We start from the raw sequence: 55,333 nt of genomic DNA on the forward strand, positions 1-55,333 counted from the left end.
GCGCTGGAGCTGCCCGAGGAAGCGGTGTCACTGCCGCTGCACGCGGTCAGGGTGAGCGCGGCGGCCGCGGTCAGACCGATACCGGCGATACGAAGTTTACGCACGAAAAATCACTCCAATTGATTACGCGGCTGAGGCGACCGAAACGGTGAGCGCCTCTGTTGATGGGTATTCGGGCCCCGACGGGAACCGGATTGGTCGTTCGGGAAGAAATTCTCAGGCTGCGGTGAAGGTGACGTTGTGCCACCCTGTCGCGCCGTCGGGCACGGTGCCCGCGCGCATGTCGGTCTGGGTGTAGCCGGACTTGTCCGTGGCGCGGCAGTACACCTGGTGCACCCCGGCGGGCAGGTCGACCTCGGTCCACCACATCCGCCACGTGTCGAGGTTGACCTCCTGCGACAGCGTGGTTTCCTGCCACGGCCCCCGGTCCACGCGCACCTCGACCTTCTCGATCCCGGTGTGCTGCGCCCAGGCCACCCCGGCGACGCGGACCTTTCCCTTCGGCACGTTGGCGAATCCGCGGTGCGAGTCGAACCGCGACTCCGTCTTGATCGGCGCCTCCCGGCTCCAGCCCCGTTTCAGCCAATAGGCCTGGCGCGCGGCCCACGTCGTGACCTCGATGTCCACGACCCATTTCGTCGCCGACACGTATCCGAAGAGGCCGGGCGTGACCAGCCGCGCCGGGAAACCGTGCTCCAGTGGCAGCGGCTCGCCGTTCATCCCGATCGCGAGCATCGCGCCGCGGCCGCGGTCCTGGGCCGCCGCGACGGGCGTGCCCGATGTCCAGCCGTCGACGCTGGTGCAGAACAGCTGCTCGGCGCCGGGTTTCACGCCGGCTTCGGCCAGCAGGTCGGCCAGGTCGACGCCGATGAAGTTCGACGTGGACACGTAGTCGCCGCCGACCTCGTTGGACACGCAGGTCATGGTGACGGTGCGCTCGACCAGCGGCCGGTTGCGGATGTCGTTGTAGCCGAAGCGGATTTCGCGGTCGACCATGCCGTGCAGCCGCAGGCTCCAGTCCTCGGTCCGCACCTGCGGCACCGACAACGCCGTGTCCACGCGGTAGAACTTGTCGTTCGCCGTCAGGAACGGCGGGGTGCCGAGCTTGGCGAAGTCGGCGTCGGCCGGGATCGTCGGCGCGGTGCGCGCGGGGATCAGCTTGCCGACCGCTTCCCGGGACGCGGTGGCGTCGCGGGACGAGCTGATCAGCTGCCCGCCCAGGCCGGCCGCACCGGCACCGACGACGACCCCGGCGCCGCCGAGCAGGAACGAACGCCGGGACGTGCCGGTCTTTTCGGCCGACTCCGGCTCCCGCCACACACGAGGCGCGATCCGGTGCAGGAACAGGAAGACGGCGATGCCCACGACCAGGCTGGCGGCCGGCGCCAGCAGCGCGACGGCCGTCAGGTCCGGGCGCTGGTAGACGGCGAACGCGCCGACGAGACCGAACAAGGCGATGAGCACGGTGCCGGGCACCGGCGACCGTCGCGAAAGGACACCCGCGAGCGCGGCGACCAGCACCATGACCACGGCCATGCTGCCCAGCAGCACGAGCTTGTCGTAGGTGCCGAAGGTGCGGACGGCGAAGTCCTTCAGCTCGACCGGGGTGAGGTCGATCGCGCCGTTGCCCACCGCCAGGTAGGGCGAGGCGTTGATGCTGATGAACCCCGCGACCAGGTGCCCGGCCGCCAGCGCGGCGGCGAGGGCGAGGATCCCGGTGAACGCGGCCGCGAAGAACCGCAGCCGCGTCGCTCGTGGCGATGCGGGACTGTCAGGTGGTGAAGTCAGCTTGGTCGCGGCCATGACCAGAGTTCGGCGCGGGACGGCCACAGTATTGGTGCCGTGGCCATCCGGAGACCCATGTCACCCATTCCGGTGACGACGGGACACCGGCCGGAAACTTGTACCAATACGCGGGCCCCCGGCCGACGAAACACCGGTGACAGCTCGCCCGCGGCGCAGTCCGTTCGCTGCGGACGCGGGCACGGCTCCGGCCGGGAAGGACTCACCATGGCCGCCGCGCGCGCCACACCCACCGCTCTTCGACCACTACCCGACGGCGCCCCCGCGGCACCACCGACGCCGGAAGAACTCCTCCGCCGGATCGCACTCGGGGACGAGCAGGCCTTCGCCGCGCTCTACGACCAGCTTGCCGGTCCGATCTTCGGGACCGTGCTGCAGGTCCTGCGCTCCCGCGCGCAATCGGAAGAGGTCACGCAAGAAGTCCTGCTCGAGATCTGGCGCAAAGCCGCGCAGTTCGACCCCGCCCGCGCCAAGGTCACCACGTGGGCGCTGACCATCGCGCACCGCCGCGCCATCGACCGGGTCCGCTCCGAGCAGTCCGCCCGCGACCGCGAGGACCGCGTCGAACTGCTGGACCTGCGCCGGCCCTACGACGACGTCGCCGAGGCCGCACTGTCCACAGAGGAACATCACCTGGTGCGCGAGGCGCTGTCCACCCTCACCGAACTGCAGCGGGAATCCATCCTGCTCGCCTATTTCCACGGACTCACCTGCCGCGAAGTCGCCGAAAAGCTCGGCGTCGCCATCGGCACCGTCAAAACCCGCATGCGCGACGGCATGATCCGCCTGCGGGACGCGTTAGGAGCGACCCGATGACCACCGCCGAAGCCCACACCTTGACCGGTGCGTACGCGCTCGACGCGGTCACCGACCTCGAACGCGCCGCGTTCGCCCGGCATCTGGCCGAATGCCCGACGTGCGGCCGCGAACTCGCCGAGTTCCGCGAGACGGCCGCCAAGCTCGGCATGGCGATGACGACCGAGCCGGGCAACCGGCTGCGCAGCAGGGTGCTGACCGAGGTCGCCACGACCAGGCAGGAGCCGCCTTCGGTCCGGACCGGGACGCGCTCACCTCGTTCGTCACGCAAGCGCGTCGTCGGCATGGTGGCCGCCGTCGCGGCCGCGGCGGCCGTCCTCGTCGGCGGGATCAGCATCGGCTCCCTGCAGTCGGAGCCCGCGCCGACGGCACAGGTCGCCGTCGGGGATGCGCCCGACGCGAGTGTGCTGCACGCGGACGGCGTCGACGGCGGTTCCGCGACGGTGACCCTCTCCCGGCAGCGGGGCCAGGCGGTCGTCGCCACCCAGGCCCTGCCGCCGCTCGGGACCGGCCGCGCCTACCAGGTGTGGGTCATCGGGCCGCGCGGTGCCCAGTCCGCCGGGCTGCTGCAGGCCGGCTCCGGTGTCCTCACCACGCCGCTGCCGGCGGACGCCGACCGCATCGGCATCACGACCGAGCCCGCGGCGGGCTCTCCGCAGCCGACGACATCGGCTGTCGTCCGGGTTCCGCTCACCTGATGCGACGCCGGAGCGGGGGCGGAAGGCGGCGTTCGACGCCGTACGGCTGCAGCTTCGCGGCGAGCGGTCCCCGGAAGGCGTCGGCCAGTCCGGCCACGTCCCACTGGTCCGAGACGACGCTCGGGTGGTCCGCGAAGGCGTTCGTGGTCACCACCGACACGCGGTGCCCGTCGAAGCGGAAGAACTGGCCGGTGATGCCGTCGGCGAGGTCGCTGAGCAGGAACGTCACCAGCGGCGCGATGCGCTCCGGCGGTTTGTCCTCGATCCCGGCGAGCGGCGGCTTGTCCGATGTGGACGGTGCGAGGTCGCGGCCGAGGGCGTGCTCCGTCATGCGGGTCAGGGCCATCGGCGAGATCGCGTTGACGCGGACGCCGACGGATTCGAAGTCGAGCGCGGAGCTGTAGGTGAGCGCGGCGAGGGCGCCCTTGGTGGCGGCGTAGGTGGAGACGGCGGGAAAGCCGAACATGCCACCGGAGGACGCGTTGACGATCGCGCCGCCGCCCTGTTCGCGCATGACTTTGCCGGCCGCCGCCTGGCACAGGAGGGAGCCGAGGACGTTGACCGACACCACGCGGCGGATCGCGGCCGGATCTTCCTCCCACGGCAGGGCTTCGTGGTAGAGGCCGGCGTTGTTGACCAGGCCGTCGAGGCGGCCGTAGGCGCCGACGCAGGTGGACATCAGGGCGTCGACCTGGGCGGGGTCGCTGACGTCGTGCGAACTGGCCACTCCCCCGATCTCGCCGGCGACGGTGCGGGCCTCAGCGGCGTCGACGTCGTTGACCACGACGCGGGCTCCGTGGGCGGCGAGGTCGTGGGCGTACGCGCGGCCGAGTCCTCGGCCGGCGCCGGTGACGACGACGGCGCGGCCGTCGAGCAGGCCGGTCACCGCTTGCTCGCCGACGAGGCCTGGGCCCAGGCCTCGAACTCGAGGACGTCGTCGAAGTCGCCGTCGGTCGCCAGCCCCACCGCGCGTTTGATGTCGGCGGCGAGGGCGGGGTCGAGGGCGGCCCACCGGGTGGCGGTCTCGCAGGCCTCGGCGAGCGGGTCTTCGGCCAGCTTGAGGACCAGGCCCAGTCGGTGGGCTTCTTCAGCGCCGAGGGTGGCGCCGTCGAGGAGGATCGAGAGTGCGCGCTGGGGTCCGAGGGTGCGGACGAGGAAGTGGGTGCAGCCGCCACCGGGGTGCAGGCCGAGGCGGGAGAAGGTGAGGCCGAAGCGGGCACGCGGGCCGGCGATGCGGACGTCGCAGGCGAGCGCGAGGTTCACCCCGGCCCCGACGGCGGCGCCTTGCACGGCGGCGATGGTCGGGATCGGCAGGCGGCGGACGCGCAGGAAGCTCTCGTAGGTGGCGCGGAGGCGGTCACGCAGGGCGTACACGGGCAGGCCGGGCGGGCTGAACGTGGCGGCGAGGTCGGCACCGGCGCAGAAGGCCGTGCCGGCGCCGGTGATGACCAGGACCCGGGGCCGGTCGCCGGGCGACGTGGGGTCCGGGGCCGCATCGGAGGTGCCGGGCGCGGCCCCGGCGGCGGGCACGGTGCCGAGCGCGGCCGTGCCGGGCGAGGTGGAGTCCGAGGTCGGCCCGGAAGTGGTCGGCGCGGCGGGTGCTGCGGCAACTGCGGCCGTGCCGGGCGAGGTGGAGCCCGCAATCGCCCCGGAAGTGGTCGGCGAAGCGTTGCCGGGCGAGACAGCCGCAGCGGCCACGGCAGGACCGGGCGCGGCGGAGGATGCGGTCGCAATCTTGGCGGCGGGTGTACCGAGCGCGGTCGCGGCGGCGATCTCCGCGGCGATGGTGTCCAGCGCCGCCGCCAGGTCGGCCTGCAGCGCCGGCGAGATCGCGTTGCGGCGGTCCGGGTCGGCGAGCCGCAGCAGGCGGACTCCGGGAGCGGGGGTTTCCAGCTCTACCAACGACATGCGCGTCACCCTTCGGGTACTGGGAGCGGACGGGTGGTGACCCGTGACCAGAGCGCGTCACCGTCGGCCAGGTCCCGCGCCCACGGGCGCACCGGGCCCAGCTCGTCGCGCAGGGACCACAGCAGCGTCGTGTAGCGGTGCAGCGAACTTTCCTGCGTGATGCCCATCGCGCCGTGCAGCTGGTGCGCCAGGCGCGCGACCGTCGTCGCCACCGAATCGACCAGCACCGCCGCAGCGGCGACGCGGGCCGGCTCGCACGCCAGCGCCGCCGACGCCGCCACCTCCAGCAGCACCCGGGCGCACTCCATCTCCGCCAACCGGTGCGCCACCGCCTGGAACCGGGTCAACGGCCGGCCGAACTGCGTCCGCGTCGTCACGTGTTCGCGGGTCAGGCGGCACGCGCCCTCGACCGCGCCGAGCGCGGCGTGCACCCGGAGCACCACCAGCCGAAGCGATGCGTCACCCGCCGCCACCACCGGAGCGGAGACGTCCTGGCAGACCACTCCCAGCCGGGGGCGGCCCGCCAAATCCCGCCACGGCGTGCCGTCCGGCGAGTCCACCACCGCCGCGGTGTCCGGGCCCAGGACCGCCACCGGCGAAAACCCCGGCACCGCGTCGAAGGTGAACAGTCCATCGTGGACGGAGAAGTCCCGTGCGAGAGCCGCGGCGCCAACGGAAAGAGAACGCCCGATCGCGACCTCCGCCAGCGGCACCGCACACGCGTGCCGTCCGGTCGCGCGGACCAGGGACGCGAGATCGGCGAACGTCCCACCCGAGCCGCCCTCGGCCTCCGGCACCCCCACCGACGGCCAGCCCAGCTTCTCGATCACCGCCCACCCACCGGACGCCGACCCGAGCACCTCGTCCGCCATCCGGCCGATCTCGTCCACCACCGGGACCGGCGCCTGCCGCGACACGATCGTCAGCAGCACCTCGTCCGTGCCGCCCCGGATCGAGAACCCGGGCGCCGCCAGCTGGGCCTGGGCCAGCAGGCCCGCGAACCCCGGCGCGCCCGGGGCCGGGACGACCTCGCTCACCGTCCGCGCCACGTCGACGACTTCCCGCTCGAACGTCGTGCCCAGGTACTTCAGGACCGCCGCCTCCGCGGAAGGTGCCCGGCCGGCGTCCATCGCCGAGGCGACCCGGCAGGCCAGCTCGCGCAACGTCATGAGCCGCGCCACCAGCACCCCCACCGCCGCTCGGCCCGACGCGTCGAGGTCGCGCGCGGCCAGCGCGTCCAGCAGCGGGAACGTCGAGAGCACCCGTTCCATCCCGCCGCGCTCGAACGACAGCTGCTCGGTGACCTGCTTCCAGCCGCCGCCCTCGACGCCGATCACGCTGCCCGCCGGCAGGCGCACGTCGTCGAACAGCACCTCGTTGAAGTGGTGCTCCCCCGACAGGTCCAGGATCGGCCGCACGCTGACCCCGGGCGTGCTCATGTCGACGACGAACTCCGTCAGCCCGTCGTGCCGGTCGTCACCGTCCGCCGTGCGCGCCAAGACGTAGGCGTGTGTCGCGTGGTGTCCTTGTGTGGTCCAGATCTTGCGCCCGTCCAGCCGCCAGCCATCCGCCGTCCGCACCGCCCGCGTGCGCACCGACGCGAGGTCCGAGCCCGACTCCGTCTCGCTCATGCCGAGGCAGAACGTGATGTCCCCGGCCGCGATCCGGGGCAGGATCTCCCGCCGCAGCTCCGGCGACCCGGACCGCAGGATGGCCGGGCCGATCTGGCGGTCCGCGATCCAGTGCGCCGCCACCGGCGCCCCCACCCGCAGCAGCTCCTCGGTGACGACCAGTCGCTCCACATTGGACTTTCCCGCGCCCCCGGCCGAGGTGGGCCAGGTGATCCCGATCAGCCCGCGCTGGGCCAGCTCGCGGCTGAACTCCGGGTCGTGGCCGCGCATCCAGGCGTCGCACCGGGGCTCGAAGTCCCAGCCCGCCACCAGCTCGCGCACAACCCGGCGCAGCTCGTCCAGTTCCTCATCCACGCACGGCCTCCCGAGCCACGACGTATCCCCGTTCCGCTGCCTCCGCAAGTACCCCAAGAGCCACAGCCTCTTCCACGGCCGACGGCGGTTCCGCCGGCTCGGCACCCGACGTGTCGACGCCGAGGTCCCGCAGCCACCCCACGTCGTCGGACGCGGAAGTCAGCAGACGCGGTTCGGAACCCAGTGCCAAGGTGCCCCAGCGGGTCAGCAGCCGAACCCGCGTCTCCGGACCAGGAGCGGCGGTGACGTGCTCGACCCGCCGCACCAGGCGGGCCGGGTTCGCGCCCCCGTGCAGGAGCAGCAGGTCCCGCGCCCCGGCGGCCGCGTCCGCCGCCCCTCCCCCGCCCGGCAGCCGGACCCGCGGCTTGGCGTAGTCGCCGATGGCCGTCGAGTTGACGCGGCCGGCGAGGTCGACGTTCGCCGCGTCGAGCACCACCAGGTCGACGCGGCGCACCAGTGCGCCCAGCACGTCGTCGGTGCTGCCGCGCCACACGACAGCCGAGCCGAAGGCGGCGAAGTCCGTCGTGGAGGTCGGCAGCGTGTCGGCGGGGCCTTCCGTCGCGAAGCCCGCCTCGAACACCTGCCGCAGCGGGGCCACGCCGAGGCGCGCGGCGACCTCGCCCGCCAGCACCGGCCAGTGGAACCCGGTGAACACCTGGCCGCGCAGCTCGCGGGCGGCGCGGACCAGGAACGAGGTGACGTTCACGCGCCCCTCCCGGCGTATGCCTCGTACGCGGCCACGTCCCGCGGGTAGAGGCCCGGAACGCCGTCCGGCGCCGCCGCGCCCGGCACCTCGACCACGGTGTCCACCAGCAGGCCCGGCAGGTCCACCTCGCGGACGGAGTCCACGACCCGCTCGGCGACGACCACCACCCGGCGCGCGGCCTGTGCGGCGGCGACGGCGTCCCCCGGCGCGTAACCGAAGTGTGCGTCACCGCCCGGGTCGGCGAGACTCGCGTGGACGAACGCCACGTCGATCGGCAGCGCCCGCACGACCGTCGCCGGGCCGAACGGCGAGGCGATCTCCGCCAGCATCCCGCCCGCCCAGTCGTCGGCCAGATAACCGCTTTCCGGCGAGACCACGACGGGCGCGAACGGCACGTCCCGCGCCGCGGCTCCCAGCGCGGCCGACAACGCGCCCAGCGGCAGCTCGTGCCAGCGGATCGCGGCGCCGTCCTGCCACGCGCGCCGGAACTCCCACGCCGGGGCCGGGCCGACGGCGCTCCAGCAGTGCGCGAACGTCACCTCGTCGACGACGCCCGCGCCGATCAGCCGGTCCAGCACCAGCCCGCCCGACCCGATCACCACGTGCAGCCCGGTCAGGCCCCACCGGATCAGCTCGTCGGCGACGGCGAACAGCTGGACGCCGAAGTTGCCGAGCCAGACGGTGTCGCCCGGGCTGACGCTGCCGACGACCGCGGTGAGTCTCGCGGTCACCGCGCGGCACCCGCGGCCTGGCGCACCAGCAGTTGCGCCGGCCGGTAGCGCGGGTCGCCGAAGCGGTCGAGGAGCCCGCGCAGGCCGGTCAGCACCTCGGCGGGCCCGACCTCGGCGAGCCGCTCCAGCGGGCCCGTCGGGTGGTTCATGCCGAGCCGTAGCGCGAGGTCGACGTCTTCGGCGGTCGCGATGTCCTCTTCGACGAGCGTCAACGCTTCGTTGACCATCGTCCACATCAGACGGTCGACGACGAGGCCCGGCAGCGCGAGCACCGGCACGGACACCGCGCCGAGCGCGTCCACGACGTCGTAAGCGGGTTCGATGCCGGCGACGTCGTCCGCCACGACCTCGGCGAACGTCCCTTCGCGGCCCTGGTGCAGGCGGACCCAGCCCACGCCCGGTGGCAGGTGCTCGACCCAGCCCCCGTGGGAGGAGTCGACGGCCACACGCCCGCTCATCCCGCGGACCGCGGCGACGTCCTCGGGTGTGCACCCGGTCGTCCGGTAGACGGTGATCTCACCGTCCGCGATGCGCGCCTGGGATTCGCCGGGCTGTCGCAGCACTGCAGCCTGTGCCTCACGTGGTTTGCCCGCGGCGTAGTCGTAGTAGCCGCGGCCCGCGGTGCGGCCGGTGGTGCCGGCGCGGACCAGCCGGCGGGTCAGCGGAATCGGCCGGTAGCGCGGGTCGCCGAACTCGCGCAAGGCCGTCTCGGACGAGCCGAGGTGCGTGTGCAGGCCGGTGAAGTCCAGCAGCTCCAGGGGCCCCATGCGGTGGCCGAGCGCGCCCTTCACCGCGGCGTCCACCACCGCCGGCGCGACGCCCTGGGTGACGAGCAGCTGCGATTCGTAGTAGAGCGGGCGGCAGACGCGGTTCACGATGAAGTTCGGCGAGTCCGCGCACAGCACCGCGGTCTTGCCGAGCCCGGCGACCCACGCGCGGGCGTGCTCGACGACGTCCGGCGCCGTCATCGCGCCGCGGATGATCTCGACGAGCCGCATCCTGGTGGGCGGGTTGAAGAAGTGCAGGCCCACCACGCGCGTCGGGTCCCCGTAGGCCTTGCCCAGCTCGCCGATGCTCAACGACGACGTGTTCGACGCGACGACGAGGTCGGGGTTCCCGGCCGCCCGCACCTGGTCCAGCAGCGCGACCTTCGCCTCGACCTTCTCGACGATGGCCTCGATGAACAGGTCCGCGTCGCGCACGGCGTCGCCGACACTCGCCGCCGCGGTCACCTCGACCGGGCTGTCGGCGGCCTCGTCCAGAAGCTTCGCGTGCCCCTTCGCCGTCGTCTCGGCGTCGGCGTCCACGACGACGACGGCCGCCCCGGCCTGCGCGAACACCCGCGCGATGCCGCGGCCCATCGGGCCGAGCCCGGCGACCGCCACGCGAAGATCGGACAACTCACCCATCACGCCACCCGTTCGATCACGGCGGCGACACCCTGGCCGCCACCCACGCAGAGACTGGCCACACCCAGCGTGCCGTCCCGGCGGGCCAGTTCGTGCAGCAGCGACACGACCAGTCGGCAACCGCTCTGCCCGGTCGGGTGGCCGAGCGCGATGCCGCCGCCGTTGACGTTCACGCGGTCCTCGTCGAGCTCCAGTGCGCGCACGTTGTGCACGACCTGCGCCGCGAAGGCCTCGTTGATTTCGACGAGGTCCAGGTCGCCGCGCTTGACGCCGGCGGCCTCCAGCGCCCGCGGGATCGCGTAGACCGGCCCGACACCCATCACGGTCGGGTCGACGCCGACGGCGCTGAACGAGCGCACCTTGCCCAGCGGCGTCAGCCCGTGCGCGGCGACGGCGTCGGCACTCGCGAGCACGACCGCGGCTGCGCCGTCGGCCATCTGGCTCGCGTTGCCCGCGGTGACCGTGCCCCCTTCGGCGAACGACGGTTTGAGCTTGGCCAGGCGTTCGGCGGTCGTGTCGGTGCGGAAGCCCTCGTCGCGGTCGAAGACGTCGCCGTCCGCCAGCGGCACCCCGGCGACCTGCCCGGCGAACCGGCCTTCGGCCCAGGCGGCGGCGACCCGCTGGTGGCAGCGCAGCGACCAGGCGTCCTGGGCTTCGCGGGAGACGTCGAACCGGGCCGCGATGTTCTCCGCGGTCTGGCCCATGTTCAGCCCGCACACCGGGTCCGTGCCGCCGTCGCGCCAGCCGTCGGCGAGCACGATGTCACCGCGCCGCACGCCGCCCCAGCGCAGCGCGGGCGGCGCCAGGTAGGGCATCGTGCTCATCGACTCGGTCGCGACGGCGATCGCGATGTCGGCGTCCCCGGACAGGATCGACTGGCGCGCCAGCTGGATCGCCTTGAGCCCGGACGCGCACGCCATGTTGATCGTCTGCGCGGGCGTCTCCTGCGGCAGCCCGGCGCGCAGGGCGACTTGACGGCCCGGGTTGGGGCCGTTGCCGGCCTGGCGGCAGTTGGCCAGCACGAGTTCCTCGACGAGCTCGGGGCCGATGCCGGCGCGGGCGACCGCCTCCCGGGCGGCGAGCACGCCGAGTTCGACGGCGCTGGTCTCGCGCAGCGAGCCGCCGTAGCGGCCGTTGGGGGTGCGCACGGCGCCGAGCAGCAGGACGTCACGGGACACGGGGGGACACCTCTCGTTCGGCAGGGGCACGGACGACCCGCTGCGCCTTGTGCGTGGTCCGCGGCAGCGAGCCCGGCGCGACGACGTCCACGACGGCCCGCACCTGCAGTTCAGCGCGCAACGCGGTGGCGAGCCGCTCAGGCAGCTGTCCGGCTTCGGGCGCTTCGACCTGCAGACGCAGGGCTGTCGGGTAACCGGTGGCGGGATCGGCGAGCGCGGGGTCGAGCACGACGCGGAACTCGGCGAGCCCGCCGACGGTGCGGCGCACGACGTTCTCGACGGCGGACGGGAAAACGTTGACCCCGCGCACCACGAGCATGTCGTCGGCGCGGCCGCGCACCCCGCCCGCCAACCGTGCGTCGGTGCGCCCGCACGCGCACACCGAGCGGTCGAGCACGACGATGTCGCCGGTCCACCAGCGCACGAGCGGGCAGGCCCGCTTGTCGAGGTGGGTCAGCACGAGGACGCCGGGTTCGCCGTCCGGCACCGGTTCGCGGGTGATCGGGTCGAGGACCTCGGCGTACGCGAAGTCCTCGACGAGGTGGCCGCCGGCCTGCGCCTCGCACTCCCACGCGATGGGCTGGAACTCCAGGCAGCCATAGCCGTCGAAGCACTTCGCACCCCACTCGCGTTCGATCAGCGCGCGGGTCGCGGCGACCGCGCCGCCGGGCTCGCCGCCGACCATCACGTGCCGCACCGGCGAATCCGTGAGTGGCCTGCCGAGCTCGCGAGCCCGGGCGGCCAGGTGCAGGAGGAACGACGGCGTGCCGCCGACCGCCGTCGTGCCGTAGCGGAAGAGGGTGTCGATCTGGCGGTCGGTGTCGCCCGAGCCGCCGGGGATGACGGTGGCGCCGAGCTTCGTGTAGCCGAGGGTGCCGCCGAGCCCGCCGACGAACCAGGCGAACCCGAACAGGCATTGGTAGACGTCACCGGGCCGGACACCCTGGCTGTACGCCGCGCGGGCGTACAGCTCGGCCCAGCGGTCGAGGTCGTCCTTCGTCCAGCAGACCGGGGTGGGGCTGCCGGTGGTGCCGGACGAGAAGTGCACCCGGGCGACCTGCTCGCGTGGCACGGCGAGGAAGTCGCCGTACGGCGGGGAATTCTCCAGTGAGCGCTGGTAGTCGGCCTTGGTGGTGACGGGCAGCGCCTGGAGGTCGTCGAGGGTGCGCAGTTCGTCCGGGTGCCAGCCCAGCTCGTCCCACTGACGGCGGTAGTGCGCGCTGGTCTCGTGGACGCGCTTGAGTTGTCCTTTGAGGACGGTCAGGCTCATCGTGGTGCCTCCAGAACGGCGCCCGTGCACATGATGCTCGCGTCGGTGCCGAGAAAGTCCGCCAAGGCGGCGACGTCGGCCTCCGGGGGTGCCACGATCGCGTTGACGCGGACACCGCGGGGTGCGGCTTCGCGGGCGAGTGTGCGGCACAACGACGTGAGCGCGCCGGTGAGCGCCGTGCTGTCCCGGCCGGTGGTGTACTTGAGCAGCACGGCACCGCCGGCGGGAAGAGCCTGCACCGCGTCGCGGGCCTGGACGAAGGCCTCGCCGAGGCGTTCGGCGACCGCGCCCGACGCCGTCTCCGCGAGCCCGGCCTCCCCGGTGATTTCCACGATGATCATGCGTGCTCGGCGGCCACAGCGCGGGAGAGCACGAGCCGCTGGATCTCCGACGAGCCCTCGTAGATCTCCAGCACGCGCTGGTCGCGGTAGAGCCGCTCGGCGGGGCAGGGTTTGCAGAAGCCGTCGCCGCCGAAGACCTGGACGGCGAGGTCGACCGCGCGGTGCGCGACCTCGGAGGTGTGCAGCTTCGCCATCGCGCCGGGCAGCGACACCGGCTGCCCGGCGTCGTAGGCGCGCGCGGCTTCGTAGGTGAGCATGCGCGCGGCCGAGAGGTCGACGGCGAGGTCGGCGAGGCGGAAGCCGATGCCCTGGTTCTCGATGATCGGCTTGCCGAACGTGTGCCGCCGGGTGGCCTCGGCGGCGGCGAGCCGGTACGCCGCCAGCGCGATGCCGAGCCCCTGCGCCGCAACGGAAACCCGGCCGAGGTCCAGGGTCTGCAGGGCGAGCTTGAGGCCGCGGTTCAGCTGGCCGAGGATCGCTTCGGCTTCGACGCGCACGTTGTCCAGCTTGAGGTTGCTGGTCCGCGTGCCGCGGATGCCCATCTTGTCTTCGATGCGGTCGATCGTGACGCCGGGGGCGTCGGCGGCGACGATGAACGCGGTGATCCCGCGCGCACCCGCGTCCGGATCGGTCTTGGCGAAGACGACATAACGGCTGGAGATGCTGCCATTGCCGATGTAGATCTTCTCGCCGGTGAGCCGGTAGCCGTCGCCGTCGGCTTCCGCGCGGCACCTGACGGCCGCCGCGTCGCTGCCCGCGCCTTCTTCGGTGAGCGCGAAGCTGATGGCCTCACCACTGCGCAACGGACCGAGCACGTCGCGCTTCTGCGCGTCGGTACCGGCGAGGCGGACGGGGACGGCGCCGAGCGTGTGCGCGGCGAGGATGGCGCCGGTGGACGCGCAGGCCGCGGAGACTTCTTCGACGACCGCGGTGATGGCCGTCATCGACAGCGCGCCGCCGCCGTGCTCGGCGGGCACGAGCATGCCCGACAGGCCGGTTTCGACGAACGTCTTGATGTGCTCGTGCGGGTAGCGCTGCTCGCGGTCGAGTTCCTCGGCCAGCGGCGCGAAGCGCTCAGCCGCGATCTTGCGGGCCGTCTCGCGCCAGCGTTCGGCTTCGGCGTCGAGGGTCGGTTCCCAGAGCACAGTCTTGGCGGTCATGGCCGTGACTCCCTGTCGTCGTGCGGAGTTCCGGTCGCCGACGGGGTCTGGCCTTGCCAAAATCAACGTCAGCGTAGATGCTGATTACCGTACACGGAGGCCGTTCGAAGTCAAGGGAACGCTCATGGGCACAGTCACCGCCGACGTCCGCTCCGGCCGCGGCGTCGCCGTCGTCACGATCGCCGCGCCGGAGACCCGCAACGCGTTGTCCACGGAGCTGCTGACTTCGCTCGCCGACGTCATCGACGGCCTGGACCGCGACCCGGCGGTGCACGCCATCGTGCTGACCGGCGGCCCGAAACTGTTCGCCGCAGGCGCGGACGTCAAGCAGCTGCGGGAGATGTCGCCGGTCGAGTACGCGGCTTCCGGGCGGGCGGCGTGCTGGCAGCGCCTCGGCGCGGTGGCCACTCCCCTGGTCGCCGCGGTCGCCGGGTTCGCACTGGGCGGCGGCTGCGAGCTGGCGCTGGCGGCCGACCTCGTGGTCACGGCGGACACGGCGGTGTTCGGCCAGCCGGAGGTGAAGCTCGGGCTCGTCCCGGGCGCGGGCGGCACGCAGCGCTGGGCCCGCGCGGCCGGGCGGTTCGCGGCGGCGGGGGTGGTGCTGACCGGCCGCACGGTCGACGCGTTCGAGGCGCGCGACCTCGGCCTGGTGCACCGGATCGTGCCAGCGGAACGCTTAGTCGAGGCGGCCGTCGCGGTGGCGGCCTCGATAGCCGCCAACGGTCCGTTGGCCGTGCGCGCGGCACGGTCGGCGGTCCGGCGCGCGGAGGAACTGCCGCTGGCGGCAGCCCTGGAGTACGAGCGCCAGCAGCTGCTGCTGATGCTCGGCAGCGACGACCACGTCGAGGGCATCAATGCGCTGCTCGAGAAGCGCGCGCCCCACTTCACCGGAAGTTGAGTTCACCATGGGATTCTCGCGGTTGGTGCTCGAAGACTGGTCCTCGGCACCGAGCGCCCTGGTCGAAGCACGAGGGGTGCGCTTCGGCGACGGCGCGATCAAGTTCCTCCGGCGGCTCGAAGCGGTGCCGTCGGTCGTGGTCGTCGGCGGGGAGTGTGACGCGAGCGCGCTCGCTCTCCTGGCCTCGGCGACGCTCGGGTTCGTCACCGACGACGTGACCGTCTCGGTCGACGTGGATTCCGCGCTGGCCCTGGGGTTGACCTCGACCCTGCCCGCCGCGATCGGCGGCGCGACGGCCCGTGCGCTGCTGTTCGGCGGTCCGGCGGACGCCACCGCGGTGCGGCGGTCCGGCCTCGCGATCGACGGTGACCCGGAGGAGGCCGCGGCCCGGCTCGCCGAGCCCGCCGCCGCGCTGCTCCTGCGTTCCCTGCGCGTCGCGGCTCACTCGACGCGGGACCAGGCGCGGCAGTACGACGATGAGCTACGGCAGCTGCGATGATCGCCTTCGGCTGCGGGCCCTTGCAGGCCGGTGCCGCCCTCGATGCCGCGTGGGAAGGCGGGATCCGGCACTTCGACACCGCGCCCAGCTACGGCGACGGCGTCGCGGAAGAACTGCTCGGCCGTGCGGTGCACCGGTGGCCGGACGTCCGTGTGTCCACAAAGGTCGGCCGGGTGCGGATGGCCGTCGCCGATCCTTATGGTGACCCCGATGGCCCGCGCCGCGAGCCGCTGTTCGACTTCCGTGCGGAGGCCGTGCGCGCAAGCGTCCTGCGCAGCCGGTCACGGCTCCGGCGGCTGGACACCGTGCTGGTGCACGATCCGGACGCCGCCGTCGACCTCGTCCTCGAGGAAACCCTGCCTGCGCTTCGGGAACTGCGTGACGAGGGTGTGCTGCGGGCGATCGGGGTGGGTACGACGTCGGTCGCCACCGCGCGACGGCTCGTCCCGCACGTGGACGTCGTCATGATCGCGGGCGCGTGGAGCCTCACCCGCCGCGAAGCCGCCCCGCTGCTCGACGAGTGTCTCGACGCCGGGGTGGAAGTCCTGGCGGCGGCGCCGTTCGACTCCGGGCTGCTGGCGACCGACTCCCCCGCCGCCGACGCCCGGTACCTCTACCGCGCCGCGTCCGCGGAAGTCGTCGAACTGGCCCGGCGGATGGCGGACGTGTGCCGTGACCACGGGGTCAGCCTGCCGCAGGCCGCGTTGTGGTTCCCGTTGCGGCACCCGGCGGTGAGCACCGTCGTCGCGGGCATGCGCACGGCAGCGGAGGTCCACCGGAACCTGAGGCTCATGGCGCGTCCCGTCCCCGAGGCGCTGTGGCCGGACCTACTCCCCTGACGTCACGAACTCTTCGAAGACATCGGCCGATCCGGTTGATGGCGGGTAGTAGAACACGAAGTCGTCGATGCCGATGTCGCGGTAGCGGCCGACGAAGTCCGTCACCGCGCCGACCGAAGACCAGATCGGCTCGGCGGTGACCGCCGGGCTGCCGGACAGCAGCATCCGGCGCATGGGCCGGCTTGATTCTTCCAGCACGCCGATTCGCTTCTTCGTCACGGAAAGGTGCTCCCGCGCGGAGAGCCCGAAGCCACCGTAGGACACCCACCGGTCGCCGTAGGACGCGGCCAAGGCCAGCGACCGCGGCCCGTGCGCGGCGATCGTCAGCGGAATCCTCCTGGCGGGCGCGAGTGGCGGGAACCCTTCCAGCACCGGCTGCCCACGCAACGCTCTGTCCACAGTGGTCACCACGTCCGCGAACCGCGCGGCGTGACCGGCCGCGCGGTCCGCCGCCGCGTACCCGGCGCCGAGGCCGAGTTCGAGGCGGCCGCCGGAAATGTGGTCGACCGACAGCGCATGCCGGGCGAGCACGACCGGCGAGCGGAGGATACCGTTGGCGACGAGCGGCCCGAGCCGCACGCGCGACGTCGACGCCGCGAGCGCGGGCAGGAGGCTCCACGCGTCGAGCCACGGCTGCTCGGGGTGGGCCGGGTTGAGCACGTGGTCGTCGACCCACACACCCTCGACGCCGAGTTCCTCGAGCCGCCGCGCGCGGGCGAGGAGCTCGGGCCAGCCGACGTTCGGGATCAGCAGGGCGTGGACGCTCATCGCGGGAACCCGCCCGCCCGGGCCAGGCCGCCGGAAAGGGGCACGCCCAGCCGTCCGGTCACCCATTTCGCGTGCTCGATGGCCTCATCGAGGTCCAGGCCGGTGTCGAAACCCATGCGGTGCAACGTGTACACGAGGTCTTCGGTGGCGACGTTGCCGGTCGCGTCCGGCGCGAACGGGCAGCCGCCGATGCCGCCGAGGCTCGCGTCCAGCGCCCGCACGCCGCTGCGCACGGCGGCGACCGCGTTCGCCACGCCCGTGTTGCGCGTGTCGTGCAGGTGGACGCGCATCGGCACCGCCGGCGCGCGCTCGCGCAGCATCGCGAACCGCGTCTCCACATCGGACGGCACCGCGACACCGATGGTGTCCGCCAGGCACACCTCGTCGAAGTCCAGGTCCGCCACGGCCGAGGCCACCTCGCCGAACCGCGCCTCGGGTACCTCGCCCTCGAACGGGCAGCCGAACGACGCGCCGATCGTCACCGACACCTTGACGCCGTCCTCGCGTCCGCGCCGCCGGATCTCGCGCACGACGTCGATCACTTCGTCCGTCGTCATGCCCTGGTTGCGCTCGCTGAACGTCGTGCTCGCCAGGACCAGCGTCGTCATCTCGCGGATTCCGGCGTCGAGCGCGCGTTGGTAGCCGCGCACGTTCAGCACCAGTGCGCTGTAGTCGATCCCGTTGTCCTGCAACGCCTTCGCGACCTCGGCGGCGTCCGCGAGCTGCGGGACGCGGTCCGGCCGCACGAAGGACGTCACCTCGATCCGGCGCACCCCGGTGCGCGCGGCGCGGTCGATCAGCTCGAGCTTCTCGTCGGTGGACAGCACCCGCTTCTCGTTCTGCAGGCCGTCCCGAGGGGACACTTCGACGATCTCGACGGTCATGTCGTCCCGCTTCCGTCCAGGGACGCGGCCGCGACCAGGCCGGAGCCGCCGTCCAGTTCGACCAGCGCCCCGCTGACCGCGTCCGCGACACCCGACCCCAGCGCGGCGACCCATTCGGCCACCTCCGCGGTCGAGGTGTCGCGGCCCAGCGGGGTCTTGGCCACGATCTTCGCGAGCTGCTCGGCCGGCAGTTCCTCGCCGACGCCATCCGTCAGCACGGTTCCGGGGGCGAGGCAGAACAGCCGGATACCCTCGTCGCGCCAGTCCCGCGCCAGCTCGCGGGTCAAGGCGGCGATCCCCGCCCGGGCCGCGGCCGAGTGCGCCAACCCGGGGATCCCCCGGTCCGGCGCGGACAGCGACAGGTTCACCACCCGGCCGCCACGCGCGGCCAGCCCGGGACGCGCCGCCTGGATCATCGCCGCCGTCGCCGTCAGGTTCAGGTCGGCGACCGCGGCGAACCCGCGGGGCGAGATCTTGTCCGCGGTCGCGATGAACTGGCCGCCGGCGTTGTTCACCAGCAGGTCCAGGCCGCCGAGACCCTGGACGAACTCGGCCGGCCGGTCACGGATGTCGAGGGCCACGAACGAGAACCGGTCGCTGCCGGCGAGCACGGCGGTTTCGGCCAGGCGTTCCTCGCGCCGTCCGACGCCGACGACGGTCGCGCCCAGCTCCAACAACCGCAGCGCGACGGCCCGGCCGATGCCCGATCCGGCGCCGGTCACGAGGGCGAGCCGGTCTCGCAGCGCGCCCGCCGGGAGCACAGCGCACGACGACGGGCGGGGTGCGGCCGTCACGACAGCCCCGGCACGCGCGCGAGGAGCCCGCCGTCGACCGGGAGCACCACGCCGGTCACGAATGGGGCGTTCAACAGGTACCACACGGCGTCGGCCACCTCCTCGGGCTCGGCGGCGCGCCCGGCCGGGTGCGCCGCCGCGAACGTCTCGTCGTCCAGGCCGTCGACGAGCCGGGTGCGCACGAGCCCGGGCGCAACGGCGTTGACCCGGATCCCGCGCGCCGCGTACTCGACGGCGGCCGTCTTGGTCAGGCCGACCACTGCATGCTTACTGGCCACATACGCACTCGACTGCGGAACTCCCGCGAACCCGGCGCCGGACGCCGCGTTCACGATCGCTCCCCGGCCCGCCGCGAGCATATGCCGCAGCTCGGCCCGCATGCAGGCGAACACCCCACCGACGTTGACGCGCTGCACGCGCCAGAAAACGTCGTCCGGGTAGTCGGCCAGCTCCGCGCGCACGCCGGGGACTCCGGCGTTGTTGTAGGCGAAGTCCAGGCCGCCGCCCCAGGAAGCGGCACGGTCCACAGCGGACTCTGCGGCGTCCGGATCGGACACGTCCGCCTCGATCGCGAGCGCCCGCACACCCCCGTGCCGCAGCACGGCAGCCACTTCCTCGGCGGCGCCGAGGTCACGATCGACGAGCGCTACCGAGACACCCTCGCGCGCGAGACGCTGAGCCGTGGCGGCACCGATGCCGCGCGCGGCTCCGGTGACCAGCGCGACGCTCACCGGAGCGCCCCGCACGGCCCCGGCAGCAACGCACCCAATGTGGCCTTCGGTGCGTCCAACGCAACCAAGGCCACATTGGGGCGCTCGAAGTCCGGAGCGGCCCCGGGTGTCAGCTGTTCTTGGGCGTCAGCGAGGAAAGCGACATCTCGATGAAGTCCTCGCCGAAGTCCTCCAGGCTGCGTTCGCCCTCGGGGTTGTACCAGCGGTGGATCCAGTTGAACATGCCGATGATGCCCAGCACCGCCACCGACGGGTCGATGTCCGTGCGGAACTCCCCCGCCTTCGCGCCGGACCGGATCACCTCGGCGAGCGTGCGGCCGTAGCGGTCGGCGTTGTCGCGGATGTGGTCGGCCTCCGGGCCCGTCATCACCTGGTGCACGTTCTCCGAGAGGAAGACGAACAGCTCCGGCAGCTCGGCCATCGTGCGCACGTACTCGCGCAGCGCCGCCGCCAGGCGCTCCGGGGCGGGCAGCGGCAGGGCCGCGACCTCCTCCAGCCGGGTGCGCATCGTCTCGATGGGATCGTGCAGGAGCCCGACGAGCAGCTCCTCCTTGGTACCCACGTAGTAGTAGAGCGTCGCCCGGCTGATGCCGACCTCGCCGGCGACGTCCTCGAGGGTCGACTGGCCGTAGCCGAGCCGGGCGAACACCCGGCCCGCGCCGGCCAGGATCTCCGCCCAGCGGACGTCCGAGCGGCGGCCGCTCGCCTGCCTGCGCTCGAGCCGCCTGCGGGCGATGTCGCTCTCCGGGTCGGTCGCCGCGGTGCGGCGACGGCGTGGCGCGGCCACTGGCGATCGGACTCCCTTGCCCTCGGTGCGGCCCCGGCACCGGGGCTCCTGCCGCCCCCACCTTAGCCCGCACGGTCGCGCAGCTCGCGTTTGAGGACCTTCCCGCTGGCGTTGCGCGGGAAGTCCGCCTCCAGCGAGAACCGGGCCGGCACCTTGTAGCCGGCCAGCCGGGCGCGGCACCAGGCCCGCACCTCGTCGACGTCGAGGGCCGCGCCGTCCTCGAGGATGACGTGGGCGCGCACGATCTCGCCCCAGTGCTCGTCCGGCACCCCGACCACGGCCACCTCGCGCACGCCGGGGTAGCCGCCGAGCACGTGCTCGATCTCGACGGGGTAGATGTTCTCGCCGCCCCGGATGATCATGTCCTTCTTGCGGCCGTTGAGGTAGAGGTAGCCCTCCTTGTCCCGCCAGGCCAGGTCGCCGCCGCGGAACCAGCCGTCCACCAGCACCTTCGCGGTCTCCTCCGGCTGGCCGAGGTAACCCGACATCACGGCGTCGGCGCGGGTGACGATCTCGCCCACCTCGCCGTCGGGGACGTCGACCAGCTCGGTGTCGTTCTCCGGGTCGCACAGCCGCAGCACCACGCCCATGCCCGCCTTGCCGATGGACCCGAGCAGGTGCTCGTCGCCGGCGAGCGCGCGCCGGTGGTCCTCCGGGGTGAGCACGGTCTGCAGCCCCGCCTCGGTGCCCGCACCGAACATGTTCATGAAGTCGCACTGGAAGCGGTCCATCGCCCGGCGCAGCAGCGACGGCGACATCGGCGCGGCGCCGTAGCCGATGGACCCGAGCCGGGAGAAGTCGCTCGCCGGATCGGCCACCGCGGGCTCGTGCAGCAGCGTGTCGATCATCGTCGGCACCAGGAAGACGCCGTCGAGCCCGCCACGCGCCATCCAGTGCGCGACCGTCGGCGCGTCGAACGCCGGCAGCACCAGCGAGGTGTGCCCGCGCGCGACGCCGGAGAGCGTGTAGAGCATCCCGCCGACGTGGAACAGCGGCGCCGCCGAGTAGTGGAACGAGATGCTCGTCATCGCCCGTTCCACGATGCACTGCATGACCATGTGCTTGGCCATCCGCTGCGAGTGCATGACGCCCTTCGGCAGCGCCGTCGTGCCGCTGGTGAACGCCAGGCACACGAGTTCGTCGTCCGACATCGGCACGTCGACCTCGACGTCGTCGCCGGTGTCCACGAGGGACTCGTAGGACTCGTCGCCGGAGTGGGAGTCGTAGCTGATCGTCGTCTTCAGCCCCGGCACGTCCACCCCGCGCACCAGGTCGGTGTAGCGGTCGCTGAAGAAGAGCACCTTCGCCTCGGCGGTGCGCAGCAGGGCCTGCAGCTCCGGCCCGGCCAGGCGGAAGTTCAGCGGGACGTACACCGCGCCGAGCTTCATGCAGGCGAGCAGCGTCTCGACGTACTGCGCCGAGTCGGTGGCGAACAGCGCGACCCGGTCGCCCTTGCCCACCCCCATCCGCCGCAGGACCGAGACGAGCCGGTTGACCCGGCTGTTGACTTCGCCGAAGGTGTAGGTCGCCGTGTCGGTGACGAAGCAGGGTCTCTTGGGGACGGTGCTCGCGTTGATGCGGATCCAGTCCGACATCCGCGAGTTCTGCTGGACGGACATGCGCACTCCCTTGTGCCGCCTCGTCGCTAAGTGAGCTTGGGGAGAACCTCGGTACCGATCAGTTCGATGGAACGCATGACCTTCTCGTGCGGGATGTCGTAACTCTGCACGAGAAGCAGCAGGATGTCGACGCCGACGGCCTCGTACCGCTTGCACATCCCCACGAAGTGGTCGGGGTCGCCGCACAGCACGGTTTCGTTCTGCGTCAGGTAGTCGAACGTCAGATCTTCGATCTGCATGCCGCCCAGCAGTTTCTTGGCGTACTCGTAGCTGCCGAGGTTGGTGCCTTCCCGCCAGGCCCCGAGTTCGGCGATCGTTTTCAGCGAACTCTGGATGTACCAGGGGAACGCCGTGCGCGCGTCGTCGTGGGCCTGCTGCGTGGTCTCCGCGCAGTGGGCCTGGGCGAAGGTGGCGATGCGGTTGTTGACGAACTTCCCGACGGGCTCCACCTGCTCGAGACCCTCGTGGTAGCGGCTGATCCGCTTGGTGAGCGCCTCGGGCGGGATCGCGACGGAGAACGACAGCAGCCCGAGTCCCTTCTGCCCCACGATCACGTGGCTCTCGGCGCTGGACGTCGCGCCCCAGATCGGCGGGTGCGGGTTCTGGTACGGCTTCGGGACGACACCGCGCGGAGGCAGCTTGAAATACTCACCGTCCCAGCTGAACTCTTCCTCCGTCCACGCGCCGACGATGACTTCGAGCGCTTCCTCCCACATCGGCCGGGTCTCGTTCGGCTTGATGCCGAAACCCTCCATCTCGACGCGGGTGCCGGAGCGGCCGGTGCCGAACTCCAGGCGGCCCTTGGAGAGGACGTCGACGGTGGCGGCGGCCTCGGCGGCGCGCACCGGGTGGTTGTACGGGAACGGCAGCAGCCGCACGCCGTGCCCGATGCGGATGTTCTCCGTGCGGGCCGCGATCGCGCCGTAGAACACGCCGGGCGCGCTGGAGAACGAGTACTCGTCGAGGAAGTGGTGCTCGACGGTCCAGACGCTGTGGAAACCCAGCCGGTCGGCCAGTTCGATCTGCTGCAGCGTGTTCTCGAAGGCGTTGTAGGCGCTGTCCTGCGTCCACGGCCTGGGCACGGGCAGCTCGTACATCAGGGCGAGCTTCACGAATCCTCCAAGACTGCGTTGACCGACCCGGTGTGCGGGGCCGCCGGGGTGACCCCGAGGTCGAAGGCCACCAGCTGCCCGGTGAGCCCGTAGGTGACGTACAGCCGGCCGTCCGCGCCCACGCAGCAGTTGGTCGGCTGGGTGCCGTCGCCCGTTTCGATCGTTTCCTTCAGCTCGCCGCCGGAGTAGACGAAGATCGCGTTGCCGATGCTGCCGCAGACGTACAACGTGCCGTCGCCGTCGAAGCAGAAGCCGTCGGGCATGCCGGCCGGCAACTTGAGGATCTGCTCGGGTGCGCCGAACTCGCCGCCGGTGACGGCGAAGGCGAGGATCTTGCGGGTCAGCGACTGCGCCAGGTACAGCCGCCCGTCGGGGCCGAACGCGACGCCGTTGGGCATCGCCGGGACCTCGGCCGAGCCGGCGACACTGCCGTCGGCGGCGATCGCGACGACGTGCCCGGGGCGGATGTTACGCAGGTCTTCCCAGTTCGCGCTGTCGGTGACGTACAGCGTGCCGTCGGGGCCGAAGCACAGGTCGTTGGGCCGGTGCGGCGCCGGGCCGGGCAGTTCGCCGGTCACCGGGGTGACCGTCCCATCGGGATCGACGCGCTGCACGCAGCCCGCGAGCTGCCGCGGGGCGTGCCAGTAACCGGTGCCTTCGGCCGAGAGCCCGCCGTTGTTGGCGACGTACAGCTCGCCGTCCGCGCCGAGCGCGCTGCCGTTGGGGCCGCCGCCGCAGTCACCCAGGCGGGTGACCGTGCCGTCCGGGTCGACGCGGCTGACCGCCTCGCCCTTCATCTCGACGACGGCGATCGCGCCGTCACCGAGCGGAGTCGGGCCCTCGGGGAAGCGCAGGCCGCTCGCGACGACCCGTGGGGCGCCGGTCACGACGCGCCCGCCGGTGCCTCGTCGAACGAGTAGCGCGGCAGCTCCTTGACGCGCGGCATGACCTCGCTCGCGAACAGCCGCATGTTGGCCTCCGCCATCTCCGTCGTCATGCCCGAAAACGAGCAGACCGCGTTGAACCCGTCATTGCCCACTTTGGACCGGATGTCGACGATGCGCTCGTAGCACTGGTCGGGGGTGCCGTAGATCTGCAGCTCGATGAAGTTCTCGACCACCCGGTCGGAGCCCTTGTTCTGGATGTAGGACGCCAGCGACCGATAGTATTCGTAACCCTGCGTAGCCGCGAAGTGCCGGCCGCCCAGCTCGTAGTGGGACATGACCGATTCGTAGTAACCGCCGATGTACTGCTGCGCCATGTCCTTGGCCTTGACCGGGTCCGGGTCACAGCAGACCCAGCCGGTGACCATCGGGGCCGGCGCCTCGACGCCCTTCAGCTCGCGGAACTGCTCGCGGTACTGGCGCATGTCCGCGGACACCTCCTCCCAGTCCTTCTGGGGGTTGATGAGGATGCCGGCGCCGACGTCGGCCATGATCCGCACCGACTCCGGCGACACCGCGGCGGCGTAGAGCCGGTCGCGGAAGGACTTCACCGGCCGGGGACGCAGGTCGCGCTTCGGGATCTGGTAGTGCTTGCCATCCGCTTCGAGGACGCCGGTCTCGAGCGCGCGCAGCACGATCTCGGCGGACTCGACGAAGCGCTCGCGCGATTCGTCCATCGGGATGCGCAGGCCTTCGAACTCGATCCGGCCCAGCCCCCGGCCCATGCCGAAGATGAACCGGCCGCCCGACATCAGGTCGAGCATGGTGACCTGCTCGGCGACGCGCACCGGGTCGTGCCACGGCAGGATGACCGCGCCCGAGCCCAGCAGGATGTTCTTCGTGCGACCGGCCATGTAGGACAGGAACTGGATCGGGTCGGGGCACATCGTGTAGGAGGTGAAGTGGTGCTCGACGCCCCACAGCATTTCGAAGCCCAGCGGCTCCGCGAGCTCGCAGAGGCGCAACTCGTCGGCGTAGACGCGTTGGTCGTCCTTGGCGTCGCCGCCGCCCTGGAAGATGCTCGTGTATCCGACTCGCATCGGCCGTGACCTTCTTTCAGACTCGGGAGGTGCTCGGGTGCGGTCCCAGCCGCTGGTAGGTGCCGTGGCAGAAGATGAGCGGGCGGCCGGCGTCGGCCACCCCCAGCTCGTGGACGTCGGCCAGGACCAGGACGTGGTCACCGGCGTCGGTGACGGAGTGGGTCGTGCAGTCGAACCAGGCGAGCGCGCCGTCGAGGACGGGTGAGCCCAGCGGTGAATCGGACCAGGTGACGCCGCCGAACTTGTCGCCGCCGGAGACGGCGAAGGCGCGGGAGGTGCCTTCGCCGTCCTCGCCGAGGACGTTGACGCAGAACCGGCCCAGCGGGCCGATCCGCGGCCAGGTCGTCGAGGTGCGGGCCACGAAGAACCCGACCAGCGGCGGTTCGAGCGAGACCGACACGAACGAGCCGACGGCCAGGCCCAGCGGCCCTTCCGCACCGGCGGCGGTGACGACCGCGACGCCGGTGGGGAGGTGGCGCATCACCTGCCGAAAGCTGTCCGGCGTCACCGCGGTCACCACGGCTGGCTCCCGGTCGGGGCCAGGCCGTCTTCGAGCGCGAGGTCGTGCCCCAGACGGGCCTGCTTCGTGCGCAGGTACCGGACGTTCTCGCGGGCGGGCACGGTGCGCAGCGGCCTCGCGGCGACGCTCAGCCCGGCCTCGCGCAGGGCGTGCACCTTGTCCGGGTTGTTGGTGAGCAGCGTGACCGCCCGCACCCCCAGGCGGAGCAGGACCCGCGCGGCGGGCCCGAAGTCGCGGGCGTCGGCCGGGTGGCCGAGGCGCAGGTTTGCGTCGACGGTGTCCGCGCCCCGGTCCTGCAGGGCGTAGGCGCGGAACTTGTCGGCCAGGCCGATCCCCCGGCCCTCGTGCCCGCGTTCGTAGACGAGCACCCCGCGCCCGGCGGCGGCGATCGCCGCGAGGCCGGAGTGGAGTTGTTCGCCGCAGTCGCAGCGCAGGGAGCCGAACAGGTCACCGGTCGCGCACTCGGAGTGCACCCGGACGAGCACGGGCTCGTCACCGCTGAGGTCGCCGAGGGTGAGGACGAGGTGCTCGCCACCGTCGGGTTCGGTGCGCACCAGGCGCGCGGTGAACTCGCCGTGCGCGGTGGGGAGCGGGATCGCGGGCACTTCCTCGGCCTCGCGGAGGGGCAGGTGCTCACCGTCGTCGGGCCCGGTGTTTACCGGCCGCGCGGTCAGGGAGATCGCCGGGACCTCGAGGGCCTCACGGCGGATCAAGTGCTCGCTGCCACCGGGCTCGGGGTGCACCGGCCGCGCGGTCAGCGAAATCGCGGGTACCTCGAGGGCTTCGCGGCGGGCGGCGATCAGGTCGGCGATGCCGATGACCGGGAGCCCGTAGCGCCGCGCGAAGTCCAGTACGTCGTCGCCGCGCGCCATCTCGCCGTCCGGGCGGCTCAGCTCGGAAATGATCGTCACCGGGTCGAGCCCGGCCAGCCGGGCGAGGTCGACCGCGGCCTCCGTGTGGCCGGGCCGGCCGAGCACCCCGTCGGCGTGCGCGCGCAGCGGGAACATGTGCCCCGGGCGGGCGAACTCCTCGGGGCGGGCGGCCGGGTCGGCGAGCCGGCGGGCCGTCGCGGTGCGGTCGGCCGCGCTCACCCCCGTCGTGGTGCCGTCCAGGGCGTCGACGGTGACCGTGAACGCGGTGCGGTGCCGGTCGGTGTTGTCGGCGACCATCAGCGGGAGGCCGAGGGCGTCGGCGCGGGCGGCCGGCATCGGCACGCACACGATCCCGGTGGTGTGCCGCAGCAGGAAGGCCATCTTCTCCGGCGTCATGTGCGCGGCGGAGAGCACGAGGTCCGCCTCGTTCTCGCGGTCCGCCGCGTCCAGCACGACCACGAACTCGCCCCGGGTGAATGCGTCGAGCGCGTCCTGCACGGTGTCTGCCATCGCGCCGCTCCTTGAAGTGCGTCATCGCTTGTGTTGACGCTGACGGTAACCCCTTCCCGTATCCTGCGTCAACGCTTACGCTGACAACAGCGCTTCCCGCTCACGTCAGAGAAGACAGGGGTCACGCACATGACCGACAGCACCGCTCCCCCCGTGGAGCTGAGCGGCCCGGAAGGGGCCGCGCTCGCGCGCGAGCTGATGCGGCGGATGCAGCGCGTCCGCCAGTTCGAGGAAGCCACCATCGCGCTGTTCCACGCGGGTGAGCTGCCGGCGATGGTGCACCTGTCGATCGGGCAGGAGGCCGCCGTCGTCGGCGCGTGCCTGGCGACGGAGACGTCGGACTACATGACCGGCAACCACCGCTCGCACGGCCACCCCATCGCCAAGGGCGCCGGGCTCGGCGCGCTGATGGCCGAGCTGCTGGGCAAGGCGACGGGCGTGTGCGGCGGCAAGGGCGGCAGCATGCACCTGGCCGACTTCTCCGTCGGGAGCCTCGGCGAGTCCGGCATCGTCGGCTCGGCGATCCCGGTGGCGACCGGCGCCGCGCTGGCCGCGCAGGTGCGCGGCAGCGGGCAGGTCGCGCTGTGCTTCTTCGGCGACGGCGCGGCCAGCGAGGGCGTGCTGCACGAGTCGATGAACATGGCCGGCATCTGGGACCTGCCGGTGATCTACTTCTGCGAGAACAACGGGTACGCCGTGAGCGTCACCGCCGAGGAGTCCCTATCGGTGCCGGACGTCGCGATGCGCGCGGCCGGGTACGGGATGCCCGGTGTCGTCGTCGACGGGCAGGACGTGCTGGCCGTGTACCGCGCCACGCGGGACGCCGTGACGCGCGCGCGGGCGGGCGACGGGCCGAGCCTGGTCGAGGCGAAGACATACCGGTTCCACGAGCACGCCTACGGCCTCGTGGTCCCCCAGCCCTACCGCGACAAGTCCGTTGTGGACAGCTGGTTCGACACCGTCGACCCGATCACGTTGTTCCACCACCAGGTGCTCGAGTGGGGCGTGCTCACCGCCGACGACCTCCAGCAGCTGAACGACGAGGTGAAGTCCGAAGTGGACGCAGCCGTCGAGTTCGCCCGCGAATCGCCCTTCCCACCCCTCGAAGCGGCCTACGCCGACATCTACGCACCCTCGGAGGTGACCGCGTGAGCGCACCGACCAAACGGCCGGCCCGGGCCCAGCAGCTCGGCTTCCTGCAGGCCATCAACCGCGCGCAGCACGAAGAAATGACCCGCGACGACGGCGTGATCCTGATGGGCCAGGACCTGCGCGCCAATGTGTTCGGCGCGGCGGCGGGCGCACTGGAGGCGTTCGGCCCGTCACGCGTGCGCGACCTGCCGCTCGCCGAGGCCGGCTCCATCGGGGTCGCCGCCGGCGCCGCGATGGCCGGGCTGCGGCCGATCGTCGACCTGACGGTGGCGAGCTTCGTGTTCGGCGCGATGGACCAGTTCGTGTCGCAGCTGGCGAAGGCCCGCTACATGTTCGGCGGCCAGGCCAAGCTGCCCGTCGTCGTGCGGGCCGCGCTGTACTACCACGGCGGGACGGCCGGGCACCACGCCGACCGGCCGTACCCGATGTTCATGAACGTGCCGGGGCTCAAGATCATCCTGCCGTCCACCGCGCCGGACCTGCTGGGGCTGCTGAAGTCCGCGATCCGCGACGACAACCCGGTGCTGTGCTTCGAGGACGCGAACCTGTGGGGCCGCAAGGGCCGCGGACCGGCGGTGCCGCCCGACGCGGATCACCTGGTGCCGCTGGGTTCCGCGGCGGTGCGGCGGCCCGGCACGGACGTCACCATCGTCGGCATCGGGCTCGGTTCGTGGCTGGCCTTGGAAGCGGCAGCCGAACTGGAAGCGGAAGGGATCAGCGCCGAGGTGATCGACCCGCGGACGCTGGTGCCGATGGACTGGCCGACGATCCTGGAGTCGGTGAGCCGGACCGGCCGGTGCGTGGTCGTCGACCCGGCGAACCGCACGTGCAGCGCGGCGAGCGAGATCTCGGCACGGGTCGTCGAAGACTGCTTCTCCGCGCTGCGCGGCCCCGTCGTGCGCGTCACGACCGACGACACCCACGTCCCCTTCAGCCCCGCGCTGGAGAAGCAGATCTACCCGACGCAGGCCAAGATCGTCGCCGCCGTGCGACGCACTTTCGATTCCTGAGGAGAACCCGGATGGCGCGGCACGAGGTACGGCTCCCCCAGCTGTCGATGGGGATGAGCGACGCGGAGATCATCGACTGGTACGTCGAGGAGGGCGAGGAGGTCGCTCTCGACGCGGACCTGGTCGAGATCGAGGCGGAGAAGGCCCGGCAGGTGATCCCCGCCCCGGTGGCGGGCATCATCCGGGAGCTGAAGGGCGACAGCGGCGACGTGGTCGAGGTCCGCGAAGTGCTCTGCGTGATCGAAACCCCGGCCTGAGAACAATGGGCTGCTCCGGTTCCCGCCGGAGCAGCCCCGCTCAGCGCGGGGTCATCGTGAAGCCGGTCAGGTCGGGGTAGCTCGCGCGGATCAGGTCGATCTCGTCCATCGCGCAGCCCGGGACCGCCACCACCCGCTCGTCCGCGCACACCTCGGCCAGCCGCGCCGCCGCCACGTCGTCGTCCAGTTCCGGGGAGAAGAACCCTTCGGTGGCCGCGAAAATCAACCGGGACATCCGCCCGCCGCCCGCCGACACGACCTCGCCGGAAGCCGTGCTCGACGGGTGGGCCAGCGCCAGCACGACGGCGGACACGAACTCCGGGTCCAGCCGGTCGTCCAGCCGCCCGTAGACGCCGCCGGCCATCCGCGACCGCGCGACGGGAGCGATCGCGTTGACGCGGATCCCGTACCGCGCGCCCTCCAGTGCCAGCACCCGGGTCAGCCCGACCATGCCCATCTTCCCGGCCGCGTAGACGCTGGACCGCTGCTGCCCGAACACGCCCACGGCGGACGTCGTGTTCACCACGGCACCCTCGCCCTGTGCCTGGAAAAGCTTCCACGCGGGCAAGAGCGTGTGAAAGGCGCCGAGCAGGTGCACCCGCAGCGACGCGAGCACATCGTCGTACTCGATGGAGCCGAACTCGTTGGTCCGCGCGATCCCGGCGTTGTTGACCAGGATGTCGAGGCGCCCGAAGTCGGTGACTGCCCGGTCCACGATGGACGCGCCACCCGCCGGATCGGCCACACTCGCGCACTCGGCCACCGCGGTTCCGCCGAACGCACGGATATCCTCGACCACGGCGTCCGCGGGATTCACCCCGCTCTCGGTGCCGTCGACCGCCGCGGCGACGTCGTCGACCACCACCTTCGCCCCGCGGCGGGCCAGGTCGAGCGCGTACTGCCGCCCGAGTCCCTGCCCCGCTCCTGTCACGACGGCGACACGTCCGGTGAAGTCCAGCATCGGCTCTCCCTCAGGTGGCGGCGCGGCGCTGCGCGAGCACCGCGGCGAACTCCGGGCCCGCCATCGCCTGTTCCTCCAGCGCCAGGCCGTAACCGAGCGCGCGGGCGGCCGCGTCCTTCAGGTGGACGTTGATGACGGATTTGGTGCTCCGCAAGGCGAACGGCGGCATCCCGGCCCAGCGGGCGGCGAGCGCGGTGGCGGCAGCGAGTGGGTCGTCCGCAACCTCGGAGAGGAGTCCGATGTCGACGGCTTCGGAAGCGGTCAGGACTTCGGCACCCAGCAGGAGCCGCTTGGTCCGGTTGACGCCGATGAGCGCCGGCCACAGCGCGGCGCTGCCGTTGCCCGCCGTCACGCCCCCGGCCACGTGCCGGTCCCCGAGGCGAGCCGTCGGCGCCACAAAGGACGCGTCGGCGAGCGTCGCGAGGATCGCGCCGAGCCCGAGCGCGTCGCCGTTCACCGCCGCGACCACGGGTTTGTCCAGATCCAGCAAGGTTTCCACGATCAACCGCGCTTCTTGGATCGGCGTCAACCCCGTCAGCGTCGTGAACGTGCGCGACGCGCTGCTGTCCCCGCCCCGGCAGAACGTGTCCCCGGCGCCGGTCAGCACGACCGCGCGCACGCTGTCGTCCGCCCGGACGGCCGGGAAGACCTGCGTCAGCTCCGAGTGCATCGCGTCGTCGACGGCGTTGCCGTGCTCGGGCCGGTTCAGGGTCAGTGTGGCGATGCCGCCGTCGACCTCGACGCGGATGCGAGTGAACTCCAACACGTCGTCATTGTATTCAATCAACACCATCGTTGACAAGTTCGGGATCCTCCGGAAGCACGCTCGCGAGGATCTGGTCGCGGCCCATCATGATGTGCTCGTGCATCAGCTGGGCCGCGCGCAGCGGCTCGTTCTTGGCGATCATGTCCCGGATGAGCTGGTGGAACAGGTTCGACCGCTCGAGCTGACGCGGGGAGAAGTCACGCAACGCGCTGAACACCAGAGGCGCGTCGACAGCACTGCTCAGCAGGTGCGCCAGCCGCGCGTGCCGGCTCGCGCCGATGATCGCCGCGTGCACCTGGCGGTTCGCCTCGTCGATCAGCCGGGTCCGCTCGACGGGTTCGAGCTCCTTGCGCCGCAAGGCTTTCCCGAAGTCACGGATGCCTTCGTCAATCGCCGACAAGTCGTCGGCGGTGGCCCGCGAAGCCGCCAGCTCGCACGCGTAGGACTCCAGCCGCGCGCGCAGCTCGTAGCTGTCCAGGACGTCCTGCCGGTCGAGCGTGCGCACCATCGCGCCCCGGTTGTGCTCGGCCACCACGAGACCCTCCGCGGCGAGCATCCGGACCGCCTCGCGCACCGGCGTGCGCGACAGGTTCAACTCGGCCGCGATCCGCTGCTCGATCAGCCTTTCCCCAGGTCGGAGCCGCCCATCGACGATCCACCCGCGGATCGACGAGTACGCCAGCATCGGCCCGGACATCCTCGCCCCGGGCAGCACCCCACCGCCGTAGGACGCGGCGCCGACCCCCGTTTTCGCTGTGCTCATCCGAGGGAGAGTACGCGCCGTGAGCGGCCGTGTTCGCCCCGCGCCGCGTCCGGATCGAAATCTACAAAAGTGTTGACGGAGCCTTGTCCGTCCGCTGGATTGTGTGCAATATGGGTCTACCTTCGATTCGAGAGGTGGCGCGACGGTGGGTCCCCTGCACGGAATCAGAGTCCTCGAACTGGGCAGTTTCATCGCGGGTCCGTTCGCCGGGCAGCTCCTCGCCGACTACGGCGCCGAGGTCGTCAAGGTGGAACCGCCGCGCGCCGGCGACCCGATGCGCCACTGGGGCGTCACCAAGGACGGCGAATCCCTGTGGTGGCCCGCGATCGGGCGCAACAAGAAGTCGGTGACCGTCGACCTGCGCGACGAGCGCGGCCAGCAGCTCGTCCGCGACCTGGCCGCTTCGTGCGACGTCGTGCTGGAGAACTTCCGTCCCGGCACGCTCGCCCGCTGGGGCCTGGACTACGCCGGCCTCGCCGAAGTCAACCCGCGCATCGTCCTGGTGCACGTGTCCGGGTTCGGCCAGACCGGTCCGGGCGCGAGCCAGGCCGGGTTCGGCAGCGTCGCCGAGGCCGTCGGCGGGATCCGGTACACCACCGGCTCTCCCGGCGACGCGCCCGCGCGGGCCGGGATCAGCCTCGGCGATTCGCTCGCCTCGCTGTTCGCCGTCATCGGCGCGCTGGCCGCCCTGGCCGAACGCGGCACGAGCGGCCGCGGGCAGGAGGTCGACGTCGCCATCTACGAGGCGGTGTTCGCGCTCATGGAGTCGACGGTGGCCGACTACCACACCGGCGGCAAGCTGCGCACCCGCAGCGGCAGCGTGCTCCCCGGTGTCGCACCGTCCAATGTGTACCCGGCGGCGGACGACGCCCAGGTCGTCATCGCGGCCAACGCCGACACGGTGTTCGCCCGGCTCGCCGCCGCGATGGGCCGGCCCGACCTCACGACCGACCCCCGCTACGCGACGCACAGTGCTCGCGGCGAGCGGATGGCCGAGCTCGACGAGCTGATCTCGGTGTGGAGCTCGAAGCTCAAGAGCAAGGACCTCATCGAGCAGCTGCAGCAGCACGGCGTGCCGGTCGGGCGCATCAACACCGCCGCGTCCATCCTGGCCGACCCGCAGTTCGCCGACCGCGACATGATCCTGTGGCGGCAGAACGCGGCGGGCACGGAACTGCCGATGAACGGGATCGTGCCGAAGTTCTCCCGGACCCCGGGTGCGGTCACCCGCACCGGCCCGCCGCTGGGCGCCGACACCGACGACGTGCTCACCGCGCTCGCCGGGACCGACGCCGAATCGCTCGCCACGCTGCACGCGGACGGTGTGATATGACGCCGCTGCTCACGTTCGAGGACGTCACCGTCACGTTCGGCGGGGTCACCGCGCTGGACTCGGCGTCCCTGTCCGTCCACGAAGGACGGATCTGCGCCCTGATCGGCCCGAACGGCGCCGGGAAGACGACGGCGTTCAACACGATCTCCCGCCTGATCCGCCCCGCGTCCGGCTCGATCACGTTCGCCGGCGAGGACCTGCTCCGGCGGCACGCGGCCGACCTCGGCGGGCTGGGCCTGGCGCGCACGTTCCAGAACCTTGCGCTGTGGCCGGGTATGACGGTCCTGGAGAACGTCATGGTCGGCCGGCACGCGCGCGGCAAGGTCGGCATGTTCGCCTCGGCACTCGGTTTCACCGGGGCACGCGAGGACCGCGAACTGCGGGCCCGCGCCTACGCGATGCTCGACTACTTCGGGATCGCGGACGTGGCGCACCGCGCGTGCGCCGGGCTGCCGTTCGGCACGCTCAAGCGGGTCGAGCTGGCCCGCGCGCTGGTCGGCGAGCCACGGCTGCTGCTGCTCGACGAACCCGCCAGCGGCCTGACCCACGGCGACGTGCGCGAGCTGGGCGAGCTCCTGCTGCGGCTGCGCGACGAGCACGGCATCACACTCCTGCTCGTCGAGCACCACATGCAGTTCGTCATGGACATCTCGGACTACGTGGTGGCCCTGGACTTCGGCCGCAACCTCGTCTCCGGGACGCCCACCGAGCTGCGCGACAACCCGCTGCTGATCGAGGCCTACCTGGGGACGGCGGTATGAGCACGCTGCTGGAACTGCGCGGGCTGCGCGCCTTCTACGGCGAGGTCGAGTGCCTGCACGGGGTCGACCTCACCGCCGACGAGGGCGAAGTCGTCGTCGTGCTGGGCGCGAACGGCGCCGGGAAGACGACGCTGCTGCGGTCGGTGTGCCGGCTGGTCCGCACCGAGGGCACGATCACCTTCGGCGGCGAGCCCCTCGACGGGCGCTCGACCTACGACGTCGTCCGGCGCGGCGTGTCCCTGGTCCCGCAGGGCCGCGGCACCCTCGCCGAGCTCAGCGTGGAGGACAACATCCGCGCGGGCGGGTACATCCGCAAGGACAAGGACGTCCGGGCCGACACCGATTACTGGTACGACGTCTTCCCGCGGCTCGCGCAGCGGCGCTCGACGTCGGCCGGGAGCCTGTCCGGCGGCGAGCAGCAGATGCTCGCGATCGCCCGGGCGATGATGAGCAACCCGAAGCTGCTGCTGCTCGACGAACCGTCGCTCGGCTTGGCGCCGATCGTGGTGCGGCAGCTGTTCGACGTCCTGGCGCGCGTGTGCGCGGAACGCGGCGTCGCGATGGTCGTCGTCGAGCAGAACGCCGCGCTGGCGCTCGACCTGGCGCGCCGCGGCTACGTCCTGGAAGCCGGCACGGTCGCCGTCGCCGGCCCCGCCGAGCAGCTGCGCGACGACGAGTCCGTCCGCCGCGCCTACCTCGGCTACTGAGCCCTCTTCGAAGGAGACCCCCGTGGCGATCACCACCACCGGCAGGCCCGAAGCACCCCCGGGCGGGCCCCGCGACGTGCTCGCGGCCCGGCGCCGGCGCTCGGCCGCCCACGGCCTGGGCGTCGTCGCCGCGCTGCTGGCGGCGTTCTCGGTCTACGCGATCATCGACGGCGGCTTCCAGCTGTACCTGCAGCGCGTCGCCGACGGTGTCCTCAACGGATTCCTCTACGGCATGGTCGCGCTGGCGCTCGTGCTGGTGTTCAAGGCGACCGGCGTCATCAACTTCGCCCAAGGCGCGATGGGGATGGTCGGCACCTTCCTCGCCTTCACCTTCGCCGAGAAGTGGTCGCTGCCGCTCGTGCTCGCGATCGTCGTCGCCATGGTCGTCAGCGCCGGTGCGGCCGCCGGGATCGAACGCGTGCTCATCCGGCCCTTCGACCCCGGTAACCACCTCGCGATCACCATCGTGACGCTCGCACTCTACCTCGCGTTCAACGCCCTTGCCGCGCTGATCTGGGGCTTCGACCCACGCGGGTTCCCGACGCTGTTCCCGCACGACGCGGGTGACTTCTTCAGCATCGGCGGCGCGCGCCTCTACTACACGAGCGTCGGCACCGCGGTGCTGATCCTGGTCGTCGTGGTCGTGCTGCAGCTCGTGCTCTCCCGCACGAAGCTCGGCCTCGCGTTCCGCTGCGTCGCCACGAGCGTCGAGTCGTCCCGGCTGCTCGGCATCCACATCGGACGGACGGTGCAGAGCAGCTGGGCGATGGCCGCCGCGGTCGGCACGCTCGCGGGCTGCCTCGCCGCGCCGACGACCTACCTCGACCCGACGTTCATGGACAAGATCCTCATCTACGCGTTCGCCGCAGCGACTCTCGGCGGGCTCGACAGCATCGCCGGCTCGGTCGTCGGCGGGGTGCTGGTCGGCCTCGCCATCGCGTTGCTGACCGGGTACATCCCCGCGCTCGGCGGGCAGTTCGGGCTCGGCTGCGCGTTCTTCGTCATCATCGCGGTCCTGCAGTTCAAACCCGCCGGGTTGCTCGGCCGCCGCAGTCAGGAGCGGGTGTGATGGCCGCGTTCACCGTCGAAGAGGGCACCCGCGCACACCGCGGGATCCGCTGGGGCTCCGCGCTGCTCGCCGCGGCCGTGCTGATCGTGCTCCCGCTGCTGACCGGTTCGGTCGGCACGATCGAGTCGTTCACCCAGATCGCCTGCTACAGCGTGGCGATCCTCGGCCTCGGGCTCCTGACCGGCCACTGCGGCCAGATCTCCCTGGGGCACAGCGCGTTCGTGGGCCTGGGCGGCTACACGACCGTCATCCTGGTCGCCGACCACGGCTGGCCCTACCTGGCCACGATCCCGGTCAGCGTCGTGCTGTGCCTGATCGCCGGGGCCGTCGTCGGCATCCCGGCCCTGCGCATCCGCGGGCTCTACCTCGCGACGGTCACCCTCGCCGTCGCCGCCCTGTTCCCCGTCCTGGTCGACAAGTTCCCGAGCTTCACCGGCGGCACCGACGGCAAGTTCGTGCCGCAGGAGATGGCTTCGCCCGACTGGTTCTTCGTCGACCCCTACACCGAGACCGGCCCCGCGACCGACCACTACTACGCGGTGCTCGTGGTCGCGGCGATCATGTTCCTCATCGCCCGCAACATCGTGCGCAGCCGCACCGGGCGGGCGATGCACGCCGTCCGCGACGCCCCGCTGTCGGCGGCCGCCTCGGGCATCCGGGTGGCGCGGGTGAAGATCTTCGCGTTCGCGGTGAGCGCCGCGTTCGCCGGGGTCGCCGGCTCCCTGCTCGTCATCCAGGTCCCCGCGGTGAGCGACTCGCGGTTCGACCTCTACCTGTCGATCTTCCTGCTCGTCGCGCTGATCGCCGGGGGCAGCGCGTCGATCGCCGGCGCGGTGCCCGGCGCGATCGTGTTCGTGGTCCTGCGGACCTGGATCGCGGACTGGGCGCAGTCGCTCGACCTGCTGTCGGGGCGTCCCGACGGCGGCCAGATCGTGGGCATCGCCTCCGGCGCGCTGCTCATCGCGTTCGTGTTCCTGCTGCCGGGCGGCGTGATCGACGGGCTCGGGCGGCTGCGCCGGCGCGTGCTCGAGATCGTCCCCCGCACCCCAGAGGGCTGGCAGCGGCACCGGTTCACCGGCACCGCCACCACACCCACCCGACCAGCCTTGAGAGAGGGCTGAACCACCATGACCCACAGATGGCAACGAAGCCTCGCGACCGTGGTCATCGGACTCGCGGCTGCCGCGTCCGTCACCGCCTGTTCCCACGAGGACAGCAAGCAGGCGGCCGCCACGAAGAAGTGCGGGCCGTCTCCCGCGGCCACCGCGCAGTCCACCACCCCGGCCGACGGCACCATCCCCGTCCCGAACCCCGACAGCAAGAACTGGGGCCTGAGCGCCGACGGCAGCTGCGTCTACACCGGACCCGGCGGCTACAACCTCGACCTGACCGGCTGTCCGTCCACCTGGGACAACAACGCCGGCATCACCGCGTCCGACGTCAAGCTGTTCACGAGCATGCCGCACTCGGGCGCGCTGGCCGCGTACGGCCAGATCGGCGACGGCATCAAGAGCTACCTCGGGTACGTCAACGCCCACGGCGGCATCGCCGGCCGCAAGGTCTCCCTCGACGTCAAGGACGACCAGTACCAGCCCGACAAGACGCGCACGAACTTCGAGCAGGCCGTGCAGTCCAACGGCTACGCGGCGAGCTTCGCCGTGCTGGGCTCGCCGAACAACCTCAACCTCCGCGACTACGCCAACCAGAACTGCATGGGCCAGCTGGAGGTGGCCGCTTCGGACAACCCGTTCGGCGACCCGCAGAAGTACCCGTGGACGACCGGGTTCGGCCTCGACTACTACAACGAGAGCGGCGTCTGGGCGTCCTGGCTGAAGGAGAAGTTCCCGCAGGGCGCGAAGATCGCGACCATTTCGATCGGCAACGCGCTCGGTACGTCGTACATCAACGGGTTCAAGCGCGCGGTCAAGCAGACGCCGGGTCTCACGATCGTCAACGAGCAGACCAACGACGTCTCGGCGCCCAACGTCGACAACGAGGTGACCAGCGCGGCGGCCTCCGGGGCGGACGCCGTCGTGATCGCCGAGGCCGGCACGTTCTGCACCCAGGCGATCGGCGCGATCGAGAAGTCGTCGTGGAAGCCGGTCGTGGTCGCGGCCCAGCCGTGCGCGCAGATCCAGACGACCTACACCCCGCTGGGCAAGCAGGGCCTGACCGGCAACGGCACCAACGTCGTGCGCTACTACTACGCGCCGAGCGACCCGGACAACCCGAACACCCAGTTCGCCAAGCTGTACACCGACACGGTGAAGGGCGCGGGCCTCGACCCGGCGAACGGGCAGACCGCCAACGGCTGGTTCTGGGCCTGGTACGTCGTGCAGGTGCTGCAGGACGCCTCGACCATGAAGGGCGGCCTGACGCGGGCGAACATCGCCGTGGCGGCGCACTCCTACGACTCGACCTACCCGCTGATGGTCAAGGGCGTGAAGGGCAAGGTCAAGGGCGTGGAGGACGCCTACCCGTTCGAGGCCGGGCAGATGTACACCTACACCGGCGCCACGCCGGCCGCGCCCGGCCACTTCGAGACCGCCGGGCCGCTCATCGACAACGAGGGCAAGCTCGGCAACTGGGAGAAGGCGCAGGCGGGCGGCTGATGGACCTGGCGCACGCCGGGGCCCGCGAGCTGGCACGGGCGCTGACCGCGAAGTCCGTGTCCAGCCGCGAGCTCGTCCGGGGTTACTTCGACCGGACCGCCGCGTCCGACCTCAACGCCGTGGTCACGCTCGACGTCGAGCGGGCCCTGGCGGACGCGGCGGCGGCCGACGAGGAGACGGCCCGCGGCACCAGCCGCGGGCCCCTCCACGGGGTCCCGATCACGGTCAAGGACGCGCTCGCCACCGCCGGCCTCCGCACGACGTGCGGTGCGCCGGAGCTGGCGGACTTCGTGCCGGAGGAGGACGCGGTCGCCGTCGCGCGGCTGCGGGCGGCCGGCGCGATCGTCCTCGGCAAGACGAACGTCCCGCAGTGGTGCGGCGACATCCAGACGTCCAACGAGGTGTTCGGCGTGACCGCCAACCCGTGGGACACCGCACGCACACCGGGCGGGTCCTCGGGCGGGAGCGCCGCGGCGGTGGCGGACGGGCTGTGCGGGTTCGACCTGGCGTCGGACATCGCGGGCTCGATCCGCATCCCGGCACACTTCTGCGGGGTGTACGGGCTGAAGCCGTCGGCAGGCCTGGTGCCGGGCGAGGGGTACGTCGACCACGCGGCGCCGAGCCTGGTGCCCCCGGACGGCAACGTGCTCGGCCCGATCTGCCGCAGCGCGGACGACCTCGACCTGGTGTTGTCGGTCCTCTGTGGACTTGCTACGCCTCCGGTTTCGGGCCCGTTCCGGGCGGCGGTGTGGCTGGACGACCCGGCGTGCCCGGTCGGCAGTGAGACGGCGGCGCTGCTGGGCACGGCGGTGAAGGCGCTGGAGTCGTCCGGTGTGGACGTCCGGCAGGCCGAGCCGCCCGGGACGTTCGAGGAGCTGTGGGATCTGCACCTGGACATGGTCCTGGCGGCGGTGTCGTACAACCTCCCGGACGAGGGCCTTCCCCCCGCGACGAGAACCCATCGCGGCTGGCTGGCGCGAGCGGAGGACCGAGCCCGCGCCCGGCAAGCGTGGGCGCGCTGGTTCGCGGACTTCGACGTGCTGCTCTGCCCGGTGACGGCGATGCCGGCGTTCCCCCACGACCACGCCGGCGACGTCGGCAGCCGCGTCCTCGAGATCGACGGGGTGGTGCGCCCGCACATGACGACGATCGGCTGGTGCGGGCTGTTCAGCGTGCTGGGCCTCCCGACGGTGACGATGCCGATCGGCCGCACCCCGGAAGGCCTGCCGGTCGGCATGCAGGTGGTGGCCGCCCACGGCGCCGACACAACGGCGACGGCCTTCGCCCGGCACGCGTCGTCGGTGGTGGGAGGCTACGTCCCCCCGAGGTGAGAGGTCAGTTCGGGAACACCTGCGGGAAGCCGAAAGTAGCGACCAGCCCCGGGTCGTGGAACTTGACCACGCGGGAGATCCCCGCACTGGTCGGCGCCAACACCACAGCGCCGTCGGCTCGCAGGACGCCCGCCGCGTCCCGGTGGTACACCGCCGCGGCGGGTTGGGCGTTGGCGGTCGTCGCGATCATCCGCCAGTCGCCTGCGGTGCCCAGCACGAACGCGTCCAGCACGTGGATGCACATCTCACGACCCGACTGCCAGTCGCCGAAGGGGGTCGCTTCGAGGGTGGCGTCGGTGCGCAGCACCTGTTCCAGCAGGCCGGCGTCGGAGCGCTCGAAGGCTGCGATGTACCCCTCGAGCAGCGCACGGGCTCGCTGATCCGTCGGTTCGAGCAGGTCCTCGCGGTCCGGGGCCACCTCGTCCAGCCGGGCGCGGGCGCGCTGCAGGCCGCTCTTCACCGCCGCTGTCGTCGTGCCGAGGATCTCCGCGGTCTCGGCCGCGGAGAACGCCAGCACCTCCCGCAGGATGAGGATCGCCCGCTGGCGCGCGGGCAGGTGCTGCAGGCCGGCGATGAGCGCCAGCCGCAGCGACTCGCGTGCGATCACCACCGCGGATGGTTCGTCGGACGGCGGTGCGATCCACGCGTCCGGCAACGGTTCCAGCCACGACACCTCGCCCGGCGCGACGGGAGTCGGCCGGCGATCGGGGCCGCCGTACGGGCCGGTCAGCCCCGAGGGCAGGACCCGGTTCCGCCGCGGTTCCAGCGCCGTCAGGCAGACGTTGGTGGCGATCTTGTAGAGCCAGGACCGAATCGATGCCCGGTCCTCGAATCCGGCGTACGACCGCCAGGCCCGTAAATAAGTGTCCTGTACCAGGTCCTCGGCGTCGTGCGCCGAGCCGGCCATGCGGTAGCAGTGTGCCAGCAGTTCACGCCGGAACCGCTCGGTCTCGGCGGTGAACCGGCTCACCGCCTCACTCGGACGCGACGTCACGCCGCGAGCCTAGTACGGGTGGTGGCCGCCATCGGATTCGTCAAGGCAGCAGGGCGAGCTTGCCGACGGTGGCCCTGGTTTCCAGCTCCGCGAGCGCTTTCGGGCCGTCGGCCAGGGCGTACGTGGTGGGCCGGCCGGGGGTCAGCACGCCGGCGCCGATGAGGGCCGACAGCTCCCCCATGACCTCTCCGAAGATCTGCGGCGCGGACTGGATGAGCACACCGATGTTGAAGCCGACGAGGTGGACTTGGTGCTTGTACACCAGGTCCCAGTTGGTGATCGACGCCTCACCGCCCGCCAGGCCGTAGACGATCACCCGCCCGGTCACCGGCCTGGCAGCAGCCAGGCTGGTGTCGAACGTGGCACCCCCCGCCGACTCCAGCACCACATCGGCGCCGACGCCGCCGGTCAGCCGCCGCACCTCGGCGGCGACCTCGCCGCCGAGAGCGTCCAGCACGTGGTCGGCGCCCAACGAGTGCACGACCTCGTGCTTGCCCGCGGACGCGGTGGCGATGACTGTCGCACCGTAGTGCTTGGCCAGGGTGACCGCGGCCTGGCCGGTCGCGCCCGCCGCGGCGTGGACCAGCACGGTCTGTCCGGCGGTGACGCCACCCAGTGGCTTGAGCGCGGCCAGCGCGGTGGGCCAGTTCACGACCAGGCCCAGCGACTGCTGGTCCGTCCAGCCGGGCGGCACCGGCATCGCCGCGGCGGCGGGCAGGACCAGGTACTCGGCGAAAGCGCCGGTGCCGACACCGACGACGTGAGTCCCCGGCTGCGGATCGGTGACCGCCGCGCCCACGGCGACCACCTCACCGGCGGCCTCGAACCCGGCCACGTACGGCGGCCGCGGACCGTCCCGGAACAGGCCACGGGCCTGGGAGACGTCGGCGAAGTTGACGCCCGCCGCGGCGACCCGCACCAGGACCTCGCCCTCGCCGGGTGCCGGCACCGGCGCGTCGGTGATCAGGCGCATGTCCTGCGGACCGTCCAGGGAAGTCTGCTGCAGCGCGCACATGGTCGCGGGAACACTCATCGGCGATCGCCCTCTCGTTCATCCATGAGGGAGACCGGCACCGTGTCTCCCGACATGTAGACCTCGGCCACCGCGAAAAGGAATCGCTCGCCACGGCAACTCGCGAACGGCAAGTCCCGGAGGGTGGCGAGGTCGGCGCGCTCGCGCGCACCGATCAGGTTTTCCCGCCGCGACCGTCTGTACCTATGAGATCGACTCACAGGAGGCTGGCATGACGCGGAAACTGATCTTCGGCATGAACGTGACCCTGGACGCCTACATCGCCGCGCCCGGCGTCGACATCGGCTGGAGCGGGCCGCCGAGCGACGAGCTGTTCCAGTGGTGGCTCGACCAGGAGCGGGCGAGCGAGCTGACGCTGTACGGGCGCAAGCTGTGGGAGACGATGAGCTCCTACTGGCCCACCGGCGACCAGCAGCCCGACGCCACCCCGGCGGAGATCGAGTTCGCGCGGAACTGGCGGGACACGCCGAAGGTGGTGTTCTCCTCGACGATCGACAAGGTCGACGGGAACACCCGCCTGGTCACCGGCGACGCGGTCGCCGAGATCACCCGGCTCAAGGCCGAGGACGGCGGCCCGATGAGCATCGGCGGCGCGACGCTCGCCGGGGCTGCCCTGCGGGCCGGGCTGATCGACGAGTACGCCCTGGCCACCTACCCGGTCCTGGTGGGCGGCGGCACGCCGTTCTTCACCGCGCTGGACAGCTGGGTCAACCTGAACCTCGTGGAGACGCGGACGTTTCCCGGTGGCGTGGTGCTGACCCGATACGAGACGAGGTGATGAGAAGCCCCGCCGGCAACGCCGGCGGGGCTCCGGTGTTCGCGTCGGGTGATCACAGTGTCGGGGGCAGGTCCAGCCATGGTTTGCCGGCGACGTCGAATCCGGTGAGCTCGGCGATCTTCCCCTCGACGATGTGCAGCACCGCGATCGCGAACGGCCGGTACTCCGGGTCGTCGGGGGTGCGGAGGTACAGCGCGGCGGCCGGCATGCGGTTGACCGTCGTGGTGAAACCGCGCCAGTCGTCGTGGCCGGACTCGAAGAGCCCGCCGGAAACCCAGCCGTCCACCGCGTCCTTGGCCGTCGTGACCAGGGTGCCCGGATCGGGCAGCATCGCGAAGCGCAGGTCGTCGCGCAGCAGGGACATCAGCCGGTCGAGGTCGTTGCGCTCATGGGCGTCGATGTAGGACCTCACCGCGCCACGCTCGTCGTCCGACAGCTCGTGGGTGGCGGGGCTCCGCCAGTCGAGGCGGCGGTCCGGCAGCTGTTCGCGCATCGTCACGCGCGCCCGCTGCAGTGCGCTGGTCACCGAGGCGACAGTCAGTTCGAGGGCGTCGGCGGCGTTCGACGCCGGCCAGCCGAGGACGTCGCGCAGGATGAGCACCGCCCGCTGCCGCGGCGGCAGGTGCTGGACGGCGACGATGAACGCCAGCTCGATCGTCTCGCGCGCCACCACCGACTCCTGCGGGTCCTCGGGGAGCATCCGGTCGGGGTACGGCTGCAGGTACGGCACCTCGGAGCCGGAGTCCGGCAGCTCGGCCGGCACGGGTGTGCGGTAGCTGCGCTTGTCCAGGAAGTCGAGGCAGACGTTCGTCGCGATCCGGTACAGCCAGGTCCGCAGCGCGGCCTGGCCCTTGAACGTCTCCCGCTTGTGCCACGCTCGCAGGAACGTCTCCTGCGTCATGTCCTGGGCGTCGTCGTAGTTCGCGAGCATCCGGTAGCAGTGCACCTGCAGCTCACGCCGGTGGCGCTCCGTGAGGAGCGCGAACCGCGCCGTATCGCCTGAGCGGGCGGCCGCGATGAACGTGGCCTCGTCGGCGTCCAGCGGTCTGGCGTCGGTCATGGTCGTCGATCCTTCCATCGGTGCGAGGGGGCTGCCAGAACTGACGACGCGGCGGAGCATTTCTGATCGGTGCCGTCGAAACCGGCCGCTTCACCGGACGCCGCATCCGTCCGAAGCCCAACCATCCGTGAAGGTCAGTACTGACCGAGCCGGGCGCGGACCTCCGCCGCCTTCGGGTGGGCGATCTCGTCGAAGACGACCAGCGCCGCCTCCCAGTAGCGCGTCCCGTGGGCGGGGTTGCCGGTGTCGTGCAGCAGCGTGCCGATCTTCTCGAGCGTCGACGCCCGGCCCTCGGCGTCGCCGATGTCTTCCCGGATCAGCAGGGCCTGCTGGTAGCTGCGCTCGGCCTCGATGAAGCGTCCGTCACACGCCCGGGCGTACCCGAGGTTGTGCTGGACCGTCGCTTCGAGGTGGCGATCGCCGAGCCGCGCGGCGAAGGCGGCCGCTTCGGCCAGGCGCTGCCTCGCCTCCTCGGTGCGGCCCATCGTGGCCAGGACGAGGCCGACGTTGCCGAGCACCTTGGCCTGACCCACGACGAACCCGGCTTCGCGGCACAGCTCGAGCGACGTCTCCAGTGCGGCCAGGCCAGGGCCGGACTCGCCGGCTTCGTGGAGCACCATGCCGAGGCTGTCCAGGGCCGCGGCGCAGCCGGTGGTGTCGCCGAGGTCCCGGAGCATCCGCTGGGCCTGGTCGAGGTGCTGCCGGGAGGCCGCCAGGTCGCGCAGCCCGTAGCGGTGCGCCGCGCCCAGGCTGTAGTGCATCGCCGCCTCGGCGGCCCGGTTCCCCTCCCGGCGCGCCGCGTCGAGCCCGGCCAGCGCCAGCGTGCACCACGACGACGGGTCGTAGGTGCGCCAGAGGTGGCCGCGGAGCACGTCGATGAGCTGCCAGGCCACGGCTTGCGGGCCGTGCTCGGCGGCGTGCGCCACGACGGCCGCGAAACCGGCGCGTTCGGCGGCCAGCCAGACCCCGGGTTCGTCCCGTTCCCGCCAGGGCGCCGGCGGGTACTGGCGCAGCTCCGAGAGCCGCAGCATGCCCGGGTACAGCGTCGCGGTCGCCTGGGTGGCGGTCTCCAGGTAGTAGTCGAACAACCGCTCGAGCGCCGCCGTCCGGTCCGCTTCGTCATCGGTGCGGGCGCTGCGCTGCCCGGCGAACAGGCGGAGCAGGTCGTGGGTCTGGAACCGGCCGCCCGGCCGTCGTTGCACCAGGTGCGCGGCGACCAGCCGGTCGACCATCCGCGCCGCGTCGTCCACGCCGACACCGGCCAGCGCGGCGATGGCCGGCATGCCGGCGTCGGGGCCGGGCAGCGACCCCAGCAACCGGAACAGCCGGGCCGTCTCCGGCGCGAGCGCGGCGTACGACATCTCGAAGGCCGTCTGCACGGCGGAACGACTGTCGCCGCCCATGGCGAGCCCGGCGAGCCGATCGCCTTCGGTGAGAACGGTTAGGTACTCCGCGACCGTCTTCCGGCCGGCGATGTTGGCGGCGGCGATCCGCAGTGCGAGCGGCAAGTGGGCGCACAGCCGGGCGAGCTCCTCCAGGTCCGCGAGTGAGGCTTCGGCCGCCTCTCGCTCGCACGACGCCCTCAGCAGGGCGACGGCTTCGCCGCGGGAGATCACGTCGAGCTCGACCAGCAACGCGTCGACGTGCAGGGTGAGCGCGGCCAGGCTGTTGCGGCTCGTCACGAGCACGGCGCAGTGCGGGCTGGCCGCGATGAGCGGGCGCACGTGGTCGGGGCTGACGGCGTCGTCCAGCACCAGCAGCATCCGGCGGTCGGCCAGCACCGAGCGGAACAGGGCGACCCGGGCATCGAGATCGGCCGGGATGGTGGCGGGCGCGACGCCGAGCGAGGTGAGGAACCCGGCCACCACGTCGTCCGCCGACCGGGTGCCGACCGCGGAAAAGCCGTTGAGACCGGCGTGCAGCTGCCCGTCCGGGAAGCGGTGGCGCATCCGGTGCGCCCACCGCACGGCCAGCGCCGACTTCCCGACGCCCGCGGTGCCGCTGAGGACGACGACCCGGGCCGAGGCGTGCGGCGCGGCGTCGAACACGAACTCGTCCAGCTGCCGCAGCTGCGCGTCCCGGCCGATGAACCGCGACGGGTCGGGCGGCAGCTCGGCGGGGGTGGGGGCGGCCGGGCCACCGGTTCGGCGGCTGAGCAGGGCGGGGGTCGGCGTGCCCGGTTCCTCGCGGATGCTGTGCAGGTAGGTGCGCTGCAGTTCGGGACCCGGCTCGAGACCGAGGTTTTCCCGGAGCCGGCCGCGGAAGGCGATGAACACCTTGACCGCGGCCGCCCGCTGCCCCGATGCGGCCAGGGCGCGCATGATCCGCTCAGTCAGCCCTTCGTGCAGCGGGTCGGCGAAGGCCGCTTCCCGCAGCCGGTCGAGGACCGCGTCGTGGTGGCCGAGGGGCAACGCGAGGTCCGCGTAGTCGAGCACGGTCTTGAGTCGCTGCTGGGTGACCGCCACGACGACCGGGTGCGGGGCCGCGGGCAGGGGGACGCCGTCCAGGATCTGACCGCGCCACAGCTCCAGAGCCGACCGGTACGACCGCACGGCCGCGGCCGGGTCACCCGCCCGGCGGTCTTCCTGTGCCTGGGACAGGGCTTCGGCGAACTCCAGCAGATCACATTGCCCGGAGGTCAGGCCGAGGCGGTAGCCCGGCCCGACGCGGGTGACCACCCCAGGGTCGGCGTCCAGGCCGGCGAAGAACTTCCGCAGCCGCGAAACGTAGGTCTGGACGAGGTTCACCGACGAATCCGGGGAATCCTCGCCCCACAGGAACTCCACGACGTCCGCCCGGGACACGACCCGGTTGGCGCGCAGGGTGAGCAGCCCCAGCAGCCGCGCCTGCATCACCGAGCCGAGCGGCACCTCACGGCCGTCCCGCCGCACGGTCAGCGGGCCCAGTACCTCGACGCGAAACCCGCCGGCCTGCTCGGCGGGAGCGGCAATGCCGGTGCTCTCCAGCCCAGTGGCCGCAAGGAGCTTCGCCAGCGACCGCGCGTGCGGCCGGCGCACCTCACCCCGCTCGATGTCCCGCAGGGTCCGCACGCTGACCCCGGCCGACTCGGCCAGGTCCTGCTGACTGATCCCGGTTCGCTGCCGATACGCCAGCAGCCGCTCCCCCAGCGTCATCGGCCGCCCTCGCAAGTCTTCCCTCGTTCCTGCCGATCGACGCCGAATTCTGCCGGTCGGACCCGTCGCAACTCGGCAGATCTGCAGGTAAAACGCGATACGTCCGTGTCCAGAAATAGTACAGCGTTCAGGCGTCTCCGCACCATATGGTCGGGTTGTCACCAACTGGGGGATTCATGCTTCGCATTTACTTTTCCGACGCCGACCTCGTGCGCGTGCGGATCCTCGCCGAGCCCGATCCGATGTGGGAGGTGCTGCTGAGCCTGCACCTGACGACGCCGACACCGGCCGACCGGCACTTCGGCGGCTGGCGGCGCAGCCTGCCGCTGAAGCGGCTCGCCCGGCCTGCCGGTGTGCTGCGTACGCTGAGCCGTCCGGTCGGGTACTCCCCCGACTTCCTCACGCCGGCCGGGGACGTCGCGGAGTTCGGCACCGGGTTGGACCTCGTCCTCAGCACGCCGCGCGCCCGGCTGCGCGCCGACATCGCCCAGCTCGCGTCCGGCACCCCGATCGCGTCCTGGCCGGCGGACCTGGCCGACGGCAACGTGCCTGCCCTCAAACTGCTCGGGGACGCGCTGACGACCTACCACGACGCGGCGGTGCGGCCGCACTGGGAAACCATCCGGCGCCACGTGCGCGCCGACCGCCGGAAGCGGGCGGAACTGGCGGTGACCCGAGGTTTCGAGGCCGTCCTGGCGACGCTGCACCCTTCGGCCCGCTGGCGCGCCCCGGTCCTCGAACTGGCCTATCCCGTCGAGCAGGACCTGGTCCTCGACGGCTCCGGGCTGACGTTGGTGCCGTCGCTCTTCTGCTGGCCGGGCCCGATCACGCTGCTGCGTCAGCCGGACCGGCCCGTGCTCGTCTACCCGGTCTCACCGGAATACGACTGGGCCGAAGAGTCCGCCACCGGGTGCGACGGCTCGCTCAACACACTGCTCGGCCCCACCCGTGCCGAGGTCCTGCGCGTCATCTCGGCCCTTCCCCGCGTGAACACCACCGAACTGGCCCGGGCGGCCGGAATTTCCCTGGCCAGCGCGAGCCAGCACGCATCGGTGCTGCGCGGGGCGGGTTTGGTGACCACGGGCCGGTCGCGCGGCTCGGTGTTTCACGAGCTCTCGGAGCGTGGCACTTCCCTGCTCTGCCACTGAAGAAGCAGGCGCTACGCACGGTGGGCAGTGCTGCGCGGGCCAACCGCCTCGGCGAGGTGATCGCCCTGGCCAACCGCGGCTGGGCCCACCGACGTGCACGGGGACGCTCGCGCGGTGCGGCACACGCGGTCTTCATCTCGACCTGACGTCGAGGTTTCACGGCACCAGGCGGGCACCGGTACCCGGACGGAATTTCCACAGGCTACGCATCCTCTCTGCGAGCGGGGTGAACAGCCACCGGCAGGCAGGTGATGCCGTTGACGAAGTTCGAATGGAGGTGCCGGATCTCGCCGGCCGGCTCGAACCGGTCCACCTGGGTGACGATTTCCTCGAGCAGGATCCGCAAGGCGGTTCTCGCGCCAGGAGCCCCGACGCAGTAGTGCCGGCCGACGCCGAAGGCCACGTGCGGGTTGGGCCGGCGCGCCGGATCGAACGTGTACGGGTCGGTGAACACCGCCTCGTCACGGTTCGCCGATCACGCCGACATCGAGCTCGGTGACGTCACCATCCGCAAGGGAGACGGGATCATCCTCCCCCTCTCCGCCGCCAACCGCGACCACCGCGTCTTCGCCGACCCCGGGGACCTTCGACGTGGCGCGCCGGCCTCGCCGGCACCTGACCTTCGGTCATGGCTCCCACCAGTGCCTGGGGCAGCACCTGGCCCGCCTGACCGTACGAACGGCGATCGACGCGCTGTTCGACCGCCTGCCCGGTCTGCGCGTCGAGGCACCATCGACGCCGCTGGGTCTCAACCCGGCCAACGGGGTGCAGGGCTTCGTGTCGTTACCGGTGTCGTGGTCCTGACCGGGACGAGGATGGCGCCAGGCTCGGTGAAGCCGGCGGACAACCGCGACCGATCGGCGGCCGCGCCACTCGGGTCGGAGGGCAGCCCAGCCGGCACTGGTCCGCTCGAACCTGCGCGAAACCGGCTGGCGGACGCGGAGGCGAGGCTTCCGCGGTATGAGGCCGCGATCGCAGCCGGCATCGTGCCCGAAACACTCGTCGACCCGGTGAACCGAGCACAGGCGGAACGTGCGGCAGCGAAAGCGCAGTCGAAGAGCGTTCCAGCCGATGCGACTGTGACCCTCGGAGATCCCCACCACAGCCCGGTGGTGGGTTGCGGTTCGCCTTCCACGGCCGCACCTCGACCACCCGCCATCAAGAACGGTCTGTCCACGCCGCGACGCGCCACGAGCTGGTTGCCGCGCGCGAAGCCTCCCGCATGACTCCGCCGGAACTTTCGTCCGAGAGCCATCTCACAGCCATGCGCACCGCACGTGGGTCAGCAGCCGGTTCGAGTTCTCGCCCGGGACGAGGATAGGAGCGCCGTGACACGGTTGGTCGTCGTTCGAACAGCGCGAGCCGTCGCGGTTTCGCACGCCGGCTGCGACGCAGTGAGTGAGGCTGGGGTCGCGACCATCTCACGATTGCCCGTCGTCATCGCCAGCCCTCGGGGTCAGGTGTGCGAGGGCTTCATCGCGGGAGTCGAGCAGTGTGAACATCTCCTGCAGACCGACGAGGCCCAGCAGGCGACGCAACGCAGGCGTCACGACGAACACGACGTCGACTTCGGAATCAGCGCACCGGGCCTGCAGTCGCAGCAGGACGGTCATCGCACGGGAACTGAAGAAGGTCACCTCGGCAAGATCCACCAGAACGCGGCGCGGCAGAAGATCCATCGCGGCGGTGAGGTCCTTCTCCAGCTGGGAGCTGGTTGCTGCATCGATTTCTCCGCGAACCTCGGCCACGGCCAGGTCGAGTGCAGGCCATGTCGTGGAGACGGCCATCAGTCCCCGGAAAACGTCGTCGTCGTGTGGTTCAGCGGGCATGTGCGCCTCCAGCCTGCCGTGGTGCTCGATGCAACCTTCGGCGGGGTCTGGGCCGGGGGCACAACGTGTCGGGTGTGTACCTGTATGACCACAGTAGTGTCCGTCCACGGCGAGAACCAACAAGTGTCCGTCCACGGCGAGAACCAACAAGTGTCCGTCCACGGCGAGAACCAACAAGTGACCACCAGTCGGGTCCGACACGCATCGACGGTGCCTCGTTCGCCGGGAGTACCCGATGCAGGAGACCGGGGTCACACGATGGGGCCGTGACGATTCCTCCCAGCCCGGGTCGTAGTGACGTGGAAGTGCGGCGAACACCGCGAACTTCCACTCCAGGCAACGAAACTCGATCCGAGGAGCAGCCATGACGAACTCCGCCGTCACCAAGACCCCCGCCCACTCGACCGCGATCGAGCAGGCCACCACCGGTGCACTGGTGTCGCAGCAGGGCGCCACCACCATCGCCGACACCGTCGTGGCCAAGGTCGCCGGTCTGGCCACCCGCGAGGTCTCCGGCGTGTTCGCCCTCGGCGGTGGCGCGGCCCGGGCGTTCAGCGCGATCCGCGAGCGCATCCCCGGCGCCTCGGCTTCGGTCGCGCAAGGCGTGTCGGTCGAGGTCGGCGAGCGCCAGGCCGCGGTCGACCTGCAGGTTCTCGTCGAGTACGGCGTCTCCATCGCCGACCTGGCCCGCTCGGTCCGCCGCAACGTCATCACCGCGGTCGAGCAGACCACCGGCCTGGAGGTCGTCGAGGTCAACATCAACGTCTCCGACGTGCACATCCCCGGCGACGACAACGACGACACCACGGCCGTCACCGGCCGCGTCCAGTGACCCCGGGCGTCGAGATCGACGCCGACCGCATCGCCGTCGCCGTGACGGCCCTCCCGTGCGTGGCGGGCCTGCACAGCGGCCGGTTCGGCGAGATCGCCACCCTGCTGCCCGGCCGCCGGATCCCCGGCGTCCGGATCCGCACGGGCGAGATCACCGTCGGCGTCACCGGCCGCTACCCGGCCACCACCACCCGGATCGGCGCTGAAGTCCGCGCCGCTGTCGGACCGGCCGACCGACCGGTGCACGTCCGGATCGGCGACATCGCCGCCCCCACGGCCATCGAGGTCACGCTCGAGAGCCCGGACACCGTGTCCGCGCCGCTGCGTCCCTGAACCGCCCGACCGGCTCCCGTTCTCCACAGCGGGCCGATCGCCACAGCAAGGAGAACACCATGACCGCCACCCACCTCGGCCTGCTCACCGGCCTGGCCCTCGGTCTCGCCGCGGCGTTCGGCGGCTTCGGCGCCTTCGTGATCGTGCTGATCCTCGCCGCGCTCGGCCTGCTCGTCGGCCGCGTTCTCGACGGCAAGCTCGACCTGTCCCAGCTGACCGGCCGCGACCGGGGCTGACCACCGTGACGACCGCAACCCTGCCGAGCTCCCAGTCCCGGACCGCACCTGCGGATGAGGACGAGCGGGGCAGGCTCAAGATCAGCGACCGGACGCTCGAGCGGATCGCCGCCCGCGCGGCCACCGAGATCGACGGCATCAGCGACGCCGCCAAAGCCTCCGCGAAAGTCGACGGTGACACCGCTGTGCTCGACGTGCGGGTCTCCATCAGCTATCCGCTGTCGGTCCGCCGGACCACGGAGAACGTCCGCCGGCACCTGATGCAGCGAGTCGGCGACCTCACCGGCCTCACCGTGAGCCGGGTGAACCTGACCGTGACCGCGTTGCACGGCGCGGCCGCCGACACCAGGAGGGTCCAGTGAAACGTCACCCTCGCCGGTCCACGCCGGCCACCCTCACCGCCGTGGTCCTGCTGACCGGTTGTGCCTTGGTCGCCGTCGTCGCGATCCAGCTGATCCTCGGGCAAGCCCCGTGGATCAGCTACCGCACGGTCGCCGAAGCCCTGCACGACGCACGCTGGAGCGACCTGATCCCCGGCGTCGCCGGCGGCGTCGCGGTACTGCTCGGGTTGATCCTCCTGGTCGCCGCGCTCCTGCCGGGCAAGCTCACCGTCCTGCCGCTGCAGGGCGAGCTGAACTCGGGCGCCTCCCGTCGCAGCTACCGCTCGACACTGCGCGCCGCGGCGTCCACAGTAGACGGGGTAGCGAAAGCGAAGGTGAACCTCAAGCGCCACAAGGCGTCCGCGAAGGTGAGCACCGACCGCACGAACACCGCCGGACTCGCGGACGCCGTACGCGAAGCGATCGAACGCCGGCTCGACCAGATCAACCCTGCTGTCCGCCCGACCGTCAAGATCAAGGTCCACGCCGCCCGGAGCAGGTCATGACCGGCCAGAACCGCCCCGCCCGCCTCAACCGCACCCTGCTCGCCCTGCTCGGGCTCCTCCTGCTCGCCGCCGGCGGGCTCGCGGTGGCCGCCCACTTCGGCAAACTCGCCGCCCTCGCCCCCGACGCCGCGCTGGTGCCCGGTACGGCGAATCCGCCGGTCTGGGCGCTGTATGTCACCGCGGCGGCCGCGATCGTCCTCGGGGTGCTGGTGCTGCGCTGGCTGCTCGCCCAGCTGGCCCGCCGCCCCAAGACCCACACCTGGCGTTTCGAGTCCGACCCGGACACCGGCCGCACCGAACTGGCCGCGAACACCGCGATCGAGCCGTTCGTCGACGAGGTCCAGGCCTTTCCCGGGGTGCGCACCGCCCATGCCACGCTCGCCGGCACGCAGGACGGGCCCAGCCTGGCGCTGGTGATCAGCGCCGAACAGGACGGCGACCTCGCGGCGATTCGCCGTCGGCTCGACGACGAGGGCCTTCCGCGTCTGCGCCAGGCACTCGACCTCGACGAGGTACCGGTCAGCGTGGAGTTCCGGTTCTCCGCCAAGGCCGGTGCCCGCACGCGGTGACACGCTCCAGTGCCCCGCTCTGCATCGCGCATGGCCTCAGGCCTTGTCGAACGGGGGTAGAGCACCTCGCGCCGGCAATTGCAGACCGGTTACACCGAGCCCGGCCGAATCCAGCCTGACGCCGGCGCGGGGTCACGCGTCCGTGGTCCCGTAGGGCCGTTGCGAGGCACCTTTGAACCCGTCCGCGTTTTCGCCGGGGCCCGGGCCGATTTCCTCGCCGCTGCGGCGGTCGCTGTCACCGCCGGTCAACGGAGATTCAGGTTCCATGTCGGTCGAAGACAATGTGCCCCCCGGAGAGTGATCCACGCGCTCACCGGCCGCCGGTTCGGCGGAGGGGCTCTCGAAGGCCTTCTCCGCGGTGGGTGTTCTCTCTCCGCTCCCGATATCCGGTGACCAACCATGATTGTCTTCGTCACCGAATCGGCTCACTGCGTGTCGTCGTTCGTCTTCCTCGGCCATGTCCGGCCTCCTCTGGGTTCGCCCAGGTGACCCTGCGGCGTCTTCAGCGCCTACCCGGTCCGAGGACCGGCAAACCTCGACCCGTCCGTCGCCTCAACGGAAATCGGCTCCGCTGAAACCCAGCTCCATCAGCGCAGGCTGGTGCGGCCAGTCCCGCCGAGACCACGCCGGCCGCGGAAGGCTGCTGCGAACACCACGGCAGTCCTCAAGCCCGGCGCACAGCCGCCAGCTCGCTGAATTCGAAGGCCGAGTCGGCACCCTGCCCCATACGGAGCGGGGGTTCCATTGGCGGAGTATCGGTGTTTTGATGACTTGATGGAGTGGGGACTGATCCTCGGTTTCGCCGGAGCGTGCGTGGTGCTCAACCTGGTACCGGGGCCAGGGATGATGTTCATGATCGCCCATGGAATCGGCGGTGGGCGTCGCGGGGGAATTGCCGCGGCTCTGGGGATGGCCACCGGCACCGTCGTGCACACAGTCGCAGCGGCGTTGGGCTTGAGTGCACTCCTGCGCGCGGCTCCCGCCGCCCTCGAGACAGTCAAGATCATCGGAGCGGTTTTCCTTTTGTACTTGGCGATTACCGCCTTGGTCGCAGCCAGGAAATCGGCGACACCCTCCGCGCTGCGTACGAGCGCACGGATGCCCTTGCGAAGAACCTACTTGTCAGCAGTGTTCACGAACCTCGCGAACCCGAAGGTGGTTCTCTTCTACCTGGCCTTCGTGCCCCAATTCCTCACGCCGGGAGGCTGGGGCGTATCGGCACAGATACTGACGCTGGGTACGGTACTGATCGTCATCGGGCTCGTCATGGACGGAGCGGTCGGGATCGCCGCCGGCACATTTTCGGCATTGCTGCTCCGGAAACCGAAGTTCCAACGTCGGCTCAAAGAGCTTTCCGCGGTGATTTTCGGCGGGCTGGCGATCCGCCTGTTCACAGAAGATTTGTGACCGGGCCCGGGTGGGCCGATCTGGTCACTCCCTGTCCCGGTCCTTGGCCGCACGCCCCCAGCCGGCGATCGGCACACCGTTGACCGGTCATCTACCCTTCGTGCGTGGTGGATGAGGACCGTTCCTGGCAGGTCGTGTTCGCGGAGATCGTCAACCGGTCACACCTGGCGACCGCCGACGACCTGCCCACCATCATCGACGACGTGACCTCCCTGGTGGGAATGTCGGCGCAGCTCTACCTGGTCGATCTCGGACAGCGAGAGCTGCACCCGGTCCGGCCTCAGGACGGCTCAGCGCTCTCGGTGGACGCCACCCTGGCGGGGCGGGCCTTCGGCAGGATCGAAATCGTCATCGCAGCGGCCGAGGGTGACCGGCCGTGCCTGTGGCTGCCCGTGCTCGACGGCACCGAACGCCTCGGCGCGCTGCGGCTCACCCTCCCCGCCGGCGCTGACCCGCAGGACAAGACCTTGCGCGGAAACTGCTGGACGCTGGCCGGGCAGATCGCGCACCTGATCTTGAGCAAGCAGCTCTACAGCGACCTGTTCCACCGCGTACGCCGGGCCAAGCCGCTGTCGGTGGCCGCCGAACTGCTCTGGCAGCTGCTGCCCCCGAAAGTGTTCGCCACCGACAAGGTGGTGATCGCCGCCGCGATGGAGCCCTACGACCAGGTCGGCGGCGACGGCTTCGACTACGCCGTGGACGGCAACCACGCCTCGGTGGCGATCTTCGACGCGATGGGCCACGACCTGCACGCCGGGCTGACCACGTCGATGGCGCTGGCGGCTACGCGCAACGCCCGCCGCGGCGGGGCCGACCTGATCGGGGCCGCCGAACTGGCCGACCGCACCATCGCCGCTCACCGCCCGTCCGACTCGATGTCCTACGCGACGGCGTTCCTCGCCCACCTGGACCTGGACACCGGCGAACTGCACTACCTCAACGCCGGGCACCCACCGCCGGCGGTGCTTCGCAACGGGCGGGTGGTGCGGCTGCTGGACACCGTGAGCCGCACCCCGCTGGGCCTCGGCGACCTGCAGAGGCGCGAGCCCGTCGTGCGGTGCGAGCAGCTCCAGCCCGGCGACCGGGTGCTGTTCTACACCGACGGCGTCACGGAGGCCCGCAGCCCGCAGGGCGAGCAGTTCGGCATGGAACGGCTGGCGGACCTCACCGAACGCCACGAGGCGGCTGGGCTGCCCGCCCCGGAGACACTGCGCCGGGTGGTGCGCGCCGTGCTCGAGCACCAGGACGGACGGCTTCAGGACGACGCCACCCTGTTGATGCTGGAATGGACCACCACCAACCAAAGCACCCTGCTGCCCGTCCTGTGACCTGGCGCTGCCCACGATCAGGTGACGAACCGATCGAGCGTTCGCCGCGCGTTTATGCCACACCGAGCAGGGAAAGAACAAATGAACGACCAGCATGGGCCATGACGGAAGCGTGAGGTGCGCTCTTGCTGGTGCATGCACCCGAGGAGTCGCAGTGTGGCGGTGACATGGGTTCGCAACGACCAAGCGGACTGGCAGATCTTGGACGTGACGGGCCGCGATC

58 protein-coding genes and 1 pseudogene (1 of these 59 cut by a window edge) are annotated in these 55,333 nt (G+C 71.6%); 27 read left to right on the plus strand and 32 right to left on the minus strand.

Annotation, left to right across the window (positions count from 1 at the left end; all coding sequences use genetic code 11):
- Positions 1–216: 216 nt before the first annotated feature.
- Positions 217–1,803: a molybdopterin-dependent oxidoreductase gene (locus AB0C38_RS45080; RefSeq protein WP_360686216.1), complete on the minus strand. Its 1,587-nt coding sequence runs from the start codon at positions 1,801–1,803 to the stop codon at positions 217–219.
- Between the two features lie 207 nt (positions 1,804–2,010).
- Between AB0C38_RS45080 and sigK the strand changes: the two genes are divergently transcribed.
- Complete coding sequence (sigK, locus tag AB0C38_RS45085) at positions 2,011–2,619, plus strand: ECF RNA polymerase sigma factor SigK (protein WP_360686219.1); 609 nt, start codon at positions 2,011–2,013, stop codon at positions 2,617–2,619.
- Positions 2,616–3,317 carry an anti-sigma factor gene (locus AB0C38_RS45090; RefSeq protein ID WP_360686222.1) on the plus strand — a complete coding sequence of 234 codons (702 nt, stop codon included), beginning with the start codon at positions 2,616–2,618 and terminating at the stop codon, positions 3,315–3,317. Before sigK ends, AB0C38_RS45090 begins: the two co-directional genes overlap by 4 nt.
- Here AB0C38_RS45090 and AB0C38_RS45095 read toward each other — a convergent pair.
- From AB0C38_RS45095 to AB0C38_RS45140, 10 genes are read right to left on the minus strand one after another with little or no spacing between them, the layout of a single operon-like run.
- Positions 3,310–4,203 (minus strand): SDR family oxidoreductase, encoded by an 894-nt coding sequence (locus AB0C38_RS45095; RefSeq protein WP_360686225.1) that lies wholly within the window; start codon positions 4,201–4,203, stop codon positions 3,310–3,312. The two genes, AB0C38_RS45090 and AB0C38_RS45095, sit on opposite strands and share 8 nt — an antisense overlap.
- A complete protein-coding gene (locus AB0C38_RS45100) occupies positions 4,200–5,225 on the minus strand; it encodes an enoyl-CoA hydratase-related protein (protein WP_360686228.1) in 1,026 nt (341 codons plus the stop codon). The genes AB0C38_RS45095 and AB0C38_RS45100 overlap by 4 nt, the downstream gene beginning before the upstream one ends.
- 5 nt (positions 5,226–5,230) lie before the next feature.
- Entirely contained in the window at positions 5,231–7,210 is a 1,980-nt protein-coding gene (locus AB0C38_RS45105) for an acyl-CoA dehydrogenase family protein (RefSeq protein WP_360686231.1), read from the minus strand.
- Positions 7,203–7,916, minus strand: a complete 714-nt coding sequence (locus tag AB0C38_RS45110) for a hypothetical protein (protein ID WP_360686235.1) — start codon at positions 7,914–7,916, stop codon at positions 7,203–7,205. The genes AB0C38_RS45105 and AB0C38_RS45110 overlap by 8 nt, the downstream gene beginning before the upstream one ends.
- On the minus strand, positions 7,913–8,647 hold the full coding sequence (locus tag AB0C38_RS45115) for a CoA-transferase (protein WP_360686238.1): 735 nt from the start codon (positions 8,645–8,647) through the stop codon (positions 7,913–7,915). Before AB0C38_RS45115 ends, AB0C38_RS45110 begins: the two co-directional genes overlap by 4 nt.
- Complete coding sequence (locus tag AB0C38_RS45120) at positions 8,644–10,056, minus strand: 3-hydroxyacyl-CoA dehydrogenase NAD-binding domain-containing protein (RefSeq protein WP_360686241.1); 1,413 nt, start codon at positions 10,054–10,056, stop codon at positions 8,644–8,646. The genes AB0C38_RS45115 and AB0C38_RS45120 overlap by 4 nt, the downstream gene beginning before the upstream one ends.
- A complete protein-coding gene (locus tag AB0C38_RS45125; RefSeq protein ID WP_360686244.1) occupies positions 10,056–11,234 on the minus strand; it encodes a thiolase family protein in 1,179 nt (392 codons plus the stop codon). Before AB0C38_RS45125 ends, AB0C38_RS45120 begins: the two co-directional genes overlap by 1 nt.
- Positions 11,224–12,504: an AMP-binding protein gene (locus AB0C38_RS45130; RefSeq protein WP_360686247.1), complete on the minus strand. Its 1,281-nt coding sequence runs from the start codon at positions 12,502–12,504 to the stop codon at positions 11,224–11,226. The genes AB0C38_RS45125 and AB0C38_RS45130 overlap by 11 nt, the downstream gene beginning before the upstream one ends.
- Complete coding sequence (locus AB0C38_RS45135; RefSeq protein WP_360686250.1) at positions 12,501–12,845, minus strand: Rossmann fold domain-containing protein; 345 nt, start codon at positions 12,843–12,845, stop codon at positions 12,501–12,503. Before AB0C38_RS45135 ends, AB0C38_RS45130 begins: the two co-directional genes overlap by 4 nt.
- On the minus strand, positions 12,842–14,005 hold the full coding sequence (locus tag AB0C38_RS45140; RefSeq protein ID WP_360686253.1) for an acyl-CoA dehydrogenase family protein: 1,164 nt from the start codon (positions 14,003–14,005) through the stop codon (positions 12,842–12,844). Before AB0C38_RS45140 ends, AB0C38_RS45135 begins: the two co-directional genes overlap by 4 nt.
- A gap of 124 nt (positions 14,006–14,129) precedes the next feature.
- Between AB0C38_RS45140 and AB0C38_RS45145 the strand changes: the two genes are divergently transcribed.
- Genes AB0C38_RS45145 through AB0C38_RS45155 form a run of 3 tightly spaced genes read left to right on the plus strand, consistent with a single transcriptional unit; the run spans position 14,130 to position 16,241 of the window.
- Positions 14,130–14,903: an enoyl-CoA hydratase-related protein gene (locus tag AB0C38_RS45145; protein ID WP_360686256.1), complete on the plus strand. Its 774-nt coding sequence runs from the start codon at positions 14,130–14,132 to the stop codon at positions 14,901–14,903.
- A gap of 7 nt (positions 14,904–14,910) precedes the next feature.
- Positions 14,911–15,402 carry a hypothetical protein gene (locus tag AB0C38_RS45150; RefSeq protein WP_360686259.1) on the plus strand — a complete coding sequence of 164 codons (492 nt, stop codon included), beginning with the start codon at positions 14,911–14,913 and terminating at the stop codon, positions 15,400–15,402.
- Positions 15,399–16,241 (plus strand): aldo/keto reductase, encoded by an 843-nt coding sequence (locus AB0C38_RS45155; RefSeq protein WP_360686262.1) that lies wholly within the window; start codon positions 15,399–15,401, stop codon positions 16,239–16,241. The genes AB0C38_RS45150 and AB0C38_RS45155 overlap by 4 nt, the downstream gene beginning before the upstream one ends.
- Here AB0C38_RS45155 and AB0C38_RS45160 read toward each other — a convergent pair.
- The 11 genes from AB0C38_RS45160 to ribB all read right to left on the minus strand — a co-directional run bounded on the left by AB0C38_RS45160 (position 16,230) and on the right by ribB (position 26,822).
- The gene (locus AB0C38_RS45160; RefSeq protein WP_360686264.1) at positions 16,230–17,009 is read right to left on the minus strand and encodes an LLM class flavin-dependent oxidoreductase; all 780 of its coding nucleotides are present in this window, start codon (positions 17,007–17,009) and stop codon (positions 16,230–16,232) included. The two genes, AB0C38_RS45155 and AB0C38_RS45160, sit on opposite strands and share 12 nt — an antisense overlap.
- Positions 17,006–17,893, minus strand: a complete 888-nt coding sequence (locus AB0C38_RS45165) for a hydroxymethylglutaryl-CoA lyase (protein ID WP_360686267.1) — start codon at positions 17,891–17,893, stop codon at positions 17,006–17,008. The genes AB0C38_RS45160 and AB0C38_RS45165 overlap by 4 nt, the downstream gene beginning before the upstream one ends.
- Positions 17,890–18,687, minus strand: coding sequence for an SDR family oxidoreductase (locus AB0C38_RS45170; protein WP_360686270.1), 798 nt, complete (start codon positions 18,685–18,687; stop codon positions 17,890–17,892). Before AB0C38_RS45170 ends, AB0C38_RS45165 begins: the two co-directional genes overlap by 4 nt.
- Positions 18,684–19,418 carry an SDR family oxidoreductase gene (locus AB0C38_RS45175; protein WP_360686273.1) on the minus strand — a complete coding sequence of 245 codons (735 nt, stop codon included), beginning with the start codon at positions 19,416–19,418 and terminating at the stop codon, positions 18,684–18,686. The genes AB0C38_RS45170 and AB0C38_RS45175 overlap by 4 nt, the downstream gene beginning before the upstream one ends.
- 109 nt (positions 19,419–19,527) lie before the next feature.
- Positions 19,528–20,205: a TetR/AcrR family transcriptional regulator gene (locus AB0C38_RS45180; protein ID WP_360686276.1), complete on the minus strand. Its 678-nt coding sequence runs from the start codon at positions 20,203–20,205 to the stop codon at positions 19,528–19,530.
- Between the two features lie 62 nt (positions 20,206–20,267).
- A complete protein-coding gene (locus AB0C38_RS45185; RefSeq protein ID WP_360686279.1) occupies positions 20,268–21,824 on the minus strand; it encodes an AMP-binding protein in 1,557 nt (518 codons plus the stop codon).
- A 26-nt stretch (positions 21,825–21,850) separates the two neighbouring features.
- Positions 21,851–22,936 carry an LLM class flavin-dependent oxidoreductase gene (locus AB0C38_RS45190; protein ID WP_360686282.1) on the minus strand — a complete coding sequence of 362 codons (1,086 nt, stop codon included), beginning with the start codon at positions 22,934–22,936 and terminating at the stop codon, positions 21,851–21,853.
- A complete protein-coding gene (locus AB0C38_RS45195; protein WP_360686285.1) occupies positions 22,933–23,823 on the minus strand; it encodes an SMP-30/gluconolactonase/LRE family protein in 891 nt (296 codons plus the stop codon). Before AB0C38_RS45195 ends, AB0C38_RS45190 begins: the two co-directional genes overlap by 4 nt.
- Complete coding sequence (locus AB0C38_RS45200) at positions 23,820–24,920, minus strand: LLM class flavin-dependent oxidoreductase (protein WP_360686288.1); 1,101 nt, start codon at positions 24,918–24,920, stop codon at positions 23,820–23,822. Before AB0C38_RS45200 ends, AB0C38_RS45195 begins: the two co-directional genes overlap by 4 nt.
- Before the next feature lie 16 nt (positions 24,921–24,936).
- Entirely contained in the window at positions 24,937–25,440 is a 504-nt protein-coding gene (locus AB0C38_RS45205; RefSeq protein WP_360686291.1) for a flavin reductase family protein, read from the minus strand.
- On the minus strand, positions 25,434–26,822 hold the full coding sequence (ribB, locus tag AB0C38_RS45210) for a 3,4-dihydroxy-2-butanone-4-phosphate synthase (protein ID WP_360686294.1): 1,389 nt from the start codon (positions 26,820–26,822) through the stop codon (positions 25,434–25,436). The genes AB0C38_RS45205 and ribB overlap by 7 nt, the downstream gene beginning before the upstream one ends.
- A gap of 129 nt (positions 26,823–26,951) precedes the next feature.
- Here ribB and AB0C38_RS45215 point away from each other — a divergent pair, with 129 nt between their 5' ends.
- Genes AB0C38_RS45215 through AB0C38_RS45225 form a run of 3 tightly spaced genes read left to right on the plus strand, consistent with a single transcriptional unit; the run spans position 26,952 to position 29,241 of the window.
- Positions 26,952–27,974: a thiamine pyrophosphate-dependent dehydrogenase E1 component subunit alpha gene (locus AB0C38_RS45215; RefSeq protein WP_360686297.1), complete on the plus strand. Its 1,023-nt coding sequence runs from the start codon at positions 26,952–26,954 to the stop codon at positions 27,972–27,974.
- Positions 27,971–28,984: a transketolase C-terminal domain-containing protein gene (locus AB0C38_RS45220; RefSeq protein WP_360686300.1), complete on the plus strand. Its 1,014-nt coding sequence runs from the start codon at positions 27,971–27,973 to the stop codon at positions 28,982–28,984. Before AB0C38_RS45215 ends, AB0C38_RS45220 begins: the two co-directional genes overlap by 4 nt.
- 11 nt (positions 28,985–28,995) lie before the next feature.
- Positions 28,996–29,241, plus strand: coding sequence for a biotin/lipoyl-containing protein (locus tag AB0C38_RS45225; RefSeq protein WP_360686303.1), 246 nt, complete (start codon positions 28,996–28,998; stop codon positions 29,239–29,241).
- A gap of 40 nt (positions 29,242–29,281) precedes the next feature.
- On the opposite strand, the gene AB0C38_RS45230 is transcribed toward AB0C38_RS45225, so the two are convergent.
- Genes AB0C38_RS45230 through AB0C38_RS45240 form a run of 3 tightly spaced genes read right to left on the minus strand, consistent with a single transcriptional unit; the run spans position 29,282 to position 31,731 of the window.
- Entirely contained in the window at positions 29,282–30,202 is a 921-nt protein-coding gene (locus AB0C38_RS45230; protein ID WP_360686306.1) for an SDR family NAD(P)-dependent oxidoreductase, read from the minus strand.
- Between the two features lie 10 nt (positions 30,203–30,212).
- The gene (locus tag AB0C38_RS45235; protein WP_360686309.1) at positions 30,213–30,968 is read right to left on the minus strand and encodes an enoyl-CoA hydratase/isomerase family protein; all 756 of its coding nucleotides are present in this window, start codon (positions 30,966–30,968) and stop codon (positions 30,213–30,215) included.
- Between the two features lie 13 nt (positions 30,969–30,981).
- Positions 30,982–31,731, minus strand: coding sequence for a GntR family transcriptional regulator (locus AB0C38_RS45240; protein ID WP_360686312.1), 750 nt, complete (start codon positions 31,729–31,731; stop codon positions 30,982–30,984).
- Between the two features lie 145 nt (positions 31,732–31,876).
- Between AB0C38_RS45240 and AB0C38_RS45245 the strand changes: the two genes are divergently transcribed.
- From AB0C38_RS45245 to AB0C38_RS45275, 7 genes are read left to right on the plus strand one after another with little or no spacing between them, the layout of a single operon-like run.
- Positions 31,877–33,064, plus strand: a complete 1,188-nt coding sequence (locus AB0C38_RS45245; RefSeq protein ID WP_360686315.1) for a CoA transferase — start codon at positions 31,877–31,879, stop codon at positions 33,062–33,064.
- Positions 33,061–33,825 carry an ABC transporter ATP-binding protein gene (locus AB0C38_RS45250; protein ID WP_360686318.1) on the plus strand — a complete coding sequence of 255 codons (765 nt, stop codon included), beginning with the start codon at positions 33,061–33,063 and terminating at the stop codon, positions 33,823–33,825. The genes AB0C38_RS45245 and AB0C38_RS45250 overlap by 4 nt, the downstream gene beginning before the upstream one ends.
- On the plus strand, positions 33,822–34,532 hold the full coding sequence (locus AB0C38_RS45255) for an ABC transporter ATP-binding protein (RefSeq protein ID WP_360686321.1): 711 nt from the start codon (positions 33,822–33,824) through the stop codon (positions 34,530–34,532). Before AB0C38_RS45250 ends, AB0C38_RS45255 begins: the two co-directional genes overlap by 4 nt.
- 22 nt (positions 34,533–34,554) lie before the next feature.
- Positions 34,555–35,601 (plus strand): branched-chain amino acid ABC transporter permease, encoded by a 1,047-nt coding sequence (locus AB0C38_RS45260; RefSeq protein ID WP_360686324.1) that lies wholly within the window; start codon positions 34,555–34,557, stop codon positions 35,599–35,601.
- Positions 35,601–36,722, plus strand: a complete 1,122-nt coding sequence (locus AB0C38_RS45265; RefSeq protein ID WP_360686327.1) for a branched-chain amino acid ABC transporter permease — start codon at positions 35,601–35,603, stop codon at positions 36,720–36,722. The genes AB0C38_RS45260 and AB0C38_RS45265 overlap by 1 nt, the downstream gene beginning before the upstream one ends.
- 6 nt (positions 36,723–36,728) lie before the next feature.
- Positions 36,729–38,213, plus strand: a complete 1,485-nt coding sequence (locus AB0C38_RS45270) for an ABC transporter substrate-binding protein (RefSeq protein ID WP_360686330.1) — start codon at positions 36,729–36,731, stop codon at positions 38,211–38,213.
- Complete coding sequence (locus AB0C38_RS45275) at positions 38,213–39,544, plus strand: amidase family protein (protein WP_360686333.1); 1,332 nt, start codon at positions 38,213–38,215, stop codon at positions 39,542–39,544. Before AB0C38_RS45270 ends, AB0C38_RS45275 begins: the two co-directional genes overlap by 1 nt.
- Positions 39,545–39,548: 4 nt before the next feature.
- On the opposite strand, the gene AB0C38_RS45280 is transcribed toward AB0C38_RS45275, so the two are convergent.
- Positions 39,549–40,538, minus strand: coding sequence for an RNA polymerase subunit sigma-70 (locus tag AB0C38_RS45280; protein WP_360686336.1), 990 nt, complete (start codon positions 40,536–40,538; stop codon positions 39,549–39,551).
- 40 nt (positions 40,539–40,578) lie between these two features.
- Positions 40,579–41,571 (minus strand): zinc-binding dehydrogenase, encoded by a 993-nt coding sequence (locus tag AB0C38_RS45285; RefSeq protein WP_360686339.1) that lies wholly within the window; start codon positions 41,569–41,571, stop codon positions 40,579–40,581.
- A 211-nt stretch (positions 41,572–41,782) separates the two neighbouring features.
- On the opposite strand from AB0C38_RS45285, the gene AB0C38_RS45290 reads away from it, so the two are divergent.
- Positions 41,783–42,349, plus strand: coding sequence for a dihydrofolate reductase family protein (locus AB0C38_RS45290; protein ID WP_360686342.1), 567 nt, complete (start codon positions 41,783–41,785; stop codon positions 42,347–42,349).
- A gap of 52 nt (positions 42,350–42,401) precedes the next feature.
- On the opposite strand, the gene AB0C38_RS45295 is transcribed toward AB0C38_RS45290, so the two are convergent.
- The gene (locus AB0C38_RS45295) at positions 42,402–43,409 is read right to left on the minus strand and encodes an RNA polymerase subunit sigma-70 (RefSeq protein ID WP_360686345.1); all 1,008 of its coding nucleotides are present in this window, start codon (positions 43,407–43,409) and stop codon (positions 42,402–42,404) included.
- Between the two features lie 134 nt (positions 43,410–43,543).
- Positions 43,544–46,543, minus strand: a complete 3,000-nt coding sequence (locus AB0C38_RS45300; protein ID WP_360686348.1) for a BTAD domain-containing putative transcriptional regulator — start codon at positions 46,541–46,543, stop codon at positions 43,544–43,546.
- A 176-nt stretch (positions 46,544–46,719) separates the two neighbouring features.
- On the opposite strand from AB0C38_RS45300, the gene AB0C38_RS45305 reads away from it, so the two are divergent.
- Positions 46,720–47,691, plus strand: coding sequence for a helix-turn-helix transcriptional regulator (locus tag AB0C38_RS45305; protein WP_360686351.1), 972 nt, complete (start codon positions 46,720–46,722; stop codon positions 47,689–47,691).
- Positions 47,692–47,893: 202 nt separating this feature from the next.
- Here the strand turns inward: AB0C38_RS45305 and AB0C38_RS45310 are convergent.
- Positions 47,894–48,151: pseudogene (locus AB0C38_RS45310) on the minus strand (cytochrome P450); the annotation flags it as partial.
- 131 nt (positions 48,152–48,282) lie between these two features.
- Between AB0C38_RS45310 and AB0C38_RS45315 the strand changes: the two are divergent.
- The gene (locus tag AB0C38_RS45315; RefSeq protein WP_360686354.1) at positions 48,283–48,495 is read left to right on the plus strand and encodes a cytochrome P450; all 213 of its coding nucleotides are present in this window, start codon (positions 48,283–48,285) and stop codon (positions 48,493–48,495) included.
- 617 nt (positions 48,496–49,112) lie between these two features.
- Here the strand turns inward: AB0C38_RS45315 and AB0C38_RS45320 are convergent.
- A complete protein-coding gene (locus tag AB0C38_RS45320) occupies positions 49,113–49,520 on the minus strand; it encodes an STAS domain-containing protein (RefSeq protein WP_360686357.1) in 408 nt (135 codons plus the stop codon).
- A 364-nt stretch (positions 49,521–49,884) separates the two neighbouring features.
- Here AB0C38_RS45320 and AB0C38_RS45325 point away from each other — a divergent pair, with 364 nt between their 5' ends.
- The 6 genes from AB0C38_RS45325 to AB0C38_RS45350 are packed head-to-tail and all read left to right on the plus strand — an operon-like array spanning position 49,885 to position 52,375.
- The gene (locus AB0C38_RS45325) at positions 49,885–50,352 is read left to right on the plus strand and encodes an Asp23/Gls24 family envelope stress response protein (protein ID WP_360686360.1); all 468 of its coding nucleotides are present in this window, start codon (positions 49,885–49,887) and stop codon (positions 50,350–50,352) included.
- On the plus strand, positions 50,349–50,684 hold the full coding sequence (locus tag AB0C38_RS45330; protein ID WP_360686363.1) for a hypothetical protein: 336 nt from the start codon (positions 50,349–50,351) through the stop codon (positions 50,682–50,684). The genes AB0C38_RS45325 and AB0C38_RS45330 overlap by 4 nt, the downstream gene beginning before the upstream one ends.
- A gap of 59 nt (positions 50,685–50,743) precedes the next feature.
- Positions 50,744–50,920: a hypothetical protein gene (locus tag AB0C38_RS45335; RefSeq protein ID WP_326959566.1), complete on the plus strand. Its 177-nt coding sequence runs from the start codon at positions 50,744–50,746 to the stop codon at positions 50,918–50,920.
- Positions 50,921–50,925: 5 nt separating this feature from the next.
- The gene (locus tag AB0C38_RS45340) at positions 50,926–51,282 is read left to right on the plus strand and encodes an Asp23/Gls24 family envelope stress response protein (RefSeq protein WP_360686367.1); all 357 of its coding nucleotides are present in this window, start codon (positions 50,926–50,928) and stop codon (positions 51,280–51,282) included.
- Positions 51,279–51,806, plus strand: coding sequence for a DUF6286 domain-containing protein (locus AB0C38_RS45345; protein ID WP_360686370.1), 528 nt, complete (start codon positions 51,279–51,281; stop codon positions 51,804–51,806). Before AB0C38_RS45340 ends, AB0C38_RS45345 begins: the two co-directional genes overlap by 4 nt.
- Complete coding sequence (locus tag AB0C38_RS45350) at positions 51,803–52,375, plus strand: alkaline shock response membrane anchor protein AmaP (protein WP_360686373.1); 573 nt, start codon at positions 51,803–51,805, stop codon at positions 52,373–52,375. The genes AB0C38_RS45345 and AB0C38_RS45350 overlap by 4 nt, the downstream gene beginning before the upstream one ends.
- Before the next feature lie 132 nt (positions 52,376–52,507).
- Here AB0C38_RS45350 and AB0C38_RS45355 read toward each other — a convergent pair whose 3' ends face one another.
- Positions 52,508–52,834, minus strand: a complete 327-nt coding sequence (locus AB0C38_RS45355; RefSeq protein WP_360686376.1) for a hypothetical protein — start codon at positions 52,832–52,834, stop codon at positions 52,508–52,510.
- Between the two features lie 315 nt (positions 52,835–53,149).
- On the opposite strand from AB0C38_RS45355, the gene AB0C38_RS45360 reads away from it, so the two are divergent.
- The 3 genes from AB0C38_RS45360 to AB0C38_RS45370 all read left to right on the plus strand — a co-directional run.
- A complete protein-coding gene (locus AB0C38_RS45360; protein ID WP_360686379.1) occupies positions 53,150–53,782 on the plus strand; it encodes a LysE family translocator in 633 nt (210 codons plus the stop codon).
- Between the two features lie 104 nt (positions 53,783–53,886).
- Entirely contained in the window at positions 53,887–55,110 is a 1,224-nt protein-coding gene (locus AB0C38_RS45365) for a PP2C family protein-serine/threonine phosphatase (RefSeq protein ID WP_360686382.1), read from the plus strand.
- A gap of 156 nt (positions 55,111–55,266) precedes the next feature.
- On the plus strand, positions 55,267–55,333 hold the start of the coding sequence (locus AB0C38_RS45370; protein ID WP_360686385.1) for an ATP-binding protein. 329 nt of this gene lie beyond the right edge of the window; 67 of the gene's 396 nt are visible here — the first part of the coding sequence; the start codon lies at positions 55,267–55,269; its stop codon lies beyond the right edge, outside the window.

The sequence above is a fragment of the Amycolatopsis sp. NPDC048633 genome (genome assembly GCF_040650695.1).
Classification (GTDB): domain Bacteria; phylum Actinomycetota; class Actinomycetes; order Mycobacteriales; family Pseudonocardiaceae; genus Amycolatopsis.

Excerpts from the sequence above, each read along its gene's own strand:
- AB0C38_RS45080 (WP_360686216.1), bottom strand. The coding sequence starts at position 1,803 with ATGGCCGCGACCAAGCTGACTTCACCACCTGACAGTCCCGCATCGCCA.
- sigK (WP_360686219.1), top strand. The coding sequence starts at position 2,011 with ATGGCCGCCGCGCGCGCCACACCCACCGCTCTTCGACCACTACCCGAC.
- AB0C38_RS45090 (WP_360686222.1), top strand. The coding sequence starts at position 2,616 with ATGACCACCGCCGAAGCCCACACCTTGACCGGTGCGTACGCGCTCGAC.
- AB0C38_RS45100 (WP_360686228.1), bottom strand. The coding sequence starts at position 5,225 with ATGTCGTTGGTAGAGCTGGAAACCCCCGCTCCCGGAGTCCGCCTGCTG.
- AB0C38_RS45120 (WP_360686241.1), bottom strand. The coding sequence starts at position 10,056 with ATGGGTGAGTTGTCCGATCTTCGCGTGGCGGTCGCCGGGCTCGGCCCG.
- AB0C38_RS45130 (WP_360686247.1), bottom strand. The coding sequence starts at position 12,504 with ATGAGCCTGACCGTCCTCAAAGGACAACTCAAGCGCGTCCACGAGACC.
- AB0C38_RS45135 (WP_360686250.1), bottom strand. The coding sequence starts at position 12,845 with ATGATCATCGTGGAAATCACCGGGGAGGCCGGGCTCGCGGAGACGGCG.
- AB0C38_RS45140 (WP_360686253.1), bottom strand. The coding sequence starts at position 14,005 with ATGACCGCCAAGACTGTGCTCTGGGAACCGACCCTCGACGCCGAAGCC.
- AB0C38_RS45145 (WP_360686256.1), top strand. The coding sequence starts at position 14,130 with ATGGGCACAGTCACCGCCGACGTCCGCTCCGGCCGCGGCGTCGCCGTC.
- AB0C38_RS45150 (WP_360686259.1), top strand. The coding sequence starts at position 14,911 with ATGGGATTCTCGCGGTTGGTGCTCGAAGACTGGTCCTCGGCACCGAGC.
- AB0C38_RS45155 (WP_360686262.1), top strand. The coding sequence starts at position 15,399 with ATGATCGCCTTCGGCTGCGGGCCCTTGCAGGCCGGTGCCGCCCTCGAT.
- AB0C38_RS45160 (WP_360686264.1), bottom strand. The coding sequence starts at position 17,009 with ATGAGCGTCCACGCCCTGCTGATCCCGAACGTCGGCTGGCCCGAGCTC.
- AB0C38_RS45165 (WP_360686267.1), bottom strand. The coding sequence starts at position 17,893 with ATGACCGTCGAGATCGTCGAAGTGTCCCCTCGGGACGGCCTGCAGAAC.
- AB0C38_RS45185 (WP_360686279.1), bottom strand. The coding sequence starts at position 21,824 with ATGTCCGTCCAGCAGAACTCGCGGATGTCGGACTGGATCCGCATCAAC.
- AB0C38_RS45200 (WP_360686288.1), bottom strand. The coding sequence starts at position 24,920 with ATGCGAGTCGGATACACGAGCATCTTCCAGGGCGGCGGCGACGCCAAG.
- ribB (WP_360686294.1), bottom strand. The coding sequence starts at position 26,822 with ATGGCAGACACCGTGCAGGACGCGCTCGACGCATTCACCCGGGGCGAG.
- AB0C38_RS45215 (WP_360686297.1), top strand. The coding sequence starts at position 26,952 with ATGACCGACAGCACCGCTCCCCCCGTGGAGCTGAGCGGCCCGGAAGGG.
- AB0C38_RS45225 (WP_360686303.1), top strand. The coding sequence starts at position 28,996 with ATGGCGCGGCACGAGGTACGGCTCCCCCAGCTGTCGATGGGGATGAGC.
- AB0C38_RS45230 (WP_360686306.1), bottom strand. The coding sequence starts at position 30,202 with ATGCTGGACTTCACCGGACGTGTCGCCGTCGTGACAGGAGCGGGGCAG.
- AB0C38_RS45240 (WP_360686312.1), bottom strand. The coding sequence starts at position 31,731 with ATGAGCACAGCGAAAACGGGGGTCGGCGCCGCGTCCTACGGCGGTGGG.
- AB0C38_RS45250 (WP_360686318.1), top strand. The coding sequence starts at position 33,061 with ATGACGCCGCTGCTCACGTTCGAGGACGTCACCGTCACGTTCGGCGGG.
- AB0C38_RS45255 (WP_360686321.1), top strand. The coding sequence starts at position 33,822 with ATGAGCACGCTGCTGGAACTGCGCGGGCTGCGCGCCTTCTACGGCGAG.
- AB0C38_RS45265 (WP_360686327.1), top strand. The coding sequence starts at position 35,601 with ATGGCCGCGTTCACCGTCGAAGAGGGCACCCGCGCACACCGCGGGATC.
- AB0C38_RS45270 (WP_360686330.1), top strand. The coding sequence starts at position 36,729 with ATGACCCACAGATGGCAACGAAGCCTCGCGACCGTGGTCATCGGACTC.
- AB0C38_RS45275 (WP_360686333.1), top strand. The coding sequence starts at position 38,213 with ATGGACCTGGCGCACGCCGGGGCCCGCGAGCTGGCACGGGCGCTGACC.
- AB0C38_RS45285 (WP_360686339.1), bottom strand. The coding sequence starts at position 41,571 with ATGAGTGTTCCCGCGACCATGTGCGCGCTGCAGCAGACTTCCCTGGAC.
- AB0C38_RS45290 (WP_360686342.1), top strand. The coding sequence starts at position 41,783 with ATGACGCGGAAACTGATCTTCGGCATGAACGTGACCCTGGACGCCTAC.
- AB0C38_RS45295 (WP_360686345.1), bottom strand. The coding sequence starts at position 43,409 with ATGACCGACGCCAGACCGCTGGACGCCGACGAGGCCACGTTCATCGCG.
- AB0C38_RS45300 (WP_360686348.1), bottom strand. The coding sequence starts at position 46,543 with ATGACGCTGGGGGAGCGGCTGCTGGCGTATCGGCAGCGAACCGGGATC.
- AB0C38_RS45305 (WP_360686351.1), top strand. The coding sequence starts at position 46,720 with ATGCTTCGCATTTACTTTTCCGACGCCGACCTCGTGCGCGTGCGGATC.
- AB0C38_RS45320 (WP_360686357.1), bottom strand. The coding sequence starts at position 49,520 with ATGCCCGCTGAACCACACGACGACGACGTTTTCCGGGGACTGATGGCC.
- AB0C38_RS45325 (WP_360686360.1), top strand. The coding sequence starts at position 49,885 with ATGACGAACTCCGCCGTCACCAAGACCCCCGCCCACTCGACCGCGATC.
- AB0C38_RS45335 (WP_326959566.1), top strand. The coding sequence starts at position 50,744 with ATGACCGCCACCCACCTCGGCCTGCTCACCGGCCTGGCCCTCGGTCTC.
- AB0C38_RS45350 (WP_360686373.1), top strand. The coding sequence starts at position 51,803 with ATGACCGGCCAGAACCGCCCCGCCCGCCTCAACCGCACCCTGCTCGCC.
- AB0C38_RS45355 (WP_360686376.1), bottom strand. The coding sequence starts at position 52,834 with ATGGCCGAGGAAGACGAACGACGACACGCAGTGAGCCGATTCGGTGAC.
- AB0C38_RS45360 (WP_360686379.1), top strand. The coding sequence starts at position 53,150 with ATGGAGTGGGGACTGATCCTCGGTTTCGCCGGAGCGTGCGTGGTGCTC.